Here is a 56,765-nt window from a genome sequence, read left to right as displayed (position 1 = left end):
CCTGGTTGAAGATCTGCACGTGACCCGGGCAGTTCATCGGCTTGATGGCGTACTCGCGGTTCTCGGACTGGGTGGTGAACATGGCCTGGGCATACTTCTCCCAGTGGCCGGAGCGTTCCCACAGCACGCGATCCATCATGAAGGGGCCTTTCACCTCCTGATAGTCGTACTCCTTGAGCTTGCCGCGGATAAAGGTTTCCAGCTCACGGAAGATGGTCCAGCCATCGTTGTGCCAGAACACCATGCCGGGGGCCTCTTCCTGCATGTGGTACAGGTCGAGCTGCTTGCCAATCTTGCGGTGGTCGCGCTTGGCGGCCTCTTCGAGACGCTGCAGGTAGGCCTTGAGCTGCTTCTTGTCGGCCCAGGCGGTGCCGTAGATGCGCTGCAGCATCTTGTTGTTGGAGTCGCCGCGCCAGTAGGCGCCGGACATCTTCTGCAACTTGAAATGGTGGCAGTGACGCATGTTCGGCACGTGGGGGCCGCGACACATGTCGACGTACTCTTCGTGGTGATAGAGACCGGGCTGGTCATCACGGGCGATGTTCTGATCCAGGATCTCGACCTTGTAGGTCTCGCCGCGGGCCTCGAACACATCGCGCGCCTCCTGCCAGGAGACCTTCTTCTTGACGACGTCGTAATCCTTGGCAGCCAGCGCCAGCATGCGCTCTTCCAGGGCAGCCAGATCTTCATCGGTCAGGGTGCGGTCGAGATCAACGTCGTAGTAAAAACCGTTGTCGATGACAGGACCTATGGCCATCTTGGTCTGGGGCCAGAGTTGCTTGATGGCATGACCCAGCAGGTGGGCGCAGGAGTGGCGCAGAATGTCCAGACCGTCTTCGTCTTTGGCGGTGATGATGGCCAGGGAGGCATCGGCTTCGATCAGCTCGCACGCATCCACCAGTTCACCGTTCACCCGGCCGGCAATGCACGCCTTGGCGAGACCGGGACCTATGTCGGCGGCGACGTCCATGACGGAAACGGCGTGGGGAAATTGACGTTGGCTGCCGTCAGGCAGAGTAATGATTGGCATTAGGTGTTTCCTTATACAGTGGTGCCCCCTACCAAAGGGCACATGCAGGTTGGAGAAAACCTTTCATTTCAAGCAGTTCACTCCTGAGTTTCACCGTTCACAATACGGTTGGTACACAGGAGTGGTACACACCCTCTTGGGTGTGCAAGGCCATCAATTGACAGGTACAGCGGAGGATTGTATCAGACGTCACGACTCAGACAAGTTGCCTTGCCGATTTTGTATACCATGGAAGGGGAAAGCGAGGTGCGCCGTCATCAGTTGATTTGCCTGGTGTCACAGAGGCAATCGGGACGGTGCACATGCGATGCGGGTCCCGTGGCGCCCTCTCTGTGCTAGGGTTCCAGTGAGGCGTCTGCCTGAGCAAGGAGAGCATGATGTACACCTATGAGATTTCGTTTCCGGAGCATGCGGAGAAGATTGTCCACCCGGACCACCTGCTGACGACACACTGCCCCGTCCATCTCGGGGAGCTGGTGATCCTGAGCGATGGCAGCAAGCGAGAGGTATGCAGCATAGTGCACAGCGCCGATCGCAGTACCCTCTATGTCACCGACGTGACACCGGGCAAGATCACCGCCAGCCGCTGAGGGGCTAACCCTCCCCCAGCAGTGACTGGCCATTGAAATCGAAGGCGCTGCGACCCTCTTCGGCCAGCGCCAGCTCCTGCAATACCGTCAACGCCAGCTTGTTGCCCTTTTGCGAGGCCTGATAGAGCCACTGCTTGGCCTCGGCCATGTCGACCCGGCCGTTGGCCCCCATCAGATGCAGCACCCCCACCTTGAGCATGGCGGGCACATCCCCGTTGCGGGCCGCTCGCTCCATCCAGTGAAAGGCGATACGTAGATCCCGTGGCACACCGACCCCGCGCAGATAGAGCTCCGCCAACCGGTACTGGCCAAACGCATCTCCCGCCTCGGCGGACTGGCGATAGAGTCGGATGGCCTGCACCAGATCCTGTTCGCTCCCCTGCCCCAGCTCATGGCTCCACCCCATCAGCGCCTGCGCCCTGGGTTGACCCTGTTCGGCCAATGGCTGCCAGATACCGGTCGCCTGCTCGAAGTGACCTACCCGCCAGGCGCGGTTGGCCGCCGCCAGCTCCTGCTCGGTGGAGAGCGGGAGCAGACGCCAGGTGACCAGGGCAATGAGGGCGATAAACAGCCAGCGGTAAGTGGTGGGGCTCATGACGATTTCCGTGATCCAGTTCGCATTTTGTTTATGTAAACGAAATGTAGCGACAGATCAAGCAAGAGATCCCGTTCTTTGGCCGAGTGAAATAAGGGAAGACTGGCCGGACTTGATGTTTGGCACTATCCCGAGCAGAATAACTGTATATATAAACAGTACATAGTGTGATGAGATGGCAGGACGAGGCAGCACCCACAATATCGAACACCGTTTCAGCGGCCCGCAGATCGATGCCGTCGATGATGGCTGGCAGGCAGTGGAATGGGAGGCGGCATTTCGTGCGTCCCGACCCAGAACCGAGGTGCGGGAGATCCAGGCCAAGACCATCATCAGCCACAACCTCTCGCCGGATGTCCCCTTCGGCCGCTCCATCAATCCCTATCAGGGGTGCGAACATGGCTGCATCTACTGCTATGCCAGACCCAGCCACGCCTACCTGGAGCTCTCCCCCGGCCTGGATTTCGAGACCCGGCTGTTCGCCAAGCTCAATGCCGCCGCGCTGCTGCGCCGGGAGTTTGCCAAGCCGGGCTACCAGCCGCAGACCATAGTGCTCGGGGCCAATACCGATCCCTACCAGCCCATAGAGCACCACTATCGCCTCACCCGCGAGCTGCTGGAGGTGATGCTGGCCCATCGCCACCCGGTGGGGATCATCACCAAGAGCGCCATGATATTGCGCGATCTCGATCTGCTGGCCGAGCTGGCCCGGGAGGGGCTGTGCCAAGTGATGGTGTCGGTCACCACCCTGAACGAGACGCTGAGGCGACAGCTGGAGCCCCGCGCCAGCACGGGCGCGGGTCGGCTCAAGGTCATCGAGAAGCTGGCCCAGGCCGGGATACCTGTGGGGGTGCTGGCGGCCCCCATGATCCCCAGGCTCAACGAGCCCGAGCTGGAGCAGATCATCAAGGGCGCCGTGGAGGCGGGCGCCGGCTGCGCCGACTATATCCTGCTGAGACTGCCCCACGAGCTGACCACCTTGTTTTGCGACTGGCTTGAGGAGCACTACCCCGGCCAAAAGGAAGCCATCCTGAACCAATTGAGGGGAAGCAGAGGGGGGACCCTCAACAGCCCCGCCTTCGGTACCCGCATGCGGGGCGAAGGGCAATTCGCCGACTTGCTCGCCCAGCGCTTTCGCCTCATCAGCAAGCGCCTTGGTTTGGGCAAACGCCACGTGCAGCTCAATGTGGAGCGCTTCTTGCGCCCCAACGAGCAGTTGCGCCTGTTCTGATGGCTGCGGCTATCTCTGATCAGCCCCTGGGCCTGGGCGGATAAGGGCGCAACGACTTGCCCTGCGCGATCAGCTCGGCGGGCAGGCGCGATGGCTCATAAGCGACTTCCTCCTGCTCGCTGTGCGCCAATGCCTTGGCATCCTCTCCCCACATCCGGCTCCACCAGATCTCCCACATGATCCAACTGGTCATACCCTGCTCCTTCTGGATGATATTGCCAACGTCGGGCTCGGGCATGGTCATGCCCCCACCTGAACAGCCGCAGTCTGTCCCGCCGGGATGACAGCCAGATGACGTCGGGATGAAGGATTGGGTATGAGAATGAACTGGCGCCCAGACTTGGGCAGAGTGGCGCCCTCACGTCGATGTGGCTCGGAAGAATTCGGGTGGATCGCCACGGCGGGAGCGAACGGCGACAAGGGCAGGACAAATAAAAAGAGCGACCCAAGGGCCGCTCTTTTTTTATCGAGGCAGGTAACGATTATTCGTCGTCAACCACACCCTCTTCGCTGGAGCCAGCATCGTCGGCAGCACCGGCGTCTGGCGCAGTCTCTGCCCCTTCCACCTGCTCGCCATCGATGGCCATGCCCTCAGTGACCAGAGCGTCGTTTTCTTCCTCGTCGCTCTCGGCGATGCGCTGCAGGCCGACCACTGTCTCGTCTTCACCGGTACGGATCAGACGGACACCGCCGGTGTTACGGCCAATGACGCTCACCTCGGCAACGCGAGTACGGACCAGGGTGCCGCCGTTGGTGATCAGCATGATCTGGTCGGTATCTTCGACCTGGATCGCATCGATCACCTTGCCGTTGCGCTCGTCCACCTTGATGGAGCGAACGCCCTGGGTACCACGGCTCTTGGTCGGGTACTCTTCGAGTGCGGTACGCTTGCCGTAACCGTTCTCGGTGGCGGTGAGGATGGCACCGACCCCGCGCGGAACTATAAGGGAAACCACCTTGTCGCCAGCGGCCAGCTTGATGCCGCGCACACCGGCGGCGGTACGACCCATGGGACGCACGCCCTTGAAGGTACCCTTGCTTTCGGTGCCTTCAGTGCCTTCGCCGTTGTCGCTGCCATCATCGTCGTTGCCGGCGTCGTCGTCGGTCTCGACTTCATCACTGGCATCCGCATCGGCTACATCGGCGCGACCGCTGCCTTCAGCGAAGCGAACCACCTTGCCCGCGTCGGAGAACAGCATGATCTCGTTGCTGCCGTCGGTGATGTCCACCCCGATCAGCTCATCACCCTCTTTGAGGTTGATGGCGCGAATACCGGAGGAGAGCGGACGGCTGAAGTCGGACAGGCTGGTCTTCTTCACGGTACCGTTGGCGGTGGCGAAGAAGACGTACTTGTCGGCATCATATTCCTTCACCGGCAGTATGGCGGTGATGCGCTCACCCTCTTCCAGCGGCAGCAGGTTGATGATGGGACGACCACGAGCGCCACGGGACGCTTCCGGCAGCTGATAGACCTTGAGCCAGTAGACCTTGCCACGGGTGGAGAAGCACAGAATGGTGTCGTGGGTGTTGGCCACCAGCAGACGCTCCACAAAGTCCTCTTCCTTGATCCGGGTGGCCGACTTGCCACGACCACCGCGGCGCTGGGCCTCGTAGTCGGAGAGCGGCTGATACTTCACATAGCCCTGGTGAGACAGGGTGACGACCACGTCTTCCGGGGTGATCAGATCTTCGATGTTGATCTCGGCACTGGACATGCTGATCTCGGTGCGACGCTCGTCGCCATACTGCTCGCGCACAGCCAGCAGTTCATCGCGGATCACTTCCATCAGGCGTTCCGGGCTTGCCAGGATGAACAGCAGCTCGGCGATGAGATCCAGCAGAGATTGGTACTCTTCCAGGATCTTCTCATGCTCGAGGCCGGTCAGCTTGTGCAGACGCAGGTCAAGGATGGCCTGTGCCTGGATCTCGGTCAGGAAGTACTGCCCTTCACGGATACCGAATTCCGGCTCCAGCCACTCCGGCCGCGCCGCGTCGTCGCCCGCTTTTTCCAGCATGGCGGCCACGTTGCCGAGTTCCCAGCCCTTGGCAACCAGGCCCGCTTTCGCATCCGCCGGGGTCGCACTGTGGCGGATCAGCTCTATGATGGGGTCTATGTTGGCCAGCGCCACCGCCAGACCTTCCAGGATGTGCGCCCGATCCCGCGCCTTGCGCAGTTCGAACACAGTCCGGCGAGTCACCACCTCACGGCGGTGCAGCAGGAAGGCATCCAGGATCTCTTTGAGGTTCATCACCTTGGGCTGGTTGTTATCGAGCGCCACCATGTTGATGCCGAACGTGGTCTGCATCTGGGTGTGCTTGTAGAGATTGTTCAGCACAATCTCGCCGGACTCGCCGCGCTTGATCTCGATAACGATGCGCATGCCGTCTTTGTCAGACTCATCGCGCAGGGCACTGATGCCCTCGACCTTCTTCTCTTTGACCAGCTCGGCGATCTTTTCGATCAGCCGCGCCTTGTTCACCTGATAGGGGATCTCGTGAACGATGATGGTCTCGCGACTCGTCTTCTCGTCCACTTCCACCTCGGCCTTGGCCCGCACATAGACGGAGCCGCGACCGGTGCGGTAGGCCTGTATGATGCCGGAACGCCCGTTGATGATGCCGCCGGTGGGGAAATCGGGCCCGGTGACATAGGTCATCAGCTCGTCAATGGTGAGGGCGCCATTCTCGATCAACGCCAGACAGCCGTTGACTATCTCGGTGAGGTTGTGAGGAGGAATGTTGGTCGCCATGCCCACCGCGATACCGGAGGAGCCGTTGATCAACAGGGTGGGTACCTTGGTGGGCATGACAGCCGGGATCATCTCGGTGCCGTCGTAGTTCGGCACCCAGTCCACTGTCTCTTTGTCCAGATCGGCCAGCAACTCATGGGAGATGCGCGCCATCCGCACTTCGGTGTAACGCATGGCCGCAGCGTTGTCGCCATCGACCGAGCCGAAGTTGCCCTGACCATCGACCAGCATGTAACGCATGGAGAAATCCTGCGCCATCCGGACAATGGTGTCATACACGGCGCTGTCGCCGTGCGGGTGATATTTACCGATTACGTCACCGACCACACGGGCCGATTTCTTATAGGGCTTGTTCCAGTCGTTCCCCAACTCGTTCATAGCAAACAGAACGCGGCGGTGAACCGGTTTCAAGCCATCACGCACATCCGGCAGAGCTCGTCCTACGATCACGCTCATGGCGTAATCCAGATAGGAACTCTTGAGCTCTTCTTCGATGTTGACCGGCGTGATCTCTCTGGCCAGATCGCTCATAGAAAGCCTTAATCCCTAATTAGTTGTTCTTTGGCTTAAACAGCGCGACATGGTAACACACTGAGCCAAATACCTTAAGCCACAAATCCGGGTAACACGTCGGGCTGGTGTGGCCAAGTCCGTCCGTTATAATGCCCGCCAGGACAATAGATTGCGCGCGCCCTGCCCGCTGCGCGCCCTGCCACAGGATCATCAAAAAATGAACAGTGATGCCAATGTCGATCTGACAGAAATCGCCAAATTTGAAGCCATCGCCTCCCGCTGGTGGGACATGGAGGGCGAGTTCAAACCCCTGCATCAAATCAACCCGGTGCGCCTTGACTGGATCACCGACAAGAGCGGCGGCCTGTTTGGCAAACGCGTGCTCGACATCGGCTGCGGTGGCGGCATCCTCTCCGAGAGCATGGCCCGCCGTGGTGCTCGCGTGACCGGCATCGACATGGGCAAGGAGCCCCTCGGGGTCGCCCGCCTGCACGCCCTTGAACAGGGGGTGGAGCTCGAATACCGCCAGATGACCGCCGAGGCCCACGCGGACGAGGCCCCTAGCCAGTATGACGTGGTCACCTGCATGGAGATGCTGGAGCACGTGCCGGATCCTGCCTCAGTGCTGCGCGCCATCGCCACCCTGGTGCGCCCGGGTGGCAAGGTGTTCGTCTCCACCATCAACCGCAACCCGAAAGCCTACCTGATGATGATCCTGGGGGCCGAGTACCTGCTGAAGATGGTCCCCAAGGGCACCCACGATCACAAAAAGTTCATCACCCCCGCCGAGCTGTGTCGCATGGGTGAAGCCGCAGGCCTCTTGGTACGAGACATGAGCGGGGTGCACTACGCGCCGCTCTCCAACAGCTTCAAGCTCGGCAAGAACGTCGACGTCAACTACATGGTGGCCTTCGTGCGCCCGGAGTCAGTCTGATGAACACCGACAAGGCGCCCCTGCGCTGCGTGCTGTTCGATCTGGACGGCACCCTGCTCGACACGGCCCCGGATCTCGGTGCCGCCGTCAACCATGTGCTGATAAGCGAAGGCTTTGCCCCGCTGCCCGAGGCCATCATCCGCCAGACCACCTCCCACGGTGCCCTCGGGCTGCTCAGGGCGGGTCTGGGGGAGGAACTGCTGGAAGAGCTGGGGGCCACGCGCCTTCGCACCGCCCTGCTCGACCATTACGCGGCCAACCTCTGCGTCGGCACCCGTCCCTATGAGGGGATGCTGGATCTCATCGAATGGCTCGATGAGAAGGAACTGCCCTGGGGCATAGTCACCAACAAGCCGGGCTTTCTCACCGAGCCGCTCTTGGCCGCCCTGCCAGCGCTGGCCAGTTGCGGCGTGACGGTCAGCGCCGATACCTTGCCGGTGCGCAAGCCAGACCCCGCCCCCATGTTCTTTGCCTGCGAGCGGCTCGGGGTCGAGGCGAGCCAGTGTCTCTACGTGGGGGATCACGTGCGTGATATAGAGGCGGGACGCAACGCCGGCATGCGTACCGCTGTGGCGGGCTGGGGCTATCTGAGCGATGACGAGGATACCGCCGACTGGGGTGCCGATCTGCAGTTCGACACTGTGCAGGCCCTCCACCATTGGCTGCGCTACGAGCTGACCTGATCCGCAGTGCACTGCATAACGGTATAAATGGATCATCGGGGGGCGGATCTGCAGTTCGACGCCCTACAAGGCAGGCCCAGCACCACTGGCTGCGCTACGAGCTGAGCTGAGCCAGCACAACATAACGCTATAGATGGATCATCCGGGCAGCTTTAGCGTCAGAGGGTTCCCAGATGAGCACCGAGCTCATTCACCGAGCCGCACAATGGCAATGACAGGGGGCGCAGATGCGCCCCCTGTTTTGAGGGGATGACAAGTGCGTGCCTGCGGGGACAGGACAGCTTTTGACCCTGGCTGCACAAGGGATAACCAGGCTGAATTTGCTAGTAAAAACACCCTCTTTTCGCAAGCAAAAAAAGTTATTTAAATTTTCCATCTTCGATCATCGGACTTGCATTTGCCGGATCGGACGGATGAAAACCCACTCACTGTGAGCAGTCACTAACTCGAGCCCGAACACCCACAATTTATCCACAGCTAATGCGTTATCCACAGATTGCAATGCCGTGCCGACCTCACTATCTTGTAGTTCGAATTTAAAATAACACTATATCTTGTGATTCATGGCGCACTTCGCCCCCAGGCCACCCTAGAGAAGGGAACCCTGGATGCGTGGCGCCATGGTTTTTCGGGAATCAACTAAAGGTCATCAGCCAATGAACTTGTTTGTGACGAAGCGTAACGGCCACAAAGAACCCATCGATCTGGATAAAATTCACCGCGTGCTCGACTGGGCTGCCGAGAAGCTCGACAACGTGTCGGTCTCCCAGGTGGAGCTCAAGTCCCACATCCAGTTCTATGACGGTATCCGTACCGCCGATATCCACGAAACCGTCATCAAGGCCGCTGCTGACCTGATCTCCGAACAGAGCCCGGATTACCAGTACATGGCCGCCCGCCTGGCCATCTTCCACCTGCGCAAGAAGGCCTACGGCCAGTTCGAGCCGCCCCACCTCTACCAGCACGTCGCCCGTCTGGTAGACATGGGCAAGTACGACAAGCACCTGCTGACCGACTATACCCAGGCCGAATTCGAGGAGCTCAACGGCTACCTGGACCACTGGCGTGACATGGACTTCTCCTACGCTGCCGTCAAGCAGCTCGAAGGCAAGTACCTGGTGCAGAACCGCGTCACCGGCGAGATCTACGAGAGCCCGCAGTTCCTCTACATACTGGTGGCGGCCTGCCTCTTCTCCAAGTATCCGAAAGATACCCGTCTGGACTACATCAAGCGTTTCTACGATGCGGTCTCGACCTTCAAGATCTCCCTGCCCACCCCCATCATGAGCGGCGTGCGCACCCCGACTCGTCAGTTCAGCTCCTGCGTGCTGATCGAGTGCGATGACAGCCTGGATTCCATCAATGCCACCGCCAGCGCCATAGTCCGCTACGTCTCCCAGCGCGCGGGCATCGGCATCAACGCCGGCCGCATCCGTGGCCTGGGCAGCCCCATCCGTGGCGGCGAAGCCTTCCACACCGGCTGCATCCCCTTCTACAAGTACTTCCAGACTGCCGTGAAGTGCTGCTCCCAGGGCGGCGTGCGCGGCGGTGCCGCCACCCTCTTCTACCCCCTGTGGCACACCGAGGTGGAGAGCCTGCTGGTCCTGAAGAACAACCGCGGCGTGGAAGAGAACCGGGTCCGTCACATGGACTACGGGGTGCAGATCAACAAGCTGATGTACCAGCGCCTCATCAAGGGCGGCGACATCACATTGTTCTCCCCGTCCGATGCGCCGGGTCTGTACGACGCCTTCTTCGCGGATCAGGACAAGTTCGAGCAGCTCTACGTCAAGTACGAGCAGGATCCGTCCATTCGCAAGAAGACCCTCAAGGCGGTGGATCTCTTCTCCCTGATGATGCAGGAGCGCGCCGGTACCGGTCGCATCTACATCCAGAACGTGGATCACTGCAACACCCACAGCCCCTTCGATCCGAGCGTGGCCCCGGTGCGCCAGTCCAACCTCTGTCTCGAGATTGCGCTGCCCACCAAGCCGCTCAACAACGTGGATGACGAAGAGGGCGAGATCGCCCTGTGCACCCTGTCTGCCTTCAACCTCGGCGCCATCGAGAAGCTGGAAGACCTGGAAGAGATGGCGGATCTGGCGGTGCGCGCCCTGGATGCCCTGCTCGACTATCAGGATTACCCGCTCAAAGCCGCGATGAAGGGCAGCATGAACCGCCGCACCCTGGGGATAGGCGTCATCAACTACGCCTACTACTTGGCCAAGAACGGCGCCCGCTACTCCGACGGCTCAGGTCTGGCCCTGACTCACCGCACCTTCGAGGCGATCCAGTACTACCTGCTGAAGGCATCCGTGCAGCTGGCCCGCGAGTTCGGCCCCTGCCCGGCCTTCAACGAGACCACCTACGCCCAGGGTATCCTGCCCATAGATACCTATAAAAAGGATCTGGATGTGCTGTGCAACGAGCCGCTGCATCTGGACTGGGAGTCCTTGCGTGAAGAGATAAAGACGGTGGGTCTGCGCAACTCCACCCTGACCGCCCTGATGCCGAGCGAGACCTCCAGCCAGATCTCCAATGCCACCAACGGCATAGAGCCGCCGCGCGGCCTGGTGTCGGTCAAGGCCTCCAAGGACGGCATCCTCAAGCAGGTGGTACCCGAGTACCATCGCCTGAAGGATCAGTACGAACTGCTGTGGAAGCAGCCGAGCGTCGACGGTTACCTGCAGCTGGTCGGTATCATGCAGAAGTTTGTAGATCAGGCGATCTCCGCCAACACCAACTACGACCCGGCCCGTTTCGAAGGCAACAAGGTCCCGATGAAGCAGCTGCTCAAGGACTTGCTGACCGCCTACAAATACGGCCTCAAGACCCTCTACTATCACAACACCCGTGATGGTGCGGACGATGCCCAGACCGATCTGCAAGACGACGGTTGCGCCGGCGGGGCTTGTAAAATATAAGTCGCAGCACGATCTGATGAACCGGGCGGGAGCATGAAGCTCCCGCCCTCCTGTTTCCTCTCATTCAAGACATTCAAATCACCATGGCTTATTCAACTTTCTGCCAGACCCAGAACGACCAGCTCAAGGAGCCGATGTTCTTCGGCCAGTCGGTCAACGTGGCCCGTTATGATCAGCAAAAGCACGACATCTTCGAGCGGCTGATAGAGAAGCAACTCTCCTTCTTCTGGCGTCCGGAAGAGGTGGATGTGTCCCACGATCGCATCGACTACCAGGCCCTGCCGCCCCACGAGCAGCACATCTTCATCTCCAACCTGAAGTACCAGACCCTGCTGGATTCCATCCAGGGTCGCAGCCCGAACGTGGCGCTGCTGCCGCTGGTCTCCATCCCGGAGCTGGAGACCTGGATCGAGACCTGGGCCTTCTCCGAGACCATCCACTCTCGCTCCTACACCCACATCATCCGCAACATCGTCAACAACCCGGGTCAGGTGTTCGACGACATCATCACCAACGAGCAGATCTTGAAGCGTGCCGGCTCCATCAGCCACTACTACGACGATCTGATCGAGGCGACCGCCCTCTACCACCTGCACGGTGAAGGCACCCACAGGGTGGGTGAGCGCGAGCTGACCATCACACTGCGCGGCCTGAAGAAGAAGCTCTATCTGTGCCTGATGAGCGTCAATGCCCTGGAGGCGATCCGCTTCTACGTCAGCTTCGCCTGCTCCTTTGCCTTCGCCGAGCGCGAGCTGATGGAAGGCAACGCCAAGATCATCAAGATGATCGCCCGCGACGAGGCGCTTCATCTCACGGGGACGCAGCATATGCTGAACCTGATGCGCACCGGCCAGGACGACCCCGAGATGGCCGAGATCGCCGCCGAGTGCGAACAGGCTTGCTTCGAGATCTTCAAGGAAGCGGCCATTCAGGAGAAGGAGTGGGCCGAGTACCTGTTCCAGGACGGCTCCATGATAGGCCTGAACAAGGACATCCTCTGCCAGTACGTGGAGTACATCACCAACCTGCGCATGAGTGCGGTCGGTCTGCAGCCAGCCTTCGCCGGCGCCAAGCAAAACCCCATTCCCTGGATCAACACCTGGCTCTCCTCTGACAACGTACAGGTGGCCCCCCAGGAAGTGGAAGTGAGCTCCTACCTGGTCGGCCAGATCGACAGCGAAGTGCATGCAGACGACCTGGGCGATTTCGAGCTGTGAGTCAGCTGCCCGACCTGCTGGACGGCCAGATCGACAGTGAAGTGCACTCAGACGGCCTGGGTGACTTCGCGCCGTGAGTGACGCCACCAACATGCTACCCCCAGCCCCCTGCTCTGCCTCCGCGCAGAGCGAGGCGGGTTCGCCACGGGTGCATACCCAGGATGGCGTCCTGCACGCCCATCCCGGCGAGAGCGTGCTGGATACCCTGGAGCGCCACGGTCACAGGGTGGAGTTCCAGTGCCGCAGCGGCTATTGCGGCGCCTGCCGCACCCCGCTGCTGGCAGGCAGAGTGCACTACCCCAGCGTGCCGCTGGCATTCGTCTCCCCAGGGGAGTGCCTGCCCTGCTGCTGCAAACCGGTCGGTGCCATCCGGCTGGATATCCAGAAGGATTGACCCCAGCCAAGGTGGAATCCCACCCAACAAAAAGCCGCCGGAGCAATCCGGCGGCTTTTTGTTGCGTCATCTGATCAGGGCGCCCTGCGCAGGCGCCCGAACCCTCACAGGGTCATAACCAGGGAGCGGCGGTCGGCCCTTGGTGCAGGCCCAGCTTCCAGACCCGGCCAAAGTGCTTGTAGTGACCCGCGGCCACACCGGCCTGCTCTCCCATGCCGTGATAGAGATCGAGGTGACCCTTCTTCACGGCGCCGCCCACATCCAGCGCGATCAGCAGGCGCAGCTGGTGTTTGCCGGTCCAGTTGCCGGCTTTGTCGAGCAGCGGCACTTCCGCGAGGATAGGTGTCCCCATGGGCAGCAGCGTCTTGTCGGCGGCCACCGCCGCCATGGGCAGCAGCGGAATGCCAGCTGCGCCCACCACGTCGTTGGTGGGGCGACGCTCGAAGAAGACGTAGGAGGGGTTCTGCTCCACCAGCTCCTTGACGTTCGCCTCCGGCTGGCGGTTCGCCCACTCCTTGATGGCCTTCATGGACATCTGCTCCTTGGGCACCTCGCCCCTGTCGATCAGCACCCGACCTATGCTGACATAGCCGTGGCCGTTCTTGCCGCTGTAGCCGAGGTACTGCAACCTGTCGTCATCCCCGTAGTGCACGAAGCCGGAGCCCTGCACATCCATCAGGAAGTTGTCGATGAGGGACTTGCTGTAACCCAGCTCCAGACCACGGTTGGCCAGGGCCCCCTGATGGATCTCGGCACGACTCGGGCAGCGGCCACCACACTTGGGCATGGCATAGATGGGGTACTTGTACTTGGCATCCGGGCGGTGGCGCACCTCCAGCACCGGCGAGTAGTAGCCGGTGAAGAGCACGTTGCCCATGCGATCGGCACCGCCGAGCTGGGCCAGGCTGATGCCGTACTGGGTGATATGGGCAGGATCACCGCCATTGGCCACCCAGCGGGAAAGCTGGCGATAGAGCTCGCCATAGCGGCGGGTCATCTTGCCGGAGCGCTCCAGCACCAGTCGGCTCTGGGGGCCGAACTTGCGAAAATCCGACGCCTGACGGCTGTTGACGCGCTCCACCCGCACCAGATCCCCGGGCAGAGCACCATCCAGATACTGCTTGCCCAGATTCTCGGGCACCTCGCAGTTCAGAAAACATCCGGATTCCGCCTTCTTCTGGGGCACCTTGGCGGGTTCAGGGTTGCCCGCACAACCGGCCAGCCCCACGACGGCGGCGGCAAGCCAGTACGCATGTTTATTCATATGTCCTCATATAACACCGAGCATCATGTTCGGCGGGGAAGATGCCAAATTTGCCGGGGGAAAGCAAACGCCATCCGCCCCCGGACGCCCTATTTCTCCAAAGGGGATCTTCTGGGTTATAACAAGGTGACAAGATGTGAGAGGTCGTGGATGGAACAGCTCGAAATCTTCCCCCTGACAAGCCCCTGCGTCGGGGTCTGCGAAGTGAACAACAAGGGATATTGCAAGGGGTGCCTGCGCAGCCGGGAAGAGCGCTTCAACTGGCAGGTCATGACCCCGACCCAGCAGCAGGAGGTGATGCGCCTGTGCCGCAATCGCAAGGCCCGGGTCGACGCCGCCCGCCGCAAGGCCAAAGAGGGTGAACTCGTCGAGCCGCCATCGCAACCCGGCTGGGATTTCTGACCCCTTCCCTGCCCTCCTTCTGCCCACCAAAACAAAAGGCGGCCCGCAGGCCGCCTTGTCATTCATCGGAGGGATGCCAGTCAGGCCGTTGCCAGCTTGGCCTGCTCCTCGCCGCGCTTGAGCATGGCGTAGGAGACCCCGGTCAGGAGCGAGCCTGCGGCAATCGCCAGTATGTACATCATCACGTGGCTGATGGCGTTCGGGATGAAGAGCACGAACAGACCGCCGTGGGGCGCCACCAGTTCGCAGCCGAACAGCATGGAGAGCGCACCTGTCAGGGCACCGCCCACCATACAGGCCGGGATGACCCGCATCGGATCCTTGGCCGCAAAGGGAATGGCCCCCTCGGAGATGAAGCACAGACCCAGCACGAAGGAGGCCTTGCCCGCTTCCTGCTCCGCCTTGATGAACTTCTTGCTGGCCAGGAAGGTGGCTATCCCCATCCCCAGGGCCGGCACCATGCCGGCGGCCATCACGGCAGCCATGGGGGCATAGGTCTTGGAGGCGAGCAGGCCGACCCCGAAGGCGTAGGCCGCCTTGTTGACCGGGCCACCCATGTCGAAGCACATCATGGCGCCTATGATGACACCCAGCAGCACGGCGTTGGCGGAGCCCATGTTGTTGAGGAACTCTGTCATGGCATTCATGATGCCGGCCACCGGGCCGCCCACCACGTAGATCATCACCAGGCCGGTGAACAGGCTGGCAAACAGCGGAATGATGAGGATGGGCTTGAGCGCTTCCAGGGTCACCGGCAGGCGCACCTTGTCACTCAGGTACTTGGCACTGTAACCGGCGAGGAAGCCGGCGACTATGCCACCGAGGAAACCGGCGCCGAGGGAGCTGGCCAGCATACCGCCAATCATGCCGGGGGCGAGACCCGGACGGTCGGCGATGGAGTAGGCGATGTAGCCGGCCAGTACCGGGATCATCAGGGCGAAGGCGGAGCCGCCGCCAATCTTCATCAGGGCAGCCGCCAGGGTGCCCTCTTCCTTGAACGCCTCTATGCCGAAGATGAAGGAGAGGGCGATGATGAGGCCACCGGCCACCACCATGGGCAGCATGAAGGAGACACCGGTCAGCAGGTGCTTGTAGGGGCCGGCCTTCTCCTCTTTCTTGGCCGCAGCGGCGCCGCTGTGGCGATAGGTCTTCGCCTCTGTCCACGCCTTGTCGAGCTCGGCGCGGGTCTTCTTGAGCGCAGCCCCCGTGCTGGTGCGATAGACGGGCTTGCCATCAAAGCGGGCCATGTCCACTTCGATGTCGGTGGCGAGGAACACCAGATCGGCGGCGGCTATCTCATCCGCAGTCAGGGCATTCTGGGCACCGACCGAGCCCTGGGTCTCGACACGGATCTGGTGACCCAGCTGCTTGGCCATGGTCTCCAGCGCTTCCGCCGACATAAAGGTGTGGGCCACGCCGGTCGGGCAGGCGGTGACGGCAACGATGCGCTTGGCACCTGTGGTCGCCTTGGGAGCGGCAGTGGCAACCACGGACGCGGCCTGATGGCGATAGAGGCTGGCACCACTCGCTGCGGCTTCCAGCAGGGCGGCCGGATCCTGCAGCGCCAGATCCATGCTGCCCTGATAGAGGCGCTTGCCGTCATAGGCGGCGAGATCCACAGGGGCACTAGCGACTACCAGCACCAGGTCGGCGGCGGCAATCTGCTCTTTCGAGGGAACCTGGCGGGGCTGCACGCTGGAGCCGACGTCTAGGGTGAGCTCCCAGCCCGCCAGCTTGGCCTGCTGTTCTATCCGTTTTGCAGCGAGAAAGCTGGTGGCAATGCCCGCCGGGCAAGCCGTAACCAGAATTGCTTTCATTGGGCATCTCCTGAGTGTGTCATCGAAAGGGGATTGGATTGAGCCGGTGCCAGGTCATCCAGACGCTGCACGCGCACCTGCTCGAGTAAGGGGGTGAGCACCTTGATATCGTCAAAGCCGACCGCCACCTGGCTCACCGCCAGGGCAGAGACGGCGGTGGCCAGGCGCAGGGTCTGCTCCGGCGCCCAGCCAAGGCTGAGGCCATGGGCCAGCCCCGCCACCAGGGAGTCGCCGGCACCCACAGTGCTGACGACATTCATGCGCGGCGGAATGGCCTGCCAGACGGCATCGGGGCCAAACCAGATGAGGCCGTCGGCGCCATTGGAGATCACCACATGGGGGATACCGGCGGCCTGCAGGGCGCGGGCACAGTCGGCCTGATCGCTCAGGGTCTTGATGGGGCGACCTGCCCACTGGCTGAGTTCTTCCAGATTGGGCTTGACCAGGGTCGGCGCCGCCTTGATGCCCTCGCTCAGGGCCGCGCCGCTGCAATCGAAGATCACCTGCTTGCCCTTGGCCTTGAGCAGGCTGATGAGCTTGGCGCAGTAGCCAGGCTCGACCCCCTTGGGCAGGCTGCCCGCCAGCACGAACCAGTCGGCGCGCGGCGCCAGTTTCTCTATCTCGGCCTCCAGCGCGGCCACTTCCGCCTGATGCACGTCAAGCCCCGGCAGATTGAGATCCGTGACCCGACCCGATTGCTCGGAGATCTTGACGTTGATGCGGGTGCTGCCCGCCACACGCACGAAGTGATCGGCCAGTGAGCGTTCGGCAAACAGGGAGACGAAGCTCTGCTGGTTGTCAGCCCCGAGCCAGCCGGTCAGGCCCACGTCACGACCCAGGTCTTTCAGGACCATGGCGACGTTGATCCCCTTGCCCGCGGCGCGCAAGGAAGCCTCGCTCACCAGGTTCACCTCCCCCAGGCTCATGGTGCCCAGACGGGTGGTGAGATCCAGCGCTGGGTTGAGGGTGATGGTCATTAGTGTCATGAGAGTGCCCCCTCGCCCAGACCGGCGGCAATGGCTTCGCCTATCCCCTTGAGGGCCGCCTCGGCATCCGCCCCTTCGGCACGGAAGGCGAGACGGTGACCGCACTTGACACCAAGGCCGATGACCTTCATCAGGCTCTTGGCGGAGACGGCTTCGCCGCTGCCATCCAGGTTCGCCACCCGGATGTCGGATGCATACTCCTTGGCCACCTTGACCAGCATGGCGCCCGGACGGGCGTGCAGGCCATGGGGGTTGATGATGGTGAAGGTCTCTGAGAGACCGCTCGCCGGGCCCGATTGCAGCATGGCCAATCCGTCGCTGCCCGCGAGCGTCTCGAGCTGACCGGCGGCAGCCAACTTGGCCAGGTTATCCAGCTGGGGCAGATGGCTGCTGTCTGCGGCGCACAGCAGCAAGAGGGCGCTGACGGGCAGCTCCCCTGCGCTGAGCGCGCTGCTCGGAGTCGCCACGACCCAGCCGGTCTGGGCTGCCGGCGTGCGGGCCAGCCAGACGCCATCCCCCAGATAGGCGGGCTCGCTTGCCAGCAGGGAGGTCACCATGGCGGCATCGCCCCAACCTGCAGACTTGGCGCGGGCGGCGGCTCCCAGCAGCAGCTGGTCGCGATCGTCGGCCGGGAAGTCCGCCAGGGTCAGGTATTGCACCTCTTTAGCAGCTGTCGCGCCGGTGAGGATATTGATGATGGTCTCTTCATCTGTGGCCTCTCTCAATTGCGCGGCGGCCTGATCGTCACCCAGCACATGGGTGAGCTGGCGCAAGATGCCCAGATGCTCGTCGGACTTGGCGGCGATGCCGATGGCCACATAGGCAGTCTGCCCCTCATCCCACTCGATGCCCTGGGGGAACTGGGCCACCATGACACCGGTGCTCTTGACCAGATGGCGGGTGTCCGTGGTGCCGTGAGGAATGGCGATGCCGCTGCCAAGGTAGGTGGCGTGCTGGGCTTCCCGCGCCAGCATGCCGTCCACATAACCGGCTTCCACCAGACCCGCTTCGGTCAATTTGCCTGCCAGCAGGGCGATGGCGTCCGCCTTGGTCGTCACCGATTGTCCCAGCAGGATTTGCTGTCGCGCCAACTTCAACATAGAGATTCTCCATCAGGTCCGGCTTCGCCTCGCGGCACACCGGCTCAACTCAACTTGGATTTCGGGTAATTTGCCTGCTGACAATAGACGGGAATCTTCCCCCAGGTAGGCCGCCACGGCATTTCCTGGTCGAACATTCATCGCTTACTGACAAGCTGAATCGTTTCACTTACACTCAGACTGAATCGTTTCAGCCAATTGTTCAAGATCCCACTGAGAGTGCTTTTCAATGATATGATCCCGCGCACACTTTTCGGTGCCCCCACCTGAAACCATCGCGGGCCTTGCAACTCAAACAGAGCCAATATGATGAAACTGGATGAAATCGCCGCCCTGGCCGGTGTCTCGCGTACCACCGCCAGCTATGTGATCAACGGCAAGGCGGATCAATATCGCATCAGCCAGGCCACCCGTGACAAGGTGATGGCCGTAGTCCTGGCCCACAACTATCAGCCGGACAGCCGCGCCGCCTCCCTGCGCGGCGGCCAGACCAGGACACTGGGCTTCATCCTGCCGGACCTTGAGAACGCCAGTTACGCCAAGCTCGCCAAGCGCCTCGAGCAAGGCGCCCGGGCTCAGGGCTATCAGCTGCTGATCGTCTGCTCGGAAGATGAGCCGGACACTGAGAAGGAGCTGGCCCGGATGCTGGTCAGCCGCCATGTGGATGCGCTGCTGGTGGCGAGCTGCCTGCCACCGGCGGACCCTTTCTATCGGGAGCAGCAGACCCATGGTGTGCAGATCCTGGCCATAGACAGGGCACTGGCCGCCGAGCACTTCATCACAGTGGCGAGTGAAAACCAGAAGGCGAGCTGCGATCTCACCGCCTCCCTGCTCACCCCCGCCCTTCGCCACGTGACCCTGATCACAGCGTTGCCGGGTCTCACGATCAGCCAGGAGCGCCGCGCCGGTTTCGAGCAGGCGTTGAGCAGCCACGCCAGCGCCGCCCTGCTGACACCCCATGTCTGCGAGGGAGCCCACTTCTCCCGCGCCGAGGGCTATCGCCTGATCAAGGAGCTGCACCAGCGGCTCGGCCAACTGCCCGAGGCGCTGGTCGCCACCTCCTACATATTGATGGAGGGGGTGCTCGACTATCTGCTGGAGCAGGAAGCCGACATGAGCCGGATTGCCATGGCCACCTTCGGGGACGATCGGCTGCTGGACTTCCTCCCCTTTGGCATCAACTCACTGCCCCAGCAGCACGACGCCCTGGCTGCCCAGGCCCTTGCCCTCGCCTTCGAGGCCATCAACGGCCACTACCACTCTGGCCTGCACTATGTGAGCCGCACCCTCAAGCGTCGCCGCTGACCCCCTCACGCGCCGGCGGCCTCCTGCCACGCCGGCGCGTTTCTCCACCAGTCAAGACCGCTTGCTGTCATCTTTTATTTCCACTCACTGCCACCTCACAGTACAAAATCCGCCTTTTCAGGCTTGTTTCCACTATTTTGATCCGTTAACGTGGCAACCATATTTTACAATCCACAGGGTTTTCGTAACGATGCGTCCACTCCGATATTGCTAGCCTCCGGTCTCGCCCCCGGAGGCACCCGGCCAACAGCGCCACTGACACGCTTTTTTGAATACGCAGTTTCTTTATCTGGATGGACACCATGAACACCAAAACCCTGGGTTGCACCCTGCTTATCGCCGGCACCACCATAGGTGCCGGCATGCTGGCCCTGCCGCTGGCCTCCTCGTCGCTGGGCGGCCCCGCCACCCTGCTGCTGATGGTCGGGCTCTGGGCCCTGATGGCCTTCACCGCCATGCTGCAGGTGGAGGCCAGCCTCAATACCGGCAAGTGGTACCTGCACCAGTTGGCGGATCACCTGCTCGGCCCCTGGGGCAAGCGCATCGCCTCCTTCTGCATACTGATGCTGTTCTACTCCCTGGCCTCCGCCTACATCAGCGGCGGCAGCAGCCTGTTGGCACAGGCGCTGGCGGATGCGGGCACCACCGTCAGCCAGGAGCAGGCGGCCTGGGCCTTCACCCTGCTGTTTGGCGGCATGGTCTGCGTCGGCACCAAGCAGGTGGATTACCTCAACCGCCTGATGTTCACCGTCAAACTGGTGATCATGGTAGGGGTGCTGGCGCTGCTGCTGCCCCGCGCCGAGGGGCAGCACCTGCTCTCCATGCCGCTCGGTCAGGGCTTGCTGCTGGCAGGCCTGCCGGTCATCTTCACCTCGTTCGGCTTCCACGGCTCCATCCCGAGCGTCATGCTCTACCTGGGCGACTGCCCCAAGCAGCTGCGCAGGGTCTTTGTGTGGGGCTCTGCCCTGCCGCTCATCCTCTATGTGCTGTGGCAGGTAGCCATCCTCGGCCTGCTCGGCCAGCAGACCCTGATCCAGACCGGCGGGGCCCTCGACAGCCTGCTCGCCAGCGTCGGCAACCTGGTCAGCTGGCCCGCTTTCAATCAGGCGATGCACCTGTTCGCGGATCTCGCGCTCGCCACCTCCTTTCTCGGGGTGACCCTGGGGCTCTTTGACTTCATGGCCAAGGTGACCCGCCGCAAGGACAACTGGCAGGGCCGCAGCCAGACAGGCATGATCACCTTCGTGCCTCCCCTGCTGTTTGCCCTTTACTTCCCGCAAGGCTTCATCATGGCGCTGGGTTACGCCGCCATTGCCCTGGCGGTGCTGGCGGTGCTGCTGCCGGTGGCCCTGGTGTGGCAGAGCCGCAAGCAGGCCGAGGCGCATCATTACCGTGTCCCGGGCGGCGTGCTGGCTCTGGGCCTGGCCGGCGCCATGGGGGTGCTGATCGTTGGCGTCCAGGTGAGCGTCAGCCTAGGCATGCTGCCCGCGCTCTAAGCCGCGACCTTCCCCTGCGGCTCGCGAGAGGCCCCGCCAACCCGGTTGGCGGGGCCTCTCGTCATTTGCCCGCCCAGCGATGGGAGGCCGCACCTTGCAATCTCTCTACCCGCATCCCGATGTGAACAAAATGACACATGCATGTACATATATGGACAATGTCGCCATACTGAGGACAAGGCAAACTCACACTGAGGTTCGCCCCGATGCAACCCATAAGGAGGAGCCATGGTCGCCACAGCACAAGCCAACCACCGGGACACTGCCGTCGATCCCAGCAAGGCGCTGCCGGTGGTGTTCCGCATTCTGGACAAATGGCGGTGCAGCACGGATGAACAGCTGACCCTGCTCGGCATCTCTTCCCGTTCGACCTTGAACAAATACAAGGAGGCGAGCGGTGGCATCCGTCTCAGCGCCGATCTGCAGGAACGGATGAGCTACATCCTCAACATCCACAAGAGCCTGCGGGTGCTGTTCAGCGTCGATGAAAGCATCTACGGCTGGGTGCGCAAGCCGAGCAGCCACCCCTTCTTCGCCGGGCGCAGCGCCATGGATGTCATGCAGGGGGGCCGCGTCGCCGATCTCTATGAAGTGGCCAACCGCCTGCACGCCTGGCGTGGAGGCATGGCCTGATGTCCGCGATGCCGCCATCGAGCGAGCTACAGGATCAGCAGGCCTTTCGCATCATCCCGAGCCGCTATCCCCCCATCTGCCTCTATGAGGACGTGGCCAACGCGGACGAGCTGGAGGCGGTCTGGGCCGTCGAGGCCCTGACCAACGATCGCCTGCGGGAAGAGGCCGGGGAGCTGGCGCGAGTACCGAAAGAGGATTGGCTGGTGGGACTGGCCGGTGGCAGCTATGTGATGGCCGCCTTCACCCACCTCAATCCGGAGGGGGCCCGCTTCACCACGGGGGACTTTGGCGGCTACTACTGCGTCCCCCTGCTCGACACCGCGGTGAAAGAGACCGTCTATCACCAGGAGCGGGTCTTCGGCTACACCCAGGAACCGCCCCAGAAGCTGCAGATGCGGGTGCTGCACACCGAGTTTTGCGCCAAGCTCGTCGATATCCGCGGGGATGGTTACCTCACCTCCCCCCTCTATCACGCCACCGACTATGGCCACTCCCAGGCCTTCGCCCAGGAGCAGAAGCGCGGAGGGGCGGACGGCATCCACTATCGTTCGGTGCGCCACAGCGGCCACGACTGCTATGTGCTCTACCGCCCCCGCCTTATCACCAAAATTCACCAGACCCAGCATCTGGAATACCACTGGAACGGCAGCGCCATCGCCAATGTGCTGCAGATAAGGGTCTATGGGGAATGACTCTCCCATCTTGGCATAATAAAGCCCGCCAGATTGGCGGGCTTTATTATGCAATGAAACCCTGGAGCTATAGTGGTACAGTATTATCTAACTTGGTCCAAGCAAGGTATCAATTCCAGTCCGGTGCCAAGTAATAACTAGTTATGTACATACAATTGTTATCTTCTTTCATCAATCCAGCTCTTTATGCTTGTGAGAGGCTGCTGTCCGACAACGGTAGGATTCTGATGCAAGATGCACGATGCACGATGCACGATGCACCAGATTATCCCAGCTCCAAATAGCGATATAAGTGTGTTTTCACTATGCCTGCTTCTGATCCACAAGCTAATAAAACCCCATTGGCGAATTTAAAATAAATAACAATGACAATAATATATCCACCAACAAGCTAAACAATCACTTTTTTAAAAAGTCAGTAACTAAAAGATATAATGTAATCGATGTTCCAGCAATAACCCCGTATACTATAGCTCGCTCTACATCCTCCCAAGATGTGATTACCTGCCCCTTTGTAACATAAAAAAACAACGTTCCTACAACACCTAAAAAGAAACATAGAAAAATACAATACAAACATGAATAAACCCACACTTTAATGTAATCTTTCATTTTGTTACAACTTTTTTTCTTTGCCGGTATTATTATCTATATATTTATTTGCAAAACCAGTGAATAACTCACTTCCGAGAGCGCTTGTTGCCTCGAAAATAAATTCTGGAACTCTCCCATCACTAATAGCTTTTCCTACTACTTCAGGTGCATATCTACCATCCCCCCTCCAGTGCAGAACCGGTTTCTTAAATAGCTTTTTTGTCTAGCTTGAAGTCGTCAATTATTAGAAGTGACCCAATGGCCACACCTATATCACCCTTTATCCCATGACCAGGGGATACTGCCCCAGCAACAGCAGCAAGGGTGGCAATGATGCTTCGGGTTTCTCGCCAATTCGCCACATCTTGCTGCTACCCTCAGAGGCAAGCCATTGAGGCGCCAAGCAATATCAAAGCAAACACATCCACTCGAGAGCCAGATACCATGACCATAGTGCCCATCTACGCAGCCCTGCTCGCCCTGCTCTTTGTCTTGCTCAGCGTGCGCACCATTCGCACCCGCCATAGTCGGGGGGTGGCGCTGGGGCACGGGGAAGATCCCGCCATGCTGCGGGCCATGCGGGTGCACGCCAACTTTGCCGAGTATGTTCCCCTGGCCCTGCTGCTCATCTATTTTGTCGAAGCCTCCAGCCAGACCCCCTGGCTTGTTCATCTGATGGGAGCCAGCTTGCTGTGCGGCCGCCTCTGCCACGCCTTTGGCATGAGCCGCACACCGGAGAACTTCCGCTATCGGGTGGTGGGGATGGGGCTGACCTTCAGCGTGATCCTGGTGAGCGCGGCTCATATCTTGACCACGGCGCTCATCCCCTGACCATTTCACTGCTGGCCACAAACAAAAAGCCCGCACCAGATGGTGCGGGCTTTTTTAGCAACCGAACAGCCGGGGAGCCTGGCTCCCGAGCCGCTTACTGGTTGTGGCTGGCGCGGCGGGGACGACGGGCCTGGGCCGGTTTGGCGGCACCCTCGGCCGGACGCTGTCCACCTTGCGGCTTTGGCTTGCCCGCGTTGCCACCGGTGCGCGCACCGCCAGCATTGCCGGAGCGACCGGCCCCCTGACGCTGACCCTGCGGGCGCGGCGCACGGCGCTCTTCGCTCGGATCGCGCGGCTCTTTGCGAAGGGGCGCGCCTATGCCACGGGCGATGTTGTCCAGTGTCTCGCGGGAGGCTTCAAAACCGACCACCTGCTCGCACTTGATGTTCTGCTTGGTCAGACGCTCGATGGCCTTGATGAGCTTGCCTTCATCGGCCGCCACCAAAGAGATGGCGTGACCAGCGGCGCCGGCACGGCCGGTACGACCGATACGGTGCACGTAGTCTTCCGCCACGTTGGGCAGCTCGAAGTTGACCACTTGCGGCAACTTGTCGATGTCCAGACCACGGGCGGCGATGTCGGTCGCCACCAGCACCTTGACACTGCCTTCCTTGAAACCGGCCAGGGCACGGGTACGGGCACCCTGGCTCTTGTTGCCGTGGATGGCGGCGGCGCTGACGCCGTTCTTGTCGAGGGTCTCGGCAACACGGTTGGCCATGTGCTTGGTACGGGTGAACACCAGTACCTGCTGCCAGTCGTTGCTGGTGACCAGGTGGCTCAAGAGCGCGATCTTGTTGGCCTTGTCACAGGGGTGCACCAGCTGCTCGATACGCTCGGCGGTGCTGTTGCGCGGGGCCACTTCGATCACCGCCGGGTTGTCCAGCAGGCCGGTGGCCAGCTCGCGGATCTCGTCGGCGAAGGTGGCGGAGAAGAGCAGGTTCTGGCGCTTCTTCGGCATCAGGGCCAGGATCTTGCGGATGTCACGGATGAAGCCCATGTCGAGCATGCGGTCCGCTTCGTCCAGTACCAGGATCTCGACTTCGTCGAACTTGACGGCGTTCTGGTTGTAGAGATCCATCAGGCGGCCCGGGCAGGCCACCAGCACGTCCAGACCACGGCGGGTTGCCATCATCTGCGGGTTGATGCTGACGCCGCCGAAGACGACGTGGCTGCGGATCGGCAGGTGCTTGCCGTAGTTGCGCACGCTCTCGCCCACCTGGGCAGCCAGCTCGCGGGTCGGAGTCAGCACCAGGGCACGAATGCGGTTCGGGGATACTTTGCGCTTGCTCTCGGTGAGGCGCTGCAGCATCGGCAGGGTAAAGCCTGCGGTCTTGCCGGTCCCGGTCTGGGCGGCGGCCATCAGGTCACGGCCAGCCAGGACGGCCGGGATCGCTTGTTGCTGGATGGGAGACGGGGTGTCGTAGCCTTGCTCGGCAACGGCACGCAACAAGGGTTCGGCCAGACCGAGGGAAGTAAAACTCATAATTACCTGCTAGGGATAGGGGCGCCGGGGATCTGTGGTGGGGCTCCTCTGCTGAGCCGATGCCATCTCACAGGATCTGGGCCTATAGAGAAAACAACGATTTCCCCGGGGAGCAGAGCAAAGGGGAAAGAATAGAGGCGCAGTCTAACGGAGTTGGCGCACTTAGACGAGAAAAATGTGATATGCCTCCCAGCCCGGGTGGAAAAGCCCGCTATGGCGGGGCAGAATGGCGATGATGACGCTCGCCAGGGCTAGTCCCATCCTGGGGTGCGTATTCATACACTCACGACACAGAACAGGGAGGTTCTGCTTGATCAGGAAACATATCCAGACCGCTATTCACTGCGCATTGAGCCTGGGCCTGCTGTTCGCACCGAGCCTGCCCCTTGGCGCCAGGGAGACACTGTCGGTGGCCTGGAGCCACTGGCCCCCCTTTAGCGAGATCGAGGCCGATGGCGAGCTCGGCGGGCTGGACGTGACCCTGACCCGCCAGATCCTGAGTGGCGCCAATCTTGAGCCCGAGTTTCGCAACCTCCCCTGGGCCCGGGCCCTGCACCTGATGGCGCGACAGCAGCTGGATGTCGCCATGGGGGCCCTGAAGACCCCGGAGCGAGAGCGCTTCGCCCGCTTCTCGGCCCCCTACAGACGTGCCAGCTTCGTGCTGCTCAGCCACAAGGCGGCCCCCGGGAACCCAGATCGCTGGCAGGGGATCACCCGTCTCGCAGATCTGTGCCAGCAGACGGGGCTGCGCCTTGGCAAGCTGCGAGGCACCCGTCCCCTTCCCCTGAGCGACGCCTGCCCCTCCCTCCGGCAGGCGAGCGAATACAACTCGGATGACAGGCTGATCGCCCTCCTGCTGGCGCGGCGACTCGATGGGGTCATCATAGAGTGGCAATATGCCCGCCATCGGCTGGCCCAGCTGGGGGCAGAGGAGTTCACCCTGTGTCAGGTGCTGTTGCACCAGCAGCCGGTCAGCCTGATGTTCGCCAGCCAGGCGGTGAGCGACGCAGCGCTCGCCCGCATCGATGCCGCCATCGCCGACCTCCCGGCGCCGGACGCGGCGTTTGCCCCGCCGGTGTGCCGCCTCGATGGCAGCCAGCCCCGGGAGGAAGGCACTCAGGGCTGACCTGACGACACAGCACAAACGAGAAAGGCGACCCTGGGGTCGCCTTTTGCCGTTCATGGTGATCAGCTGACAGCGCTGCTTGCAGATCAGCGCAGCAGCGGGGTCTGGGTATGCACGCCCTGGTTCTGGGCACGATGGCGCAGCAGGTGATCCATCAGCACCAGGGCCAGCATGGCCTCGGCGATGGGCACGGCACGGATGCCGACACAAGGATCGTGGCGCCCCTTGGTGATCATCTCGGTGGCCTCGCCGCTGGTGTTGATGGTCTTGCCCGGCACAGTGATGCTGGAGGTGGGCTTGAGCGCCATGCTCACCACTATGTCCTGGCCGGAGGAGATGCCGCCGAGGATGCCGCCCGCATGGTTGCTGGCAAAGCCTGCCGGGGTCATCTCGTCGCGATGCTCCGAGCCTTTTTGCTCTACCACGGCGAAACCGTCACCTATCTCGACCCCTTTCACCGCATTGATGCCCATCATGGCGTGAGCGATGTCGGCGTCGAGCCGGTCGAACACCGGCTCACCCAGACCCACAGGCACGTTGCGCGCAATGACAGCCACCTTGGCGCCTATGCTGTTGCCCTCTTTCTTGAGGGCCCGCATGTACTCGTCGAGAGCCTCCAGCTTGCCCGCATCGGGGAAGAAGAAGGGGTTCTGCTCGATCTGCGCCGCGTCGAAGGCCTCGGCCTTGATGGGGCCGAGCTGGGAGAGAAAGCCCACTATCTCGATGCCGTGCATCTGCTTGAGGTACTTCTTGGCGATGGCCCCCGCCGCCACCCGCATGGCGGTCTCGCGCGCCGAGGAGCGGCCACCGCCGCGGTAGTCACGCTGACCGTACTTCTGGTGATAGGTGTAGTCGGCGTGGCCCGGACGGAACAGATCCTTGATCTCGGAGTAGTCCTTGGAGCGCTGATCGGTGTTCTCGATCAAGAGCCCGATGGAGGTGCCCGTGGTGCGTCCCTCGAACACCCCGGCCAGGATCTTCACCTCGTCCGCTTCGCGGCGCTGGGTGGTGTAGCGGGAGGTGCCGGGCTTGCGCCTGTCCAGATCGATTTGCAGATCCGCTTCGCTTATCTCCAGCCCCGGGGGGCAGCCGTCGACCACGGCGCCGAGCGCGAGGCCGTGGCTCTCGCCAAAGGTGGTGACCCGAAAGAGTTGGCCAAAACTGTTCCCTGCCATGGGTGCTCCTTGCTGCTTAGCTCTTGTAAATCGCGAAATGGGCCTGGTACTGCACCAGCTCGGCGCGGGTCATCACGAAGACACCGTGACCACCGTTCTCGAACTCGACCCAGGTAAAGGGCACCTCGGGGAATTGGGCTTCCAGGTGGATCATGCTGTTGCCCACCTCGACCACCAGCACGCCGTCATCCTTGAGGAAGTCCGCTGCATTGGCCAGGATGCGCTTGGTGAGCTTGAGGCCGTCGGAGCCCGATGCCAGCGCCAGCTCCGGCTCGTGACGAAACTCCTCAGGCAAGTCCGACATGTCCTCGGAGTCCACATAGGGCGGGTTGGAGACGATGAGATCGTACTTGTCGCCGGCGGGCAGGTCACGCATCAGATCGGAGCGGATCGGGATGACCTGCTGCTCGAGGCCATGGTCGTTGATGTTGCGCTCGGCCACGTTGAGGGCATCGACGCTGATGTCGATGGCATCCACTTCCGCATGGGGGAACTCGTGGGCCATGATGATGGCGATGCAACCCGAGCCGGTGCAGAGATCCATGATCCGGGTCGGCTCATGTTTGAGGAAGGGGGCGAAGCGGTTGGCCACCATCTCGGCGATGGGGGAGCGCGGGATCAGCACCCGCTCGTCCACGTAGAACTCCCAACCCGCATACCAGGCCTTGTTGGTCAGATAGGCGGCAGGCACCCGCTCCTGCACCCGGCGGATGATCAGCTCGGCGATGCGGTGACGCTCGCTGGTGGTCAGGCGGGAGTGGCGCATGCCGGGATCCACGTCCGGCGGCAGATGTAACGCGGGCAGCACCAGTTGCACGGCCTCATCCCAGGCGTTGTCGGTACCATGTCCGTAGAAGATCCCGGCGTCGTTGAAACGACTCATGGCCCAGCGCAACATGTCCTGGATGGTGTGCATCTCGGCAACCACCTCGTCGATAAATATCTTGTCCAAATCCACCTCCAAGTCGAGTAATATCCGGCCCGAGAATTCTATACAGCGAGCAAGACGAGTACCTGATGAAAAAATCGCCCTCACCCACAGACGAGGAAAGCCTGCTGTTTCGTGATGCTGTCAAAGGTACCCGGAAAATTAAGCAAGATACCATAAGGGCCTCCTCAAGCCCGGTCAAGCAGAAACGCGAACTGCGCGAAAGCCGCGAAAAGCTTGGGGTTGACCACTTTTTCAGCGACGAGTACCAGCCTCATCTGGACGAAGAGGGCCCGACCCGATTTGTGCGTGAAGACGTGTCAAAATTCGAGCTGAAAAAGCTCAAGCGCGGCCTCTATCCGCCGGAGATTTATCTGGATCTTCATGGCATGAGTCAGCTCCAGGCCAAGCAGGAGCTGGCCGCCCTGCTCACCCTGTGCCAAAAAGAGAACATTCACGTCGCCTCCGTGATGCACGGCATCGGCAAACATGTGCTCAAGCAGCGCATTCCGAGCTGGCTGGCCCAGCACCCCAATGTGCGCGCCTTCCATCAGGCCCCCCGGGAATGGGGGGGCGAGAGCGCCATCCTGGTGCTGCTGGATATCGAGGAGTAGCCCGGCGCCGGGCAGGAGAAGCTTGATCGAAAAGCGCGTCTCAGGACGCGCTTTCCATATAGCGTTTGAAGTTGTCGAGTATGCTCTGCCAGCCGGCACGCTGCTGCTCGCCGCTGTGTTCGGATTCGGCGTCGAACTCCTCGTGCACCCGGGTGCCTCCCTGCTCCTCCACGAATGTCACCCTGACGGCGCGGCCGTCGTCCATGACATAACCCAGGGAGGTTAGGGGCACCACCTCGGTGAAGGTGCCCTCGAAATCAAACCCCATGCTGCCATCCCGGGCGGCCATACGGTGACAAAAAAGCCCGCCGACCCGCAGATCCACCCGACTGCCGGGGCAGTGCCACTCGGGGGAGGCGGCATTCCATGCCATGATGCTGGCGGGAGTGTTCCACCCCTCCCATACCAGAGCGAGTGGCCGCTCGACCCGGACGCTGACGCTTATCTTCATCCCTCTTCTCCTCTGCCTTTCCTGCGTTGCGGCATTTTTATGCCACGCCAGGCGCATCGGGCTGCGCCAAAAAGTGGGCCACCAGGGCATTGGCATGACCGTGGCCCAGGCCGTGCTCGGCCTTGAGCCAGGCCACCAGCGCCATGTGCTTGCGCTCCTCCCGGCCCGCCAGCAGGGCCAGCCAGTGGGCAATCGGCTGCCCATAGGTTTTCTCGATGGAGGGAAAATAGGAGGCAGGCCCCCTCACCTTCTGTTGCTCATCCATGACAGTCTCCTTGGGGTTTTGCCGACACTGCTGGCGCAGCGACGGGCTCAGGATTTGGGGGCGAACTGCTCGAACACCTGCTGCCCGGTCAGGGTCGGGGTGTCGTTTTTAAGCTCGTAGAAGTCCGGTTTCTCGTCGATAAAGATCTGCCCGGTGAGCTCGAACGCCTGTTCCTGAAACAGCCCGGCACAGAGGATGTACTCGTCCGTCGGCAACAGATGGTAGAAAAGGTGGGTGCCGCAGGTGGGACAGAAGCCGCGCTCCGCCCACTCGGACGAGCGGTAGGCCACAGGGCTGAGCCCCTTGAAACTGACCCCCTTGCCGCCATGCACCGCGAACATGGGCCCGCCGGACCAGCGCCGGCACATGGCGCAGTGACACAGGTTGACCTCCTTGTGATCGCCGCTTGAAACGGTGATCCCGCCACACAGACAATGACCTTCCATGATGCCTCCTTGAGTGCTGAGCGGCAGACGGGGCTAAGTGGATCTTGACTCCTTGCCGCACCAGATGAAGTAGCACGGGATCCGGGCGGCGGCAACTGACCATCCCGGGACCCCACCGCGGGGCCGACGACCCTGGCCTCCCCCCAAAAGGGGACATTCGCCGCCTTTATTCATTAAATGAATGACCCAGCAACCCCCATGCACCGAATGAATAACACTCAGGGCCCCTCCTGCAGGGCGATGCGATTGCCTTCGCAATCCCAGATCTCGGCCACCCGGATGTGCTCGCTCACCCGGGTGATGGGATAGAGACACTCGCCTCCCGCTGTCAGCGCCCGGGCCATGGCCCGCTCTATGTCCGCGACCTTCAGATAGACCCGGGTGCCGTCCTGGCTCGGCACATAGCTCTCCCCCTTTGCCAGGGCGCCGGAGCAGCCCGCCATGCCGTCAAGGAGCGGGAACAGCGCCATCTCGTTGTCATCTATCTGCGCCCGCTCGAGGGTTATCTCGAAGAGCGCTTCATAGAAGCGGATGGCTCGCGTCAGATCCTGCACCGGAATTTCAAAATGGATGGCGATATTCATGTGTCACTCCTCTGTGTGGGATGAGATCTCGAACACTCTCGACTGGGTAAGGACCGCAGGCAAGTGCCCGCCGGGCCGATCAGAGGCCCCCTTGCGCCGGCTCCCCATGAAAGAGGGGAAGAGAGGCCCATCCCCCCCTTCCCCATCATGACTGATGACGCGCCCTGCCGGGCTCAGTTCACCGGCGCCCAGGGATCTCCCTTGCCCGGCTCGTTGCCCTGGGTCCACCACTTCGCCTGATACACCACGCCCTTGTGGCTGACTTTATTGCCTGCGGTGTAGACCTTGCTGGCCACCCAGGCGGGCACATCTCCCACGGGCGGGTCGGTCGGGTCAACGGGCGCGGGATCGAGCTTGGCCACCACCCGCACCTTGGGCCAGTTGGCGTGGGAGCCGTAGAAGTTGGTCACGCACTTCTCGTAATCCCCCGGCACCAGGGCCGAATAGGCGGTCTGGAATCCCACCAGCTCGCACTCGAACGAGTAGCCACCTGGCCTGTCGGCATAATATTTCCAGTTGCCGTCCCAGTTGGTGTAAAGCACGTCGGTGGCGCCGTTCAGGTTGAGGCTGCCATAGGGGGTCTGCTGCCAGCAGGTGTTCTTCTCGTCCGGGAGCAGCGGGATCCCGTAGTGGGCGGCCAGCCCTTCCCAGTAACGGATACGGTTGACCGGCTGCCCCTTGTTTTTGTTCTGCTCGCCACACTCTATGCCGCCGTTGATGACATTGATGGTGGTGCCAAAGCCATAGCCGATGCCCGCCGCGATCTCGCGCTGGGAGGGCACCCAGGTTCTGTCGATGACATGCAACATGGCGGGTTTGGGGGCTTGCGGCGTCAGGAAGAACCAGATGGCGGAGGCGAGGTTGAGCCAGGAGTCGGCCACCAGGCCGGGGTTGTTCAGCAGCACAGAGGCGTTGCCGTCAAACATCGCCTCGGAGAAGGCGCCGTAGTTGAAGTGGTAGGAGAGCTGTTTAGCGCCACGGCCAAAGTAGCCCTGCCCCGTGCTGCAGGGCCATTTCCTGTTCTGCCAGTCATTCTGGCCACAGCCGGTGGTATAGCCGAGTTGCCCCTCGGCCCAGCCCATCTCGCGCACATGCACCAGCGCCTGCTGCCACTCCTCGAGCCCCAGCGGGTTGTCGGACACATTGTCCTTGCCGATATGGCCGCCGGTCTCCTGGGCGAAGTGGGCGAAGGCGGTGACGATGGATTTTTTGCAGATGGCGTCCGCATTGCGCCCGTCCGTGTAGTCGCCGCAGAAGGCGGGGAACTTGCCGACCGCCCGCAGGAAGCGCTCATAGGTATATTCAGGCGCCGCCATCTGGGTCAAAAAATCCCAGTCCGACTCGGTAAAGACCCGCTCGACCCGTTTGACGTTGTCCGGGTTGTCGGCTCCCCTCGGCACAATCGCCTCCACCAGGGTGTTGGGCCGGGTGGCCAATGCCTTTGACCAGATGCCGTACATGGGATTGGCCGTCTTGGCCTTTTCAACGGCCGTTATATCGGAGGCGGCAATCACATAGCCACCGCTATTTTGTGGGTCGGGCTGAATATTCATGGCCGCATAAGTTGGCGAGGCGCAGAGCCCCGCAACCAGCCAGGCGGTGCGCTTGAGTGTGAACATAGATAACAATCCTTGTCTCAATGTGAAGTTCAGGGCGAGCATAGGCGCCCCCATAACTAAATTCACGACAAGAATTAAGAGTTTGGCGATTTTGTGAGCCATTTCACTCTGCACTCAGATGAAACCTCGCCACAGCCTCATGTTGGCCCCTGCTCGCCCGCTTTTTATGCAACCTGAACGCGCACCGCCCGGATCAGCAGATTGCGAGGGGTCATGGGCTTGTCGCAAAACGCCCCCAGCTCTACCTCATAGCCCCGCTCCTCGAGGAATAAGGCGCGATCCAGGGCGAGCCAGATCTCCAGCGGACGGCGAAACAGATGACGCACCAGCTCCATGCGGGCGACGTCCCCAAAGCGCCGCTCCCCCCTGGCGAGGAAATCGCCATGGTCTATCCCCCCGGGCAGCACCATCCCCTTGCGCTCGGCGGCCCAGTCACAGAAAGCCTCGAAACTGCCCGCCAGCAGGCTCTTTTGCAGGTTGGGCACCGGCAGGTACTCATCCACCCCGCGCACCTCACGCTGCAGGCAATCGAAGGCGAGACGCCAGATCACCTCCTGCTCGCGCAGGCGGGAGATGCGGGCACCGCCGGTCACCGTCTCCTGCAGCGGCAGCTTCAAGTCACTCTTGCCAAGGTGCAGGGCGCTGGCCTTGGCGGCCTGTGACAGGGGGCGGTAATGAGAGGTGCGGATCAGGTGATAGCAACAGGGGGAGAGGGTCACGCCCCGGGCGCCGCGCTCGGCCACCTGCTCCAGCAGATGGGTATGCAGCTCGCCACAGGCATGGAGCGCCATGGCGTGATGGTGCGGGGCGATGAGCGCCCCCGACTCGGCGGCGAAGGCGTCGGCCTCCACAAACTGCATATGGGCACCATCCCGCGCCGCGAGCTGCCGCCCCTCCTCGCAGAGCGTGCGCTGCAATTCGAGACTCAGGATCTCGGCCCCCCTGTGCAGGGAGACCAGGCGCCCCAGGTGGCCCTTGCCGGCGCACCACTCCAGATAGGGGCCCTGATGGGCGGGCAGGCAACCGGTGAAGGCTTCTATCTGCGCCTGCTTGCGTCCCGGCATGTACATCGCCATGGCCCTGGCGCAGTGAATGGGTTCGGGGACAAAGGCGTCGAGCTCGCTCAGGGCATGGAGCTCGGCCCCTGCCGGGATCCAGGGGGCAAGCAGGGTGCACAGCGCTCCCATGTCGCCGTCGAGGTGCGCTATCTCGTCAAGACTGAGGCCGTTCAGGCAGGCCGCAAGCTCAGGGGCCTCGGCGGCGAAGGCCAGGCTCAGATGATGATAGGGCTGGTATTGCCACCAGCGCCTCTCGTCGGTCAGCAAGCGATCCAGTTGTCGAAAACGGTGAGCCAGCACGGTGGGCTTGTCCTGCTATCCAAAAGGGAGGCTCATTCTAGCGATCTGCCATCAAAAAGCACTCGCCAGCGCGCCTGCCCCCACCCCTTGCTGGTAGCCTGACAAAAAGCAGGGATTTGTGCTATATTCCGCCCCCTCATTAGCGCGACTCGCCCACGCGGGTCGTTTTACCCATATGAACGGAACCAAAACATGACCATCAATGCCATCCTGCAAGCGCGTGCGGACGCCAAGTGTGAGCTGTGTGGAGCAGAACATGCGCTGACTGCCTTCCCGGTGCCACACTCCCCCGCCAGTGACGATGACCACAGCGTGGCGCTGTGCACCACCTGCCGTGGCCAGCTGGAGCAGCCGGACACCACAGAGGTCAACCACTGGCGTTGCCTGGGTGACAGCATGTGGAGCCAGGTGCCGGCGGTGCAAGTGATGGCATGGCGCCAGCTTAAAAACCTGTCCGCCCGGGGCGAGATCTGGGCCCAGGACATGCTGGACATGATGTACATGGAAGAAGAGACCAAGGCCTGGGCCGAAGCGGGCAGCGCCAGCGACGATGACGACAGCGTCCCCACCGTCGACTCCAACGGCGCCGTGCTGCAGGAGGGGGATTCCGTCACCCTGATCAAGGATCTGGAGGTCAAGGGCGGCGGTTTCACCGCCAAGCGTGGCACCCTGGTCAAGGGCATCCGCCTCACCAACAACCCGCTGCACATCGAAGGCAAGGTCAATGGCGTGCAGATAGTGCTGGTCGCAGCCTACCTGAAGAAGGCCTGATCCCCTCACTTGTGGTTCGGATGATGCAAAAAGCGCCCCCAGGGGCGCTTTTTTGTTGCCCGGCCACCGACAATGTCGGCGCGGCCACAGTGGCGCCGCCGGAAAACTGGACTATCCTGCAAACCAGTCCCGATGAGCGAGCCCCCCTTCGCCGGATTTGCGTCAGGGGAGCATCCGCTCCCGGAACCGCGAAACACTGGCCCGGATGGAATTCATGTGGCACTCTGGGCTCTTGACATGGACAGATCCTGAACATCATGACCCCATGATGACCTCTTGACACAAGGAGCACTACCTATGGCCAAAGCCAGCAAGAAAGATATCAAGAAGAAAATCGCTGCCCGCAAGGATAAAATTGCCAAGCACGAAGGCAAGATCAAGAAGCTGAAGAAAGCCCTGAAATAAGGGTCGGCACCATAAAAAAACCGCCCACGTCACAAGGGCGGTTTTTTATTGTGCGATTTCCCTCTCAACACCAAGTGCCCATAACTGCCAGCGTCTGGCTGTGACCAGGACTTCTTGTTCCAACCAGGCTTTATTGGCTGTCAAATGAGTCAATGCCTCTGCCAGCACTGTGCCCCCCTGAACGGGTGCTATGTTGTCTCGCCAAGCAATTTTGCCTCGCTGCCTCTTTTGTTCTTTCGGCTGACGGAGTAAGTCGCGAGCATAGTGATGGACGTAATCCATGAGATTGTCGGGTAACCAGAGCGCCAGAGGACGACCCAGAGCCCCCGCCAGTTCGGTGGCAATGTCCAGGCCACGTTGATCCAGATCCCCAAAGTGTGCCCAGGGGAGGCTCTCTGGCAATAGGGGGAGCAGTTGCTTTGCCAGGGTGGTATTGCGGCCAGGGACATACAGCAGCAATTCGCCCTCTTGCAGCGGGTAGTCCACGAAGGCACCCTTGTTTTCCACCGTGACTAACTGCCGCCCTTGCCATTCCATGCCTTCCAACCCGACCAAGGCTCGTTCTGGCAATGCCAACTCCCCCAGAAGCATTATCACAGCGGTCATGTCGTGCCGTCTGCCCTCTACATCGACCAATATCAGCGGTGTCAAGGTACGTAATCGTATGACCTCATCACCAAATACCCTAAGCCCCAGCGCTGCAACCTGCTCCATGTGATTCTGTGACAATCTGATCTTGCAGTCTCGGTGCCAAAGGCCACTCAGGGTTGCACCGTTAATACGCCGAGGCAGTTGGCAACCCAACTCTGTCAGCACGGCATCACCCGACCAAACATTGTCGTCTGCTGCCTCTGCGAGCTTGTCCATCAAAAAAACACGACCCCGCTCGGTAAGCTGACGCCGCGCACCCAAACCGAGCCATCCCCTGCCCCTGTGACAACCCCAACAGCTTTTCGCTCAATGCACGAATATCCGCTCGTTCAAACAATCCCATCGACATTGTCCTCCTGCCTCAACTGACGTGGTATTGCGTATGATGCCGGTTCAGATCCACCGCGCCGCTCCTGACACCCGAATTGAACTGCCGGGTTCCGCCGGGATCTCGGCATGCAGCCGCGACGGCATGCCCATGTCTTCCCCCTGCACTATGTCGATGGCGCCGCCGTGGGGCCAGTGGAGGTCGCGCAAGTAGCCGGCGAAGGCGGCGGTCGCGGCGCCGGTGGCCGAGTCCTCATAGACGCCGCCGTAGGCGAAGGCATTGCGGGTGTGGAACAATCGCTCCCCGGCCACATGCACCAGCAAGATGGTCACCAGTCCCTCGCGGCGCATCAGCAGGCGCCCCTGCGCCTGCGAATAGTGCATGGCCGAGAGCGTTGCGCGATCCTTGAGCGCCAGCACCAGATGATCGGCGCCACCGTGAATGATCGCCGGGGGTATGCGGGGATCCAGGCTGGCCGCATCATAGCCAAACAGCGCCAGGGTTTCGCGCATCAGATCCGCCGGCGCCGGTTTGCTGTGGGTCGGCGGGGATTGCAGCGCCGCCTGCCATTGCCCCTGCTCATCCTGCCAGCCCGAGACCCGAATCTGGGTCTGGCTGAGGCGCAAGGCATGGTCCCCTGCCCCGAAGCGGCGCGCCAGCGCCACCCCGAGGGCTATGGTGGCATGGCCGCAAAACGGCACCTCCGCCTCGGGAGAGAAGTAGCGCACCCGCCATTGGCGCACCTCTGCGCCTTGCCCTTCGCTTTGCAGCGGGGCGGCGAAGGCCGTCTCCGAGAATCCGACCTCGGCGGCGATCCGCTGCATCTCCTCCGCCGTCGGCAGTTGGGCCCCTACCCAGACACCGGCGGGATTGCCCCCGCGGGATCCTGCGGAAAAGGCGGCGATCCGCACCAGCTCAGTGACCAGCTCCGTCATGACAACTCCTTGGCTTCTTGCTTCACGAGAAATGGGGTTCATAGGCTCATCCTTGCGGCCCCTTCCGGGGGAGCCCATCAGGGGGTCAGCTTACCCATAAAATTAACGGCCGCACAGGTGCCGCTTGAGCGCCGCGGATCCGGGCACTGGCGACTAGAGTTGGGAAACCTGTCTGTATATGCGCCTGCAGTGGAGTGCCATATGTATTCATACACCCTCATCTTCAGGGAAGAGGTCGACAAGCTGACGGCCCCCGAACACGAGATCCTCTTGCAAAGCCCGGCCCAGGCCGGAGATTTCGTCATCCTCTCCGACGGCAGCCGCCACCAGGTGATGTTCGTCACCCATCGCGCCCACTACAGCAGCCTCTACCTCGACAAGGGGATAAGAGTGCCCCAAAGCTGAGTCCGCGGGCTCAGGGAGCCCCTGGATGGCACCAATTTTTTCGCCCCCCTGTGCGAGTCCCGTTCCAGCTGCTAACGTGAAACAGGCCTGCCACCTCGCACCCAGGATATTGCCGCGAACCCAGGCTGTTGCTCATGGCAGTCATGGCTGCGATGAACCGGCAAGACTCACATTTTGAGGGATGAATTATGTCCAGGAATGCTGCTCTTATCGTGACCCTGACTCTGCTTGGCATGGCCCCGGCTCACGCCATCAACGCAAAATATGCCCAGCAGCTGGAGCGCTCCGGCTGCACCCAGGTAACCGAGGCCCAGGGCTGCGACATTCACAAGACCAAGGCCGAGAACGCGGCCGCCGGGTTCGGTGATGCTCCGGCGGCCACCAGCGGCAGCCCCTACGCCGGAAACTGGGTCGCCACCTTCCCCGAAACGGGCGCCACCGTCGCCACCATCCGCATCGACGACAAGGATCAGGTGTGGGTCAACGACAAGAAGGTCAGTGCCAAGAAATCCGATGGGGCCCTGGTGTTCAAGGACGGCATGGTCATCTACACCATACAGGGGGATCGTCGCATCAAGGGTGAAGATGGCTGGGTCGATAACGATGCGGGCACCAAGGGGCCGATCGTCGCCAAATAAGCGACATGACGGGAATGTGAAGGGGAGCCTGGGCTCCCCTTCTTGTTTGATCTCTTGCCGGTTTCTTCACCAGCCCCCGGTGAGCGACAACACTGCGCTTCCTCTTGCTATTCACTTACCCCTTTTTCGGATAGTCGAGCACGGCCGTCACCGGCCTTTGCGACGCGGCGGCCGACCAGGAGGGGGCGTCAAAGGTGAAGCGGGCGACGGCGCAGGTCGGCATCCGGGTGATCCTGCCGGAGAAGCGGTGGGCAAGGTCGGTGAACTCGGGATCGTGACCAAAGAGCATGACGCATCTTAACTCGTCACCAAGCTCACCCATCACCTCAAGCAGGGTCCTCACATCTGCGCCATAGATCCGCTCGTCCGTGATGATCTCCTCTGGCCGGTAGCCGAGCACCTCGGCGATGATGTTCGCCGTCGACAAGGCCCGGCAGGCGGGGCTCGATAGGATGAGATCGGGCCTCACCTTATCGTGCGCCAGCCGTCTGCCCATCAGGGGTGCGTCGCGCAGGCCCCGCTCGGCGAGCGGCCGCGCCCTGTCAGCCAGCCCCTTCTCTTCCCAGCTCGACTTGCCGTGACGCACCAGGATCAGGGTTCTCTTCATGACGCCTCCCGTGACGGCCACCCATGGGCCCAGTACCACCTTTGACTAGTGACAACCGGGGTTTGCCTGCCCTCAGTCCCTGTCACTGCGCCATCTCAATCATAGCGAAGCCGCACCGTTCGGGAACATGGGGCAAGCGAACGGGCAGGCTCTCAGCCCGGTCCCATGGTCGATGGCGGGCTCACCTCTTCCATGAAGATGAGGCGAAGGGGCTCTGCCAGCAAGTCGTCCGCCTGGCGGGCGAAGGCTTGGAAATAGTCCGTCTCGCAGTGGGCATCCAGGGCGGCCTGACTGACGAAGGCTTCGCGCATGTAGAAGGTGCCGGGTTCGTCTTTGAGCTCGAACAGCACATAATCGAGATTGCCAGGCTCCCGGCGGGTGGGCGCTATCAGCGCGAGCAACTCGTGGCGCAGGCGCTCCCTCATGCCGGCTTTGGCCTTGAGCACGGCGATCGACACTATCTTGTCCGACTCTCTCTTCATCTCTACCTCTCCACTGTCACATCATCAAGAGACCGGGAGGTGGCTGCCCTCTCATGGCAGCCGCCTCCCTCAACATGGCGCCCAGTGTAGGCATGGCGGCCAGGCCGATATAGATGGGCAGGATGGACAGAGTGTTCACCCCGGTGAACAACGGGGCGACGGCAGGGACATAAGCGCGGCCAGAGGCAGGCGCGCGGCTCGTCGTCAGGGCCTGCTCCAGATCTAAACGCTGAAGTAATAGGTGGTGAAAGGGTGCCCCGACAGTGTCGTCTTTGTCACCCTGGTGGCGCGCCTGGCGAGGGACTTGTATAAGGGGCGTGTGCCCAGCAGATGAAAGACGACCTCCTGATGGCCCATGCTGCGCGCCCACCCCATCATCTCGTTGAAGATGGCGAGCCCCCTGCCCCAACCCGCCCTGGCGATGACGATGGCTATCTCTATCCCCTCCTCATCGGGCTGGAGACCGCACCACCCCACCAGAGCGCCATCGATGAGGACGGCTCGCACGCGGCAACCGGGCAGCGCATCTATCGCCATCTTCTCCTCCATCCAGCGCCGCACCGTGGCCAGCTCGAAGGGGGGATGGTCAATCAGGTGCTTTCGCAGCGTCTCGTCGTTGACCAGGGGCAGAAAATCCTCTGCGCGCACCTCACAGAAGGGGATGAATTTCATAGACTTATCATGCTTTCCCAAAGAGTGATGGGCCCCTAATAGGGGGTCCCGTCCTTATGTCTGGCAGCCCAGGCACCATCGGCGCCCTGAACCAGGGCCAGATCGTCGTCAGGGTATTGGACTGTGTCCCCCGCCAGCCTGTCCCCCAGCTCGAGATAAACCGCCTCCACCTCCCCAGGGTTGAGCAACTGGTGGGCCAGGCCGTTGCCACCCTTGAAGCCGATGCACTCCCCCGGCGACATCAGGTACTCCTCCTCCCCATAACGCAGCATAGGGGTGCCCGAGAGCACATAGATGAACTCATCCTGCTTGCTGTGGTGATGCTTGAGCGCCGAGATGGCGCCCGGCGCCAGGGTCGTCAGGTTCACCCCCAGATTGGCAAGACCGAAGTGGTCCCCCAGCCTGCGTCTGGTGCGGTGTTTGACCAGTGAGGCGAAGGGCTCCGGATAGAGGGACTTTGCCTTGTTCTCCGGGATCTGTATGGCCTGAATGGGTGTCCGGTTCGTCATCTCAACAACCTCCATATTGGCGCCCTGGCGAGGGGCAGCAAGAGACAAGCCGAGTGCCTTGAGTGGCAGTCATGCAATAACACAGATACGACTGGAGGCTGTCAACGCTAAGATGCAATGTCCGGGGCCTTGCCGTTTCCCGCTGTGCAATGGGCCGGGCTTATGGCCCTCTACAACACCTCGACCTTGACCTTGAGAAGGCCGGATCGGGTGTTGCCTATGCTGCTGAAGGCCGCCCTTGAGAGATCGATCACTCGCCCCCTCGGGAAGTTGCCCCTGTCATTGACCCGCACCACCACGCTCTTGCCGTTGGCAAGGTTGGTCACCCGCACCATGGCGCCGAAGGGCAGCGTCATATGGGCGGCGGTGTTGGCGCTCTTCTGGTAGGGCTCGCCGCTTGCGGTGCGCTTGTTGTGGTAGTGATCGGCATAGTAGGAGGCCAGCCCAGTCTGGGTATAACCCCGCCCGTTGCCCGCACTGCCTGTATCAGGCTGGCTGCTGCAGGCCGCGAGCAGCAGGCACAGGGAGGCCAGCAGCCCTTTTTGTAATTTCCACGTCATGCTTTATTCCCTCGATGCGATGTCAGGTTGATGTGCCGTGGCCGTTACCCTGCATCGCCAGTCTGGATCCCGCGAACAGACGCCTACTCTCTCATATTTTCCATGGAAAACGGGAGGCCCAAGCCTCCCGTTTGTGTGTTCACCCGTCAGCCCCTGTCAGGGGAAGGACTCAGGCGATCAGCTTGTCATCGGCGAAACCGAAGCCCCGCAGCCCCACCACGTGCACGTGCTCGTGCTTGCCCTGCACCTTGCGGATGAGCTTGTAGGTGGTGCCCTTCTCGGGGCTGATGTTCTCCGGCGCCGCGATAAGCAGCTGCATATCCTGGCGCTCGCACAGCTCGAACAGGGTGGCGATGGATTTGCCATCCAGGCGCGCCGCTTCGTCGAGGAACAAGAGACGGCAGGGGGCTATGTCCTTGCCACGCAGGCGGCGGGACTCCTCCTCCCAGCTGATCAGCACCATCAAGAGGATGGCCTGACCTGTACCTATCGCCTCACCGGTGGAGAGGGCCCCGCTCTCGGCACGCAGCCAGCCATCGGCACCACGCTGTACCTCGATTTCGAGCTCCAGGTAGTTGCGATAGTCCAGCAGCACGTCCCCCATCACCTGATAGTTGCGCTCCCCCTGCTCTATCTGCGGGTTCAGGCGCTGGAACAGCTTGGCCATGGCCTCGGAGAAGCTGAGCTCCTTGTCGGCGAACAGATCGTTGTGCATGGCGCTCTGATCGGCGAGCGCGGTCAAGAGACGAGTGTGGGCCTCGCGGATGTTGACGTTGAGGCGCACCCCGCGCACCAGGCCGAAGGCGATGTTCTGCAGGCCCTGGTTGAGCACCCGGATGCGGTTCTGCTCCCGGCGGATGATGTTGGTTATCTTGGCCGCCACCTCGTGGGAGGAGAGGGACAGATGGTTCTCCCGCTGCTTGAGCTCGTCGGCAAGCCGCGCCAGCTCGATCTCCATCTCCTCTATGGCCTCCACAGGATCGTCCGAGCGGATGATGTCGTTGCGGATGCGATCCTTGAGGTAACGGTAGACCTGCACGTAGAAGGCGACCTTCTGCTCCGTGCTGCGGTTGCCCTCGGAGAGGCGCAGCGCATCGCGCAGGGCCTCGTTGTGGGCCACCGACACCCGCAAGGCGCCGAGGGCCTTGTCAGACATGGAGCGCAGCTCGTCGCTATCGAGGTACGCCAGTTCGCGCTTGTTCAGGCGCTTCTCGACATCGGTCTCCCGCGCCAGCCGCACCACCCGCGACCAGTTCGCCTTGTGGCCCACCAGGGATTTACGGGCGCCGAAGTAGTCCTTGCCTTCGAGCTTGAGACGACCGCCCAAGGATTCAATCTCGCGCTTGGTCACCTGCAACTGGGCCTCGGCGCTGGTGCGACGGGAGCGGGTGCGAATGAGCAGCTCCTCGATCTCTTTCTTGTGGGCGCGGGATTTCTCTTCCATGTCGTCGGACAGGGTGAGCCCCATGGCCCCCAGCTCCTGCTCGAACTCCGCCAGGGTCTGGCCCTTGGCCGAGGCGCTGGAATCGAGCGCGGTGCGCAGTTGCAGCGCTTCGGTGTGGCGCTGGGCAATCTGCTTGTGCTGCTCACCGGCGGTGCGGGCCGCCAGCTCGGCGGCTTTGAGCTTCTCTTTGAGCCGCTCGCTCATCTCCGAGGCCTTGCCCAGCAGGTCTTGCGCATCCTGATAGGCAAAGTGCGGCAGACGGGCCACCAACTGATCCAGCGCGTAGCAACGGCGCTTCTGCTCGGCCAGCAGTTCGCTCGCCTCATCAAAGGCTGCCTGCAGGGCAGAGAGATCCTGGGGATCCTGGCGCAGCACCTGCACCAGGGTCTCGAGCTTCTCGAGCCCCTTGCCGTGCTGGGCGATAAAGGCTTCGGCTGTTTTAAGGGCCTCGACGTCGGCGTGGGCCGCCTCGAGGCGGGCCGCCAGATCAGTCTCGGCAAACAGATGGGCAAAGGGCAGCATCCCCTGTACCAGCTGGATATGGCGAGTCAGCTGGGCGGCGGCCGCCTTGGCCTCACTCAGCTGCTTGTCGCACTCGCCGATGGCCCCTTGCAGCGCGCGCAGCTCGGCCTGTTTGGCCTGCACTTCGGCTTCCGGATCGGGGCGGAAGGCGATATCCAGATGCTGGCCGATAAAGTCGCGAAAATGCCCGTAGAGGCGGTGGTACTTCTGCTGCTCGAAGGCGGCCTTGGCGTATCCCTCGATAAGATTTTCCCGCTCGAGATCGAGCTGCTCGATGCGTTTTTCCCGGGCGGCGCGACCAAAGAGCGGCAGCTCGGGATAGCGGGAGAAGCGCACCTGACGCTTGCTGGTGCGCACCAGCACGGCGTCCCCCAGTTCGTCCGCTTCCACCAGATCCTCGTCAAAGGAGTCGGGGTTGCCCTGGATGAGGTAGATATCCTCCGGGCAATCTTCCAGCTTTTTCAGTCGCTCTATGGCGCCCTCAAGGTCGAGCACCACCAGGGCGCTGCGAGCCGGGCCGTAGAGCGCGGAGTAGTAAGGGGCATCGTCGATGGAGATGTCGTCATAGACGTCGGATAGCAGCACGCCCCCCACCTGCTCGGCGACGCGGGCCAGGCGCGGATCCGCCTCGCCGGCTCCCAGCTGCAGGTTGCGAATTTGCAGCTCCAGGGCCTGCTTCTGGCCCTGGATGCGGTTGCTCTCCTGCTCGAACTCCCGCTCCTTGTCGAGCACTGTCTGCATACCGGCCGAGAGTTCCTCGGCGGTGGCGAGCGGCAATCCGCTCTGCTCGCGCAGTTGTTCGAGCTTCTCGAACGACTTGAGCCAGCGCGGCGCCAGCTTGGTGAGATCGCTGATATCGCGGCCGAGCTGGACGCCCTGATGCTCGAGGCTGGCGCGGCGCTGGTTCGCCTCCGCCTGCTGATCGGCGAGCTCTTCCTGACGGTTGCGCTGGGCCTCAAGAAACAGCTCCAGCTCGTCCTGGCTCGCGATCAGCTGGCCAGACGCCTGATGCAGCTCGTCACGCAACTTGAACAGCACCTTCTGGCTGTCACTCTCTTTCTCGAGGCGAGCCAGCGCCGCGCGCAGCCCCTGCCCCTGTGCAATGCGGGCCTTGTCTTCGATATGGCGCTTGAGCAGCGCCTGCGCCGTGGGCCAGGCGGCCTCGCGGGCGGTCTCGGGGGCGATGCTGAGCAGCAGCGCCAGCGCGGCCTGATGCTCGGCCACCGCGGCCTTGGCCAGCGCCAGCTGCTGCTCGGCCCCCAGCACCCGGCGGGTTAAGCTCTGCTCGGCGGCGCGGAACTGGTGCAGGCTGTCGCTCGCCTGTTCGGCGGTCAGTCCCGGCAGTTCGCACTGCGCGCGGGCCGTCTCCAGCGCCTGCACCGCCTGGCGGTACTGGATGGCGCGGGTCTGCTGAATATCCAGCGCCTGCTGATAGTCGGCCAGCTGGGTCTTGAGGCTGTCTACTTCTGCCTGGGCCAGCTCCTTGCGCTCCTCCACTTCCAGCAACTGGCCGTGGATCTCTTCCACCACCGCCTGCTGCTGCTCGAGCTTGTCGTTGAGCTCCCGCAGATCGGCGCGATAGAGGGCAATCTTCTTTTGCAGCGCCACTGCCGCCATCACCTTGGCCAGGTGCTCGGCGGCGGACTCCAGCTCGTCGGTCAGCAATTTCTCGCGGTTGGTGAGCTGATCCACCTCGTCCGCCAGATAGATGGCGCGCTGCTTCTCTTCCGCCAGCAGGCGACGCTTGCCGGCGAGCTCAGCGCGCGCCTTCAGGGCCAGCTCGGAGAGACGGCTCTTCTCGGCGGCGCCCCGCACATACTCGGCCGCCACATAGTGGGTGGTCTCGGTAATGAGGTTCTTGAACAGATCCCGCTGGCCCTGGGTCTCCTTGATGGCCTCCAGGGTGCGGCGGTTCTCGTAGATGGCCGCCTCCATGTCCTGGAACGCCTTGCGCACGCCGGAGTTCTCCGGCAGCAGGTATTCCCGCAAGGATCGGCTGATGGACGAGGAGATGCCGCCATACAACGAGGCCTCGATCAGGCGGTAGAACTTGCCGCGATCTTTTTGATCCCTCAGCTTTTTCGGGGTGATGCCGAACTCGAACATGAAGTTGTGATAATCGGTCACCGTATTGAACTTGGCGACCTTCATGGCCCCCAGCTCGGCGGCGGCCCCCTTGAGATCGGCGAAGGCGCGTACCCGGCCCTTGCCGTCATGGAGTTTTTCCAGCAGCAGATCCGTGGGTTGCAGGTTTTCTGGCACATCCACCAGGGCGAAGGGGGTAATGTTGACCTTGTTGTCGCGATTCGCCACCTGCTCCAGGTGGACGCCGACCCAGATCCGCTGCTCGCGGCTGTTCATCACTTCCAGCAGCGAATAGCAGTGGCCGCGCTGCAGCTTGCCGTAGAGCCCCTTGTCACGGGAGGCGCTGCTGGAGCCCGCTTCCGTGGTGTTGCGAAAATGGAGCAGGGACTGATCCGGGATCAGCGCCGCGATAAAGGCCGCCATTGTGGTGGACTTGCCCGCCCCGTTGCCGCCGGACAGGGTGGTGACCAGCTGGTCGAGATCGAAGGTTCGGGCGAAGAAGCCGTTCCAGTTGACCATGGTCAGGGATTTGAATTTGCCTCTCACGCCGCACTCTCCATCAAACCGGCCAACTCCATCTGTGCCAGAACATTAACGTTGCAGATCATCTTCCACCTCCAGCTCCAGCTGCTCTTCATCCAAATCTCCCTCGATGTCGTCAAACAGCGAATCGCTGCTCGGCATCTCGTCGTCGTGGAAGATGGCCTCCCCTTCCTGAATCATCCGCAGCTGCACGGCGCGGGGATCCTCGTCGGAGCGCACGTCGGCGGCAAAGCGGAACACGGATTCGTTGACCCTGAACTTGTCGCTGTTGCCAAGGGCGGTGATCATCCCGAGGCGCTTGAGACGGCGCATGGAGGTGCGGATCTTCTCGAGCAGCTTCTTCTTGTCCAGATCGGTGCCGCCGGAGCGGCTGTTGACCATGCGCAGCAGTTGCTTCTCGTCGGCCAGGCTCAACACTTCCTCTTGCAGCTCGCCCATGGTGAAGACACCCTCGGAGGCGAGCCTGTCCGGGCTCAAATAGAGGTAACAGAGCACCTTGCCCACCAGCATATCAAGCTCGGAGAGCACTGTGGTGCCGATGTCGGCGCTGGGGCGTGGACGCAGGTAGAAGAAGCCCTCAGGCGCCTTGATGAGTTCGACCTGATAGCGGCCGTAGAAGATCTCGAGCTCGCCATGGAACTCCACCAGGGCCGAATGCTGTTCGAAATCGTCGGCACTGATGTGGCGCCCCGAGCGCAGGGCGGTGTCGATGCGCGGAAACAAGGGGTTGGCGATGGCCTCTGCGAGCCGCAGGGGCAAGGGAAACTCAGAATTGATCAATGACATAGGCCTGAACCTTGGATCCAGCTTGGTTAATGGGTTTCCATGCGGGTTGGCGGTGCAGCTCGCGCTCACCGCTGGCATGGCCGAGGCGCACGGCCTGGTCTATCAGCAGACGCGCCACGTCGAAGTGGGCGTGGGCCGGGAAATCGAGCAGGTATTCCCGCAGCACGTCGGCCAGGTCCAGCTGCTGCCCCTGCTCGGGATAGCGAGCCAGATAGCGCTCGATGCGCTCCGCCAGCGCCTGGTTGATGTCCACAATCTCCATGAACTCCATCTCGAGGGGCACCTCGCCGGTCACCTCCTCGTCGTGGATGGCGATGGTTTCGTCCCGCAGCTCCAACAGGCGCGGCTCCTCGGCGACTCTGAGCAAGAAGTTGTGCTGCTCGAAGTTGCGAATGGATTCCCGCAGCCGCTGGCTGAAGGCGCGGTTTTTGTCCATGTCGATGGCGTTGCGGATGAACTTGTGGACGTGCCTGTCATAGCGGGACCAGAGCTCGATACACTGCTGGCCCCAGGAGGTGATGACGTCGAGACGCCCCTGCAGGGCATGGGTCAGCTCCTCGACGTGGAACAGATCGTCGCGCCCCTGGGCCGCTTCCTGAATGTTGAGCAGCCCCGCCTGCAGCCGATGGCCGGCGGCGTCCAGGGTATCTTGCAGCTCGCGCAGGGTCTGGCCCGTCTCGCGCAGCAGCTTCTCGCAGCTGTGGATGGCGTCGATCCAGTTCTGGGTCAGCAGGGCCGCTATCTCGTTCTTGACCTGATTCTGCTGTTCGTCCATGGCGCGCTGGGTGAGATCGATGCGCCCGAGCGTCTCCTCCAGGGAGAAGGAGAGGCGCGGCAGCACCTCTGCATCCCACTGCTCCCGGGTATTGGTCTCAAGTGCCGCCTTGCGGGCGGTGTCGAGCTCGGATGCCAGGTGTTCGAGCAGGATGGAGAGCTTGATGGAATCGACCTGGCGCTGATCCATGAAGAAGTCGACGATGCTCATGCCAAGGCGCGACAGGCGATAGAGGCTCTCCCCCGCCACCATGTCGGTGGTGAAGCGCGACAGCAGTTGCTGGCGAATGAGATCGTTGATGGCGTTGTTGGCGCGACCGATGAGGGTCTCGTCCATCTGACCGAAGGCGCTGCTCACATAACCGAAGGCGTCGTGCAGCGCGGCTTCTGACAAATCCGATTCATCCTCGGAGAGTGTCTTGATCGCAATCAGAAAGGCCAGCCTGTCGGTGGGCAGATTCAAGGAGAGGCCCTCCTGTCTGACCCATCCCACCGTCTCTGGCAGGGTACGGGATGTACTCATCATGACGTTATCATCTCGTTGTTATAAACGGGGGCACAAGACCCCTCGTGGTGATTAGGACCCGGGGATGGGCAACCCCGGCGGCGGTATCCCGGCCGCATAAACCCTTGCATCCCGACCATTCAGGCCCCCATGACCACCCTCAGCCGACCGGCTTCTGGGCCATCACATGGATGTAGCGCCCGAGGGAGACAAAGGGTTCCTGACGACAGTAGTGCTGCTCCATGGCCAGCAGATCATCGAATTTCTCGACCTGCTCCTGCTTGTGGCGCATGTAGTCGTGAATGACCCGCACCCCTGTCTTGCCGATGATCTTGAGGCCCCCCCGGCCTATCCAGTCATAGACCTGTTCCGGCAACTGGGGGTTGGTGGGCGTGAGCGCGGTCTGACGTTTCTTGTTCAGCCCCTGGCGCACATAGTCGAAATTGCCCACCACCAGGCTCTGGAACAAGAGGCCATGACGATTGTAAAAAAGCAGCGACAGTATGCCCCCTGCATTGACGAAAGGGAACAGACCGAGCAGGGTCTGGCGGGGCTCGGCGAGCCACTCCAGCACCGCGTGGCAGAGCACCAGATCGAAGGTGCCGGTCACATGTTGCTTGAGCTCCTGAATGGGGCAATGGATGAGACGAATTCTGTCTTCCAGCCCCTTCTCGGCGATCTGGCTGCGGGCCAGTTCCAGCATTTCTGCCGAGAGATCGCACAGCTCCACCTGGTGGCCCATGGCCGCCAGCTTCTGGGCGAAGTAGCCAAAGCCGCCGCCGGCATCCAGGATGCGCAGGGGCCTGTTGCCAAGGCGCGCCAGGCAGGCTTCGATGTCGCTCCACACCACGGCGGTGCGAATGCGCCCCTTGGTGGAGTCATAAATGTTGCGGGCGAACTTGTCGGCGCGCCCGTCAAAACTCTGATCTTGCTTCAAGACACACTCATCTTCGGCCGCCCCGCTGTGGGGGCTCGCAGGAGGAACCACACAGGATTGGGCCACAGGAAAAAAGAGGGGTATTCTGTCACATCCCGGATCCGCTGAAAACTCAAGGACGACACCACAGTGTTTGAGCTTAAAAAATGGTTAGGCCAGTTGCTGATGCCGCTGCCCTTCTCCCTCTCCTTATTGCTGCTGGCGCTCGCGCTGCTCTGGTTCACCCGCTTTCAGAAGAGCGGCAAGCTGCTGGCGACCCTCTCCTTGGTGATCATCGCCCTGATGGGGATGAGACCCGTCAGCTATGAGTTGGCCCGTTCACTGGAGCAGACCTATCCGCCCTTCGAGGTGAGCCAGCATCCGGATATCGAGGCCATAGTGGTGCTCGGCAACGGCCATGTGAGCGATCCGGCGGTGCCCGAGCGCTCCTGGCAGAACAACATAGCCCTGGCCCGCACCCTGGAAGGAGTACGGCTGGCCCAGGCCTATCCAGAAGCCGAGCTCATTTTCTCCGGTTATGTGTCCGGGGATCCCCTGTCCAATGCCGAGGTCAACGCCCGCATGGCGACGAGCCTGGGGATTGCGAGATCCCGAATGACGTTGTTTGAAAACAACAAAGACACCCATGACGAGGCGGTCAGCATCAGCGCCCACCTCAAGGGCAAGCGGGTCGCCCTGGTGAGCTCGGCCACCCACCTGCCCAGGGCCATGGCGCTCTATCGCGGCCAGGGACTCGATGCGGTGCCGGCCCCCACCGACTACACCGCCAAGCAGAGTCAGGTGGCGCAGCCCCTCTACAGCTACCTGCCCAAGGGGCGTTATCTGATGTATTCCGAGGCTGCCATTCACGAGTGGATTGGGGTATGGTGGGCCCGTTTGCGGGGGCAGGTTAACGATTGAGCGATCGGTTCTTGCATTCCTGATTTGGATCAGGAAAGCGAAAAAAAATTACGTCATTTGCCGCCGGGTCAGCTATCTTGGGCTCGGTTCAATTCATATAATGTTGCGCAATCAAATGCCTAGGAGATTGAGAAGATGAGACAGCACCTGGTAATGGGTAACTGGAAACTGAACGGCACCAAAGCTTCTGTCGAAGCTCTGATCAAAGGACTGACCCCGGCTGCTGCCGCTCATCCTTCCGTGCAAGTCGCCGTCTGCCCGCCGGTTATCTTTTTGGGTCTGGTTGAACAGCTGACCGCTGGCAGCAAGATTGCTTACGGTGCCCAGAACGCCGACGTTCACGAGTCTGGCGCCTTCACCGGCGAGAACGCCCCCTCCATGCTCAAAGCCTTCGGTTGCACCTACTCCCTGGTCGGCCACAGCGAGCGTCGCACCCTGCACGCAGAGACCGACGACGTGGTAGCTGCCAAGTACGAAGCCATCCAGAAAGGCGGCCTGGTGCCGGTTCTGTGCATCGGTGAGACCCTGGAGCAATTCGAAGCCGGCGTGACCAAGAACGTGGTCGAGACCCAGCTCAAAGCCGTCATCGACCGTTGCGGCATCGCCTCCTTCGAGAACGCCGTCGTGGCTTACGAGCCGGTATGGGCCATCGGCACCGGCAAGACTGCCACCCCGGAAATCGCGCAATCCGTTCACGCTCACATCCGTCAGTACCTGGCCGGTTTCGACGCCGCCGTCGCTGCCAAAGTACAGATCCTGTACGGTGGCTCCGTCACTGGCGCGACCGCTGCCGATCTGTTCGGTCAGCCGGACATCGACGGTGGCCTGGTGGGTGGTGCGTCCCTGAAAGTGGACGACTTCTCCCAGATCATCGCTGGCGCCGCCCAGTAAGTGACGCAAGAGAGGGGCCTGGCCCCTCTCTTGATATCGCTTTCCTATGGGTCCCCTTCTTCCATAGGAAAGCCGATATAGTAAAAACGGCTGGCCCCATTTTCAGATATTGATATTCGACAACTCAGATCCAGAGGCACTCATGACCAAACAAATCAAACGTATTGGTGTTTTGACCAGTGGTGGTGACGCACCGGGTATGAACGCAGCCATTCGCGCCGTGGTGCGCGCCGGTCTGCATCATGGCCTGGAAGTCTACGGCATCTATGATGGCTACCTCGGTCTGCATCAGGACAGGATCGTCAAGCTCGAGCGCCACAGCGTCTCCGACGTGGTCAACCGTGGCGGCACCTTCCTGGGCTCTGCCCGCTTCCCCGCCTTCAAGGACCCGAAAGTTCGCGCCGAAGCGATCGAGAACCTTAAAAAGCACGGCATCGACGCCCTGGTGGTGATCGGCGGTGACGGCTCCTACATGGGTGCCAAGAAGCTGACCGAAGAAGGTTTCCCCTGCATAGGTCTGCCGGGCACCATAGACAACGACATCGCCGGTACCGACTTCACCATCGGCTTTGACACCGCCCTCAACGTGGTGGTCGACGCCATCGACCGTCTGCGCGACACCTGCAGCTCCCACCACCGCATCTCTGTGGTCGAGATCATGGGCCGCCACTGTGGCGATCTGGCCATGTCTGCCGCCGTTGCCGGTGGTGCCGAGTACGTGATAGTGCCGGAAGTGGCTTTTGACAAAGAGAAGCTGCTGCAACAGATCAAGGAAGGCGAAGCCAAAGGCAAGAAGCACGCCATCATCACCATCTGTGAGCACGTCACCGACGTCAACGCCCTGGCCAAAGACATCGAAGCCATGACAGGCCGCGAAACCCGCGCCACCATTCTGGGCCACATCCAGCGTGGCGGCTCGCCGACCGCTCGCGATCGCATCATGTCCAGCCGCATGGGTGCCTTTGCCGTCGAGCAGCTGCTGGCCGGTCAGGGTGGCCGCTGCGTCGGTATCCAGGGCAACGAGATGGTGCACCACGACATCATCGACTGCATCGAGAACCTCAAGCGCCCCTTCGATCAGGAGCTGTACGATCTCTCCACCACCCTGTTCTAAGCCCCCTGGTGCTTCATGCAGGTTGTTGTGACAAAAACCCTCCATCGGAGGGTTTTTTTATGCCTGCCGGCTGTCATCAGCGCCCCCTGCTGGCAGACACAGGCCACCGCCCTCCCTGCCCCGTCCATGAGCCAGCCTGCCTATCTGCCCCCTGCTGAGTTTCTGCCAGATAAGGTAGCGAGATAGGCGCGCACTTTATTCTCCCCTTTCTCTTTTCACCTCTCTCATTTACCCCTCTTCAGCAGACGCTTGCTCCCTTCACTCCCCCGTCTTGCTCGCCCTCTTGCCTGCACTTCTGCCTGCCCCTGGGCCATAGGGCTTGCTCGGCCTGGAACCCGCACCTCCCTGGCCGATGTACTTCTCAGGACGCCTCTCGCCCTGCCCCTTGCGCCCTCTGACAGGAGCCCCCCTCGTGCGTGCCTGTCCCTGTGCACCTGTGAATGCAATTTCATGCCCCCAACCATGACGCCCGCCCAAAAAGAGCGGCTTGGCGGGCGGTGCAGCGGGTCTTTCTCCTGCCGAATGTCTGCTGTTTTGCCCTGTTTTCCTCTGTGAATTGAAATTCTGCCGGGAGGTGATGACGATAAAGCACCGCCCAGACTGGGCTTATCCCATGGCGGGCAGGTAAAAGTGATGAGACAAGGGAAATGGTGATACCAGACAGCCAACCCATCATTGGCGACACTTTCAGGCGCATCGCCCTGCCATTTTCCGTCACAAAAGTTGAAGATCACTAAAAGAGTCTCGTACAAAACCCACTAAAAAACACAAACGAAAAACAGTAACTATATGTATATAAAAGGAATAGTTACATGCCTGACATGCATGAAATTGACCACCCCATGATGAGACGATAAAACAGCCACAAAATTACAAAAACATGGCACTACATCGCCACCAATTGAATTTAGCCATATAAATACATTTTTCATTGTTATCCCCTGTCATTGTGGTATCTTGGTCTCATCATCAGTCAGCCAAGGGAGACAAAATAATGAAAGAGTTCGTTGTTACCGCCGTTTTTACCGTGTTTTTCACTCTGGTTGCCGTCTCTCTGCCCTCGCTGGCACAGCTCTAAGGCGGTTAATCGGTCAGGAAGCTGCTTGCCCTGGGTCTTGATAGCGCCACCAGGCCGTAAAAACACCCGCAAAGATGGGTTTTTGAAGCCTTGTGCAAGAACAGGATGTCAGTCAGGATTTATTGGCTATCTGTGAGCATTTAACGACCTGGACGTCATGATCGCCGTTCTTGCAAGGGGAGCCTCAGTGCTCCCCTTGCTGCATCTGTCTCTGCGGGATTTACTCTTGCCCCCCTGCCCGTCACAATGTCCGCTGGATTTGCCATGCAGGAATCACCATGACTCAGGATGCTCTGCGCCACTGGCGCCGTGACCTTCACCGTCTCCCCGAAGCCGCCTGGTGTGAATTTCGCACCAGTGCCCTCATCGCCCACCACCTATCCGAACTCGGTTTTTCCGTCATGCTGGGGGACAAGCTGCTGGCCAGCAACCTCATCATGGGACGGGAGATCGACGTAGCGGCCCAGAAGGAACGAGCCCTGCGTCAGGGGGCCCACCCCGACTGGCTGGCCCGCATCGACGAGATCACCGGTGTGATGGGGGTCTGGGACAGCGGCCGCCCCGGCCCTACCCTGGGGTTTCGCTTCGACATAGATGCGGTAGAGGTGGAAGAGAGCCGGGAGCCGGCACACCAGCCCTGCCAGGAGGGGTGGCACTCCACCAACCCGGGCTGGATGCACGCCTGCGCCCACGACGGCCACACCGCCATCGGGCTGGTGCTGGCCGAGCGGATCAGCGCCCTGGGCGAGCGGCTCAACGGCCGCATCAAGCTGTTCTTCCAGCCTGCCGAAGAGGGGTGTCGCGGCGGCAAGGCGCTGGCGGCGGGTGGTCAGCTCGACGACGTGGATGCCCTGCTGGCGCTGCACATCGGCATTCATGCCAACAGCGGCGAACTGGTGGTCAATCCCACCGAGTTTCTCTGCTCCACCAAGTTCGATGTGGAATTCATGGGGCGCGCCGCCCACGCGGGGCTCGAGCCCAACGCCGGCAGCAATGCCCTGGCGGCGGCCTGCACGGCCACCACCGCCATGCTCGGCATTGCCCGCCACCGGGACGGCATGACCCGCATCAACATAGGCCAGCTCAATGGGGGCAGCGGTCGCAACGTGATCCCGGGTCACGCTCGCCTGCAGGGAGAGACCCGTGGCGCGACCCCGGCCCTCAACGACTACATGTTCGGCCAGGTGCAGCAGATAGTGGAAGGGGCCGCCATGATGCAGGGGGCCAGCTACCTCATTCGCAAGCAGGGGGAAGCCATCGGCATAGAGAACAGCCCGGCCCTGCTCGAGGAGATAGTGCCCCTGGCCGAAGCGCTCAAGCTCGAGACCATCCACAGCCGCCGTTTCGGTGCCAGCGAGGATGCCGGTTTTCTCATCGAGCGGGTGCAGCAAAATGGCGGCCAGGCCGCCTACCTGATCCTGGGGGCCAATCTGGCGGCGCCTCATCACCACCCGGAGTTCGACTTCGACGAGGCCGTGCTGGCCCCCGGCGTCGCCCTGCTCGAGGCCTGGCTGCTCAGCCGCCTCGGCACCTGAGAACACCTCCGATGAAAAAAGGCAGCCCTGGGGCTGCCTTTCTTGTCTTTGCGGATCCGCTTGACGCCTGTCTCAGCGTCCCAGCACTATGTCAGAGAGGTGGGCGAAGTGATGGATCTCGTGAGTCGCCTCGCAGGGCCCCTGCTGGCGGGCCGGGTTGTACCAGCAGGTCGCCAGCCCCTGGGCGGCGGCACCGGCGATGTCGGTCTTGGGGTTGTCCCCCACCATCAGCACCCGCGCCGGGCTCGGTTGCCCCATCAGATCCAGGGCATGCTGGAAGATAGCGGCGGCCGGCTTGGTCACCTGCACCTCGTCGGAGATAACGAGGGGCTCAAACCACTCATTCCAGCCCAGCTTGTCGAGACGACCGCGCTGCGGCAGGCTGAAACCATTGGTGATGATCCCCATCCTGACCCGGCTCTTCAGGGCCAGCAGGGTCTCCTCCACCCCCTCCAGCGGCACGCTCAGGGCGATGATCTGCTGCAGGAAGGTGTCATTCATCGCCATGGGTGCCACGTCCACCTGCTCGGCAAACATCGAAAACCGGGTCTGCTGCAGCCAGGTGGCGTCTATCTCACCGCAGTTGTATTGCTGCCACAGCCTGTGGTTCAGCTCGTGATAGGCCGCCATCCTGGGGGGCGTCGGCGTCACGCCATAGATCTGCAGGGTGCGCTCCAGTGCCTTCGCGACCGGGAAATCGAGCAGGGTCTCGTCCAGATCGAACAGCACCCAGTCATAGCTTGCTTGTTTCACGCTTGTCCTCATTGGTTGTACTTGGCGATTCATATGGCGGGCTCGGCCATCCCGAGCGGGCTGGCGAGCAGCGCCAGCGACAGCCTGACGCCAAACCCGGTCACTTCGCTGCCGACCACGCCGTTGCCCCCCTTGTTGCGAAAACCGCTCAAGTCGAGGTGCAGCCAGGGTGTCTGCCCGGGCACGAAGCGGCTGAGGAAGCGGGCGGCGTCGATGTGATCCGGCGAGCTACCAGGCGCGCACTGTAACAGATCGGCCCACTCGCTATCGAGGTTGTCATCGAAATCCTCGTCCAGCGGGAAGGGCCAGATGCGTTCACCGCTCTGCTGCCCCAGGCGTATCAGCTCGGGAAGCCAGTCGGGGCGATTGGTGAAGGCGCCGCTGTAACGGCTGCCGAGCGCCCGCTTGCAGGCGCCGGTCAGGGTCGCGTAGTCAATCAGCAGATCGGGCTCCCCTTTGGCCGCGAGCGACAGGGCATCCGCCAGCACCATGCGCCCCTCGGCGTCCGTGTCCACCACCTCTATGGTGGTGCCATTGAGGGCGGTCACCACCTCCCCCGGTCGGTAGGCACGGGGGCCTATGTGGTTCTCGGCGATGGCGAGCCAGCAGTGCACCTCATAGGGCAACTTGGCCCGGCTGATGGCATGCAGGGTCCCGAGCGCCACAGCGCTGCCCCCCATGTCCAGGTGCATGCCATACATGCTGCCACCGACTTTCAGGTTATAGCCCCCGGAGTCGTGACAGATCCCCTTGCCCACCAGCGCGATGCGGCGCACCGGATTGGCCGGGCAATAGCTGAGCCTGACGATGGCGGCCTGGTTGTCCTCAGAGCCCCTGGCCACCGCCAGGAAGGCGCCGGCGCCGAGCTTGGCGAGGGCCGCCTCGTCGAACTCCTCCCATTGCCAGCCCTCCGCTTGCGCCAGCTGCCGCGCGAAGGCACGGTAGCTGCCGGCGTTCAACTCGGAGGCGGGCAGCACGGCCAGATGACGGGCCAGCCCGTTGCCCTGAGCCTCGGCCTCGATGCGGGCCAGATCCAGGATGCAGGGGGGAGACAGGGTCAGGCTCTGATAGCCGATGGGCGCCTCGTCGGCGCGTTTCTGGGTGGGCAGCGGCACATTGGCCGCCAGCAGGGTGGCGAGCACCAGCTCGGCCAGCAGCGCCCGGGGCGCCTCATCGAAGCCCTCCAGGTGCAGCGCCAGCTGCGCCACCTTGAGACCCGCAAGGGGGGCTGTCCAGGTGCGGATCTGCTTGTAGAGCCGGTGATCCAGCACCGGCGCCGAGTCCACGAAGAGCACCAGCTGCAGGCCCTGGCCATCCGCCAGCCGGTAAGGAGCCGGCAGACCCAGGGCTATCTGGGCCGCCACCCCGGCAAAGGCCGGTTGCGCCAGCAGGGCGTCGCGCCCGGTCTCGGCTACCAGCAGCAGTTTGACGGGAATGTCGCTCGCCATCACCTCGTTCAGGGTGCTGGTCTGCATGGTTATCTTGGGGGCAAGGTAGTTGAAAGCGTGCATCACAGGGAGAGGCCTCATCCATGAACAGAAGCCAGAATGATACCGAACAAATGGGACAAAGGATCGCCACCACATAAATTAATGTGCTGGATCAGGGTGATAGACGGGAGAGTCGAGATGGATATGGAGAAGGGGAAAATATAATAACTTGGTTGCGGGGGCCGGATTTGAACCGACGACCTTCGGGTTATGAGCCCGACGAGCTACTCCACCCCGCGTCCGAATTGTGTGTCCGTTGCCAGACCTTTCCCGCAAGCTGCCGAGCAGTAGCACCTTGCGTCTTCGTCTCACCGCTGCGATGCAAGACCGAGCCATGAGGACAAATAGTTGGTTGCGGGGGCCAGATTTGAACTGACGACCTTCGGGTTATGAGCCCGACGAGCTACCGAGCTGC

52 protein-coding genes and 1 tRNA gene (1 of these 53 running past the window's edge) are annotated in these 56,765 nt (G+C 61.8%); 22 read left to right on the top strand and 31 right to left on the bottom strand.

The annotated features are described in order from the left end of the window. Window positions 1-1,030: the 5' portion of a threonine--tRNA ligase gene (gene thrS, locus AB5Y91_RS08970; protein WP_043131783.1), read on the bottom strand. It extends 899 nt beyond the left edge of the window; the window shows 1,030 of its 1,929 coding nt (coding positions 1-1,030); the start codon lies at window positions 1,028-1,030; the stop codon falls past the left edge of the window. A 374-nt stretch (window positions 1,031-1,404) separates the two neighbouring features. Here thrS and AB5Y91_RS08965 point away from each other — a divergent pair, with 374 nt between their 5' ends. Continuing rightward, a complete protein-coding gene (locus AB5Y91_RS08965) occupies window positions 1,405-1,620 on the top strand; it encodes a hypothetical protein (RefSeq protein WP_139743859.1) in 216 nt (71 codons plus the stop codon). Window positions 1,621-1,624: 4 nt separating this feature from the next. Here AB5Y91_RS08965 and AB5Y91_RS08960 read toward each other — a convergent pair whose 3' ends face one another. Beyond that, the gene (locus AB5Y91_RS08960; RefSeq protein WP_289982427.1) at window positions 1,625-2,215 is read right to left on the bottom strand and encodes a tetratricopeptide repeat protein; all 591 of its coding nucleotides are present in this window, start codon (window positions 2,213-2,215) and stop codon (window positions 1,625-1,627) included. A 175-nt stretch (window positions 2,216-2,390) separates the two neighbouring features. Here AB5Y91_RS08960 and AB5Y91_RS08955 point away from each other — a divergent pair, with 175 nt between their 5' ends. Then, window positions 2,391-3,446: a PA0069 family radical SAM protein gene (locus tag AB5Y91_RS08955; protein WP_368169591.1), complete on the top strand. Its 1,056-nt coding sequence runs from the start codon at window positions 2,391-2,393 to the stop codon at window positions 3,444-3,446. Window positions 3,447-3,465: 19 nt separating this feature from the next. Here the strand turns inward: AB5Y91_RS08955 and AB5Y91_RS08950 are convergent, their stop codons facing one another. Together AB5Y91_RS08950 and gyrA are read right to left on the bottom strand one after the other, a co-directional pair. Further along, the gene (locus tag AB5Y91_RS08950; protein WP_368169590.1) at window positions 3,466-3,639 is read right to left on the bottom strand and encodes a hypothetical protein; all 174 of its coding nucleotides are present in this window, start codon (window positions 3,637-3,639) and stop codon (window positions 3,466-3,468) included. A 289-nt stretch (window positions 3,640-3,928) separates the two neighbouring features. Further along, window positions 3,929-6,727, bottom strand: coding sequence for a DNA topoisomerase (ATP-hydrolyzing) subunit A (gene gyrA, locus AB5Y91_RS08945; RefSeq protein ID WP_368169589.1), 2,799 nt, complete (start codon window positions 6,725-6,727; stop codon window positions 3,929-3,931). Between the two features lie 199 nt (window positions 6,728-6,926). Here gyrA and ubiG point away from each other — a divergent pair, with 199 nt between their 5' ends. The 5 genes from ubiG to yfaE all read left to right on the top strand — a co-directional run bounded on the left by ubiG (window position 6,927) and on the right by yfaE (window position 12,861). Then, entirely contained in the window at window positions 6,927-7,643 is a 717-nt protein-coding gene (gene ubiG, locus AB5Y91_RS08940) for a bifunctional 2-polyprenyl-6-hydroxyphenol methylase/3-demethylubiquinol 3-O-methyltransferase UbiG (protein ID WP_368169588.1), read from the top strand. Further along, window positions 7,643-8,326: an HAD family hydrolase gene (locus AB5Y91_RS08935; RefSeq protein WP_368169587.1), complete on the top strand. Its 684-nt coding sequence runs from the start codon at window positions 7,643-7,645 to the stop codon at window positions 8,324-8,326. Before ubiG ends, AB5Y91_RS08935 begins: the two co-directional genes overlap by 1 nt. Before the next feature lie 656 nt (window positions 8,327-8,982). After that, on the top strand, window positions 8,983-11,250 hold the full coding sequence (nrdA, locus tag AB5Y91_RS08930; protein ID WP_005329715.1) for a class 1a ribonucleoside-diphosphate reductase subunit alpha: 2,268 nt from the start codon (window positions 8,983-8,985) through the stop codon (window positions 11,248-11,250). Between the two features lie 83 nt (window positions 11,251-11,333). Then, entirely contained in the window at window positions 11,334-12,467 is a 1,134-nt protein-coding gene (nrdB, locus tag AB5Y91_RS08925; protein WP_033130037.1) for a class Ia ribonucleoside-diphosphate reductase subunit beta, read from the top strand. 73 nt (window positions 12,468-12,540) lie between these two features. Further along, window positions 12,541-12,861, top strand: a complete 321-nt coding sequence (gene yfaE / locus AB5Y91_RS08920; protein ID WP_368169586.1) for a class I ribonucleotide reductase maintenance protein YfaE — start codon at window positions 12,541-12,543, stop codon at window positions 12,859-12,861. Window positions 12,862-12,973: 112 nt separating this feature from the next. Here the strand turns inward: yfaE and mltA are convergent, their stop codons facing one another. Beyond that, window positions 12,974-14,125, bottom strand: a complete 1,152-nt coding sequence (gene mltA, locus AB5Y91_RS08915; RefSeq protein ID WP_368169585.1) for a murein transglycosylase A — start codon at window positions 14,123-14,125, stop codon at window positions 12,974-12,976. Between the two features lie 150 nt (window positions 14,126-14,275). On the opposite strand from mltA, the gene AB5Y91_RS08910 reads away from it, so the two are divergent. After that, the gene (locus AB5Y91_RS08910) at window positions 14,276-14,527 is read left to right on the top strand and encodes a DUF1289 domain-containing protein (protein WP_368169584.1); all 252 of its coding nucleotides are present in this window, start codon (window positions 14,276-14,278) and stop codon (window positions 14,525-14,527) included. Window positions 14,528-14,607: 80 nt separating this feature from the next. Here AB5Y91_RS08910 and fruA read toward each other — a convergent pair whose 3' ends face one another. Genes fruA through fruB form a run of 3 tightly spaced genes read right to left on the bottom strand, consistent with a single transcriptional unit; the run spans window position 14,608 to window position 18,430 of the window. Then, the gene (gene fruA, locus AB5Y91_RS08905) at window positions 14,608-16,344 is read right to left on the bottom strand and encodes a PTS fructose transporter subunit IIBC (protein WP_368169583.1); all 1,737 of its coding nucleotides are present in this window, start codon (window positions 16,342-16,344) and stop codon (window positions 14,608-14,610) included. Beyond that, complete coding sequence (gene pfkB / locus AB5Y91_RS08900; protein WP_368169582.1) at window positions 16,341-17,330, bottom strand: 1-phosphofructokinase; 990 nt, start codon at window positions 17,328-17,330, stop codon at window positions 16,341-16,343. Before pfkB ends, fruA begins: the two co-directional genes overlap by 4 nt. Beyond that, window positions 17,327-18,430 (bottom strand): fused PTS fructose transporter subunit IIA/HPr protein, encoded by a 1,104-nt coding sequence (fruB, locus tag AB5Y91_RS08895; protein ID WP_368169581.1) that lies wholly within the window; start codon window positions 18,428-18,430, stop codon window positions 17,327-17,329. Before fruB ends, pfkB begins: the two co-directional genes overlap by 4 nt. Before the next feature lie 306 nt (window positions 18,431-18,736). Between fruB and cra the strand changes: the two genes are divergently transcribed. From cra to AB5Y91_RS08870, 5 genes are all read left to right on the top strand, one after another. Continuing rightward, window positions 18,737-19,735 (top strand): catabolite repressor/activator, encoded by a 999-nt coding sequence (gene cra, locus AB5Y91_RS08890; protein WP_368169580.1) that lies wholly within the window; start codon window positions 18,737-18,739, stop codon window positions 19,733-19,735. 302 nt (window positions 19,736-20,037) lie between these two features. Then, window positions 20,038-21,231, top strand: a complete 1,194-nt coding sequence (locus tag AB5Y91_RS08885; RefSeq protein ID WP_368169579.1) for an aromatic amino acid transport family protein — start codon at window positions 20,038-20,040, stop codon at window positions 21,229-21,231. A gap of 228 nt (window positions 21,232-21,459) precedes the next feature. Continuing rightward, complete coding sequence (locus AB5Y91_RS08880) at window positions 21,460-21,864, top strand: antitoxin Xre-like helix-turn-helix domain-containing protein (RefSeq protein ID WP_368169578.1); 405 nt, start codon at window positions 21,460-21,462, stop codon at window positions 21,862-21,864. Between the two features lie 8 nt (window positions 21,865-21,872). Next, a complete protein-coding gene (locus AB5Y91_RS08875; protein WP_368169739.1) occupies window positions 21,873-22,556 on the top strand; it encodes an RES family NAD+ phosphorylase in 684 nt (227 codons plus the stop codon). Window positions 22,557-23,594: 1,038 nt separating this feature from the next. Beyond that, window positions 23,595-23,981, top strand: a complete 387-nt coding sequence (locus AB5Y91_RS08870) for an MAPEG family protein (protein WP_106886716.1) — start codon at window positions 23,595-23,597, stop codon at window positions 23,979-23,981. A 94-nt stretch (window positions 23,982-24,075) separates the two neighbouring features. Here AB5Y91_RS08870 and AB5Y91_RS08865 read toward each other — a convergent pair whose 3' ends face one another. After that, window positions 24,076-25,464, bottom strand: a complete 1,389-nt coding sequence (locus AB5Y91_RS08865; RefSeq protein WP_106886715.1) for a DEAD/DEAH box helicase — start codon at window positions 25,462-25,464, stop codon at window positions 24,076-24,078. A 349-nt stretch (window positions 25,465-25,813) separates the two neighbouring features. On the opposite strand from AB5Y91_RS08865, the gene AB5Y91_RS08860 reads away from it, so the two are divergent. Next, the gene (locus AB5Y91_RS08860) at window positions 25,814-26,590 is read left to right on the top strand and encodes a substrate-binding periplasmic protein (RefSeq protein ID WP_368169738.1); all 777 of its coding nucleotides are present in this window, start codon (window positions 25,814-25,816) and stop codon (window positions 26,588-26,590) included. Between the two features lie 86 nt (window positions 26,591-26,676). On the opposite strand, the gene aroC is transcribed toward AB5Y91_RS08860, so the two are convergent. Next, window positions 26,677-27,765, bottom strand: coding sequence for a chorismate synthase (gene aroC, locus AB5Y91_RS08855; RefSeq protein ID WP_111910664.1), 1,089 nt, complete (start codon window positions 27,763-27,765; stop codon window positions 26,677-26,679). 16 nt (window positions 27,766-27,781) lie between these two features. Beyond that, window positions 27,782-28,717 (bottom strand): 50S ribosomal protein L3 N(5)-glutamine methyltransferase, encoded by a 936-nt coding sequence (gene prmB, locus AB5Y91_RS08850; protein ID WP_106887942.1) that lies wholly within the window; start codon window positions 28,715-28,717, stop codon window positions 27,782-27,784. A gap of 65 nt (window positions 28,718-28,782) precedes the next feature. Here prmB and smrB point away from each other — a divergent pair, with 65 nt between their 5' ends. Further along, a complete protein-coding gene (smrB, locus tag AB5Y91_RS08845) occupies window positions 28,783-29,307 on the top strand; it encodes an endonuclease SmrB (RefSeq protein ID WP_025327061.1) in 525 nt (174 codons plus the stop codon). 40 nt (window positions 29,308-29,347) lie between these two features. Here the strand turns inward: smrB and AB5Y91_RS08840 are convergent, their stop codons facing one another. The 6 genes from AB5Y91_RS08840 to AB5Y91_RS08815 form a co-directional block, all read right to left on the bottom strand. Beyond that, entirely contained in the window at window positions 29,348-29,758 is a 411-nt protein-coding gene (locus tag AB5Y91_RS08840; RefSeq protein WP_106886713.1) for an SRPBCC family protein, read from the bottom strand. Between the two features lie 37 nt (window positions 29,759-29,795). Beyond that, window positions 29,796-30,023 carry a DUF4287 domain-containing protein gene (locus AB5Y91_RS08835; RefSeq protein ID WP_106886712.1) on the bottom strand — a complete coding sequence of 76 codons (228 nt, stop codon included), beginning with the start codon at window positions 30,021-30,023 and terminating at the stop codon, window positions 29,796-29,798. Window positions 30,024-30,070: 47 nt separating this feature from the next. Then, window positions 30,071-30,469, bottom strand: coding sequence for a GFA family protein (locus tag AB5Y91_RS08830; protein WP_368169577.1), 399 nt, complete (start codon window positions 30,467-30,469; stop codon window positions 30,071-30,073). A 218-nt stretch (window positions 30,470-30,687) separates the two neighbouring features. Beyond that, window positions 30,688-31,053, bottom strand: a complete 366-nt coding sequence (locus AB5Y91_RS08825) for a VOC family protein (protein WP_368169576.1) — start codon at window positions 31,051-31,053, stop codon at window positions 30,688-30,690. Window positions 31,054-31,226: 173 nt separating this feature from the next. Continuing rightward, window positions 31,227-32,672 (bottom strand): chitinase, encoded by a 1,446-nt coding sequence (locus AB5Y91_RS08820; protein ID WP_139743840.1) that lies wholly within the window; start codon window positions 32,670-32,672, stop codon window positions 31,227-31,229. Window positions 32,673-32,836: 164 nt separating this feature from the next. After that, on the bottom strand, window positions 32,837-34,030 hold the full coding sequence (locus AB5Y91_RS08815) for a methyltransferase (RefSeq protein WP_368169575.1): 1,194 nt from the start codon (window positions 34,028-34,030) through the stop codon (window positions 32,837-32,839). Between the two features lie 192 nt (window positions 34,031-34,222). Here AB5Y91_RS08815 and AB5Y91_RS08810 point away from each other — a divergent pair, with 192 nt between their 5' ends. Then, window positions 34,223-34,801 carry an alkylphosphonate utilization protein gene (locus tag AB5Y91_RS08810; RefSeq protein WP_025327068.1) on the top strand — a complete coding sequence of 193 codons (579 nt, stop codon included), beginning with the start codon at window positions 34,223-34,225 and terminating at the stop codon, window positions 34,799-34,801. A 450-nt stretch (window positions 34,802-35,251) separates the two neighbouring features. On the opposite strand, the gene AB5Y91_RS08805 is transcribed toward AB5Y91_RS08810, so the two are convergent. Further along, a complete protein-coding gene (locus AB5Y91_RS08805) occupies window positions 35,252-36,073 on the bottom strand; it encodes a Wadjet anti-phage system protein JetD domain-containing protein (RefSeq protein WP_368169574.1) in 822 nt (273 codons plus the stop codon). Window positions 36,074-36,250: 177 nt separating this feature from the next. Beyond that, the gene (locus AB5Y91_RS08800; protein ID WP_368169573.1) at window positions 36,251-37,120 is read right to left on the bottom strand and encodes a PhzF family phenazine biosynthesis protein; all 870 of its coding nucleotides are present in this window, start codon (window positions 37,118-37,120) and stop codon (window positions 36,251-36,253) included. Window positions 37,121-37,321: 201 nt separating this feature from the next. Here AB5Y91_RS08800 and AB5Y91_RS08795 point away from each other — a divergent pair, with 201 nt between their 5' ends. Together AB5Y91_RS08795 and AB5Y91_RS08790 are read left to right on the top strand one after the other, a co-directional pair. Then, complete coding sequence (locus tag AB5Y91_RS08795) at window positions 37,322-37,525, top strand: hypothetical protein (protein WP_106886705.1); 204 nt, start codon at window positions 37,322-37,324, stop codon at window positions 37,523-37,525. A gap of 188 nt (window positions 37,526-37,713) precedes the next feature. Then, window positions 37,714-38,163: a hypothetical protein gene (locus AB5Y91_RS08790; RefSeq protein WP_289980222.1), complete on the top strand. Its 450-nt coding sequence runs from the start codon at window positions 37,714-37,716 to the stop codon at window positions 38,161-38,163. A 115-nt stretch (window positions 38,164-38,278) separates the two neighbouring features. Here the strand turns inward: AB5Y91_RS08790 and AB5Y91_RS08785 are convergent, their stop codons facing one another. The 9 genes from AB5Y91_RS08785 to cmoM form a co-directional block, all read right to left on the bottom strand. Beyond that, entirely contained in the window at window positions 38,279-38,770 is a 492-nt protein-coding gene (locus tag AB5Y91_RS08785) for a histidine phosphatase family protein (RefSeq protein WP_368169572.1), read from the bottom strand. A 152-nt stretch (window positions 38,771-38,922) separates the two neighbouring features. Continuing rightward, on the bottom strand, window positions 38,923-39,252 hold the full coding sequence (locus AB5Y91_RS08780; RefSeq protein ID WP_171276212.1) for a putative quinol monooxygenase: 330 nt from the start codon (window positions 39,250-39,252) through the stop codon (window positions 38,923-38,925). Window positions 39,253-39,474: 222 nt separating this feature from the next. Next, window positions 39,475-39,924, bottom strand: coding sequence for a GNAT family N-acetyltransferase (locus AB5Y91_RS08775; RefSeq protein ID WP_368169571.1), 450 nt, complete (start codon window positions 39,922-39,924; stop codon window positions 39,475-39,477). 35 nt (window positions 39,925-39,959) lie between these two features. Further along, window positions 39,960-40,433: a cupin domain-containing protein gene (locus tag AB5Y91_RS08770; RefSeq protein WP_368169570.1), complete on the bottom strand. Its 474-nt coding sequence runs from the start codon at window positions 40,431-40,433 to the stop codon at window positions 39,960-39,962. A gap of 170 nt (window positions 40,434-40,603) precedes the next feature. Further along, entirely contained in the window at window positions 40,604-40,993 is a 390-nt protein-coding gene (locus AB5Y91_RS08765) for a septal ring lytic transglycosylase RlpA family protein (protein WP_368169569.1), read from the bottom strand. Between the two features lie 169 nt (window positions 40,994-41,162). Continuing rightward, complete coding sequence (gene mukB, locus AB5Y91_RS08760) at window positions 41,163-45,590, bottom strand: chromosome partition protein MukB (RefSeq protein WP_368169568.1); 4,428 nt, start codon at window positions 45,588-45,590, stop codon at window positions 41,163-41,165. 45 nt (window positions 45,591-45,635) lie between these two features. Continuing rightward, window positions 45,636-46,373 carry a chromosome partition protein MukE gene (gene mukE / locus AB5Y91_RS08755; RefSeq protein ID WP_025327077.1) on the bottom strand — a complete coding sequence of 246 codons (738 nt, stop codon included), beginning with the start codon at window positions 46,371-46,373 and terminating at the stop codon, window positions 45,636-45,638. After that, window positions 46,354-47,673 (bottom strand): chromosome partition protein MukF, encoded by a 1,320-nt coding sequence (gene mukF / locus AB5Y91_RS08750; RefSeq protein ID WP_368169567.1) that lies wholly within the window; start codon window positions 47,671-47,673, stop codon window positions 46,354-46,356. The genes mukE and mukF overlap by 20 nt, the downstream gene beginning before the upstream one ends. A 139-nt stretch (window positions 47,674-47,812) precedes the next feature. Further along, window positions 47,813-48,589: a tRNA uridine 5-oxyacetic acid(34) methyltransferase CmoM gene (cmoM, locus tag AB5Y91_RS08745; RefSeq protein ID WP_368169566.1), complete on the bottom strand. Its 777-nt coding sequence runs from the start codon at window positions 48,587-48,589 to the stop codon at window positions 47,813-47,815. Window positions 48,590-48,718: 129 nt separating this feature from the next. Here cmoM and elyC point away from each other — a divergent pair, with 129 nt between their 5' ends. From elyC to AB5Y91_RS08725, 4 genes are all read left to right on the top strand, one after another. Beyond that, window positions 48,719-49,489, top strand: a complete 771-nt coding sequence (elyC, locus tag AB5Y91_RS08740) for an envelope biogenesis factor ElyC (RefSeq protein ID WP_368169565.1) — start codon at window positions 48,719-48,721, stop codon at window positions 49,487-49,489. A 135-nt stretch (window positions 49,490-49,624) separates the two neighbouring features. Further along, window positions 49,625-50,380: a triose-phosphate isomerase gene (tpiA, locus tag AB5Y91_RS08735; protein ID WP_111911896.1), complete on the top strand. Its 756-nt coding sequence runs from the start codon at window positions 49,625-49,627 to the stop codon at window positions 50,378-50,380. Window positions 50,381-50,522: 142 nt separating this feature from the next. Beyond that, window positions 50,523-51,494, top strand: a complete 972-nt coding sequence (pfkA, locus tag AB5Y91_RS08730; RefSeq protein ID WP_005326082.1) for a 6-phosphofructokinase — start codon at window positions 50,523-50,525, stop codon at window positions 51,492-51,494. 1,356 nt (window positions 51,495-52,850) lie between these two features. Beyond that, entirely contained in the window at window positions 52,851-54,107 is a 1,257-nt protein-coding gene (locus AB5Y91_RS08725; RefSeq protein ID WP_368169564.1) for an amidohydrolase, read from the top strand. A gap of 72 nt (window positions 54,108-54,179) precedes the next feature. Here the strand turns inward: AB5Y91_RS08725 and yjjG are convergent, their stop codons facing one another. The 3 genes from yjjG to AB5Y91_RS08710 form a co-directional block, all read right to left on the bottom strand. Further along, on the bottom strand, window positions 54,180-54,860 hold the full coding sequence (gene yjjG, locus AB5Y91_RS08720; RefSeq protein ID WP_290028116.1) for a pyrimidine 5'-nucleotidase: 681 nt from the start codon (window positions 54,858-54,860) through the stop codon (window positions 54,180-54,182). 29 nt (window positions 54,861-54,889) lie between these two features. Further along, a complete protein-coding gene (locus tag AB5Y91_RS08715; RefSeq protein ID WP_368169563.1) occupies window positions 54,890-56,374 on the bottom strand; it encodes a leucyl aminopeptidase family protein in 1,485 nt (494 codons plus the stop codon). A 146-nt stretch (window positions 56,375-56,520) separates the two neighbouring features. After that, window positions 56,521-56,589: transfer RNA gene (locus AB5Y91_RS08710), tRNA-Met, on the bottom strand. Window positions 56,590-56,765: the final 176 nt, after the last annotated feature.

This window comes from Aeromonas sp. R4-3 (assembly GCF_040908275.1).
Classification (GTDB): Bacteria; Pseudomonadota; Gammaproteobacteria; order Enterobacterales; family Aeromonadaceae; genus Aeromonas; species Aeromonas rivipollensis.
Note: the sequence above shows the minus strand (reverse complement) of the source record. Positions and strands in the feature narration are given on the sequence as shown.

Coding starts and splice junctions, on each gene's coding strand:
- AB5Y91_RS08965 (WP_139743859.1), top strand. CDS start 1,405: ATGATGTACACCTATGAGATTTCGTTTCCGGAGCATGCGGAGAAGATT.
- AB5Y91_RS08960 (WP_289982427.1), bottom strand. CDS start 2,215: ATGAGCCCCACCACTTACCGCTGGCTGTTTATCGCCCTCATTGCCCTG.
- AB5Y91_RS08955 (WP_368169591.1), top strand. CDS start 2,391: ATGGCAGGACGAGGCAGCACCCACAATATCGAACACCGTTTCAGCGGC.
- AB5Y91_RS08950 (WP_368169590.1), bottom strand. CDS start 3,639: ATGACCAGTTGGATCATGTGGGAGATCTGGTGGAGCCGGATGTGGGGA.
- gyrA (WP_368169589.1), bottom strand. CDS start 6,727: ATGAGCGATCTGGCCAGAGAGATCACGCCGGTCAACATCGAAGAAGAG.
- ubiG (WP_368169588.1), top strand. CDS start 6,927: ATGAACAGTGATGCCAATGTCGATCTGACAGAAATCGCCAAATTTGAA.
- AB5Y91_RS08935 (WP_368169587.1), top strand. CDS start 7,643: ATGAACACCGACAAGGCGCCCCTGCGCTGCGTGCTGTTCGATCTGGAC.
- nrdA (WP_005329715.1), top strand. CDS start 8,983: ATGAACTTGTTTGTGACGAAGCGTAACGGCCACAAAGAACCCATCGAT.
- nrdB (WP_033130037.1), top strand. CDS start 11,334: ATGGCTTATTCAACTTTCTGCCAGACCCAGAACGACCAGCTCAAGGAG.
- mltA (WP_368169585.1), bottom strand. CDS start 14,125: ATGAATAAACATGCGTACTGGCTTGCCGCCGCCGTCGTGGGGCTGGCC.
- AB5Y91_RS08910 (WP_368169584.1), top strand. CDS start 14,276: ATGGAACAGCTCGAAATCTTCCCCCTGACAAGCCCCTGCGTCGGGGTC.
- fruA (WP_368169583.1), bottom strand. CDS start 16,344: ATGAAAGCAATTCTGGTTACGGCTTGCCCGGCGGGCATTGCCACCAGC.
- pfkB (WP_368169582.1), bottom strand. CDS start 17,330: ATGACACTAATGACCATCACCCTCAACCCAGCGCTGGATCTCACCACC.
- fruB (WP_368169581.1), bottom strand. CDS start 18,430: ATGTTGAAGTTGGCGCGACAGCAAATCCTGCTGGGACAATCGGTGACG.
- cra (WP_368169580.1), top strand. CDS start 18,737: ATGATGAAACTGGATGAAATCGCCGCCCTGGCCGGTGTCTCGCGTACC.
- AB5Y91_RS08885 (WP_368169579.1), top strand. CDS start 20,038: ATGAACACCAAAACCCTGGGTTGCACCCTGCTTATCGCCGGCACCACC.
- AB5Y91_RS08880 (WP_368169578.1), top strand. CDS start 21,460: ATGGTCGCCACAGCACAAGCCAACCACCGGGACACTGCCGTCGATCCC.
- AB5Y91_RS08875 (WP_368169739.1), top strand. CDS start 21,873: ATGCCGCCATCGAGCGAGCTACAGGATCAGCAGGCCTTTCGCATCATC.
- AB5Y91_RS08870 (WP_106886716.1), top strand. CDS start 23,595: ATGACCATAGTGCCCATCTACGCAGCCCTGCTCGCCCTGCTCTTTGTC.
- AB5Y91_RS08865 (WP_106886715.1), bottom strand. CDS start 25,464: ATGAGTTTTACTTCCCTCGGTCTGGCCGAACCCTTGTTGCGTGCCGTT.
- aroC (WP_111910664.1), bottom strand. CDS start 27,765: ATGGCAGGGAACAGTTTTGGCCAACTCTTTCGGGTCACCACCTTTGGC.
- smrB (WP_025327061.1), top strand. CDS start 28,783: ATGAAAAAATCGCCCTCACCCACAGACGAGGAAAGCCTGCTGTTTCGT.
- AB5Y91_RS08840 (WP_106886713.1), bottom strand. CDS start 29,758: ATGAAGATAAGCGTCAGCGTCCGGGTCGAGCGGCCACTCGCTCTGGTA.
- AB5Y91_RS08835 (WP_106886712.1), bottom strand. CDS start 30,023: ATGGATGAGCAACAGAAGGTGAGGGGGCCTGCCTCCTATTTTCCCTCC.
- AB5Y91_RS08830 (WP_368169577.1), bottom strand. CDS start 30,469: ATGGAAGGTCATTGTCTGTGTGGCGGGATCACCGTTTCAAGCGGCGAT.
- AB5Y91_RS08825 (WP_368169576.1), bottom strand. CDS start 31,053: ATGAATATCGCCATCCATTTTGAAATTCCGGTGCAGGATCTGACGCGA.
- AB5Y91_RS08820 (WP_139743840.1), bottom strand. CDS start 32,672: ATGTTCACACTCAAGCGCACCGCCTGGCTGGTTGCGGGGCTCTGCGCC.
- AB5Y91_RS08810 (WP_025327068.1), top strand. CDS start 34,223: ATGACCATCAATGCCATCCTGCAAGCGCGTGCGGACGCCAAGTGTGAG.
- AB5Y91_RS08805 (WP_368169574.1), bottom strand. CDS start 36,073: ATGGACAAGCTCGCAGAGGCAGCAGACGACAATGTTTGGTCGGGTGAT.
- AB5Y91_RS08800 (WP_368169573.1), bottom strand. CDS start 37,120: ATGACGGAGCTGGTCACTGAGCTGGTGCGGATCGCCGCCTTTTCCGCA.
- AB5Y91_RS08795 (WP_106886705.1), top strand. CDS start 37,322: ATGTATTCATACACCCTCATCTTCAGGGAAGAGGTCGACAAGCTGACG.
- AB5Y91_RS08790 (WP_289980222.1), top strand. CDS start 37,714: ATGTCCAGGAATGCTGCTCTTATCGTGACCCTGACTCTGCTTGGCATG.
- AB5Y91_RS08785 (WP_368169572.1), bottom strand. CDS start 38,770: ATGAAGAGAACCCTGATCCTGGTGCGTCACGGCAAGTCGAGCTGGGAA.
- AB5Y91_RS08780 (WP_171276212.1), bottom strand. CDS start 39,252: ATGAAGAGAGAGTCGGACAAGATAGTGTCGATCGCCGTGCTCAAGGCC.
- AB5Y91_RS08775 (WP_368169571.1), bottom strand. CDS start 39,924: ATGAAATTCATCCCCTTCTGTGAGGTGCGCGCAGAGGATTTTCTGCCC.
- AB5Y91_RS08770 (WP_368169570.1), bottom strand. CDS start 40,433: ATGACGAACCGGACACCCATTCAGGCCATACAGATCCCGGAGAACAAG.
- AB5Y91_RS08765 (WP_368169569.1), bottom strand. CDS start 40,993: ATGACGTGGAAATTACAAAAAGGGCTGCTGGCCTCCCTGTGCCTGCTG.
- mukE (WP_025327077.1), bottom strand. CDS start 46,373: ATGTCATTGATCAATTCTGAGTTTCCCTTGCCCCTGCGGCTCGCAGAG.
- mukF (WP_368169567.1), bottom strand. CDS start 47,673: ATGATGAGTACATCCCGTACCCTGCCAGAGACGGTGGGATGGGTCAGA.
- tpiA (WP_111911896.1), top strand. CDS start 49,625: ATGAGACAGCACCTGGTAATGGGTAACTGGAAACTGAACGGCACCAAA.
- pfkA (WP_005326082.1), top strand. CDS start 50,523: ATGACCAAACAAATCAAACGTATTGGTGTTTTGACCAGTGGTGGTGAC.
- AB5Y91_RS08725 (WP_368169564.1), top strand. CDS start 52,851: ATGACTCAGGATGCTCTGCGCCACTGGCGCCGTGACCTTCACCGTCTC.